The 41822-nt window shown below is 43.6% G+C and carries 19 protein-coding genes and 1 rRNA gene (1 of these 20 cut by a window edge); 2 read left to right on the top strand and 18 right to left on the bottom strand.

All coding sequences use genetic code 11. From position 1 onward, the window contains the following. The 9 genes from G400_RS0103555 to G400_RS0103515 form a co-directional block, all read right to left on the bottom strand. A 16S ribosomal RNA gene (locus G400_RS0103555) occupies positions 1-171 on the bottom strand; the annotation flags it as partial. 501 nt (positions 172-672) lie between these two features. Beyond that, complete coding sequence (gene lepB, locus G400_RS0103550) at positions 673-1275, bottom strand: signal peptidase I (RefSeq protein WP_017262583.1); 603 nt, start codon at positions 1273-1275, stop codon at positions 673-675. Positions 1276-1422: 147 nt separating this feature from the next. After that, on the bottom strand, positions 1423-2070 hold the full coding sequence (pcp, locus tag G400_RS0103545) for a pyroglutamyl-peptidase I (protein ID WP_017262582.1): 648 nt from the start codon (positions 2068-2070) through the stop codon (positions 1423-1425). Between the two features lie 167 nt (positions 2071-2237). After that, on the bottom strand, positions 2238-10085 hold the full coding sequence (locus tag G400_RS0103540; RefSeq protein WP_162129509.1) for a MucBP domain-containing protein: 7848 nt from the start codon (positions 10083-10085) through the stop codon (positions 2238-2240). 501 nt (positions 10086-10586) lie between these two features. Continuing rightward, positions 10587-11138 carry a ferritin-like domain-containing protein gene (locus G400_RS0103535; protein ID WP_017262580.1) on the bottom strand — a complete coding sequence of 184 codons (552 nt, stop codon included), beginning with the start codon at positions 11136-11138 and terminating at the stop codon, positions 10587-10589. 21 nt (positions 11139-11159) lie between these two features. Continuing rightward, positions 11160-11393: a heavy-metal-associated domain-containing protein gene (locus G400_RS0103530; protein WP_017262579.1), complete on the bottom strand. Its 234-nt coding sequence runs from the start codon at positions 11391-11393 to the stop codon at positions 11160-11162. Between the two features lie 85 nt (positions 11394-11478). Then, positions 11479-13392, bottom strand: coding sequence for a heavy metal translocating P-type ATPase (locus tag G400_RS0103525; protein ID WP_017262578.1), 1914 nt, complete (start codon positions 13390-13392; stop codon positions 11479-11481). Between the two features lie 141 nt (positions 13393-13533). Beyond that, positions 13534-17778, bottom strand: coding sequence for a lectin-like domain-containing protein (locus G400_RS16390; protein ID WP_017262577.1), 4245 nt, complete (start codon positions 17776-17778; stop codon positions 13534-13536). A gap of 479 nt (positions 17779-18257) precedes the next feature. Beyond that, entirely contained in the window at positions 18258-26318 is an 8061-nt protein-coding gene (locus tag G400_RS0103515; protein ID WP_017262576.1) for an LPXTG cell wall anchor domain-containing protein, read from the bottom strand. Positions 26319-26829: 511 nt separating this feature from the next. Here G400_RS0103515 and G400_RS0103510 point away from each other — a divergent pair. Continuing rightward, the gene (locus tag G400_RS0103510) at positions 26830-28053 is read left to right on the top strand and encodes a DUF2075 domain-containing protein (protein ID WP_026017213.1); all 1224 of its coding nucleotides are present in this window, start codon (positions 26830-26832) and stop codon (positions 28051-28053) included. Between the two features lie 229 nt (positions 28054-28282). Here the strand turns inward: G400_RS0103510 and G400_RS0103505 are convergent, their stop codons facing one another. The 8 genes from G400_RS0103505 to G400_RS0103470 all read right to left on the bottom strand — a co-directional run bounded on the left by G400_RS0103505 (position 28283) and on the right by G400_RS0103470 (position 39326). Next, on the bottom strand, positions 28283-29437 hold the full coding sequence (locus G400_RS0103505) for a GGDEF domain-containing protein (RefSeq protein ID WP_017262574.1): 1155 nt from the start codon (positions 29435-29437) through the stop codon (positions 28283-28285). A 64-nt stretch (positions 29438-29501) separates the two neighbouring features. Further along, positions 29502-30365 carry a GGDEF domain-containing protein gene (locus tag G400_RS0103500; protein ID WP_017262573.1) on the bottom strand — a complete coding sequence of 288 codons (864 nt, stop codon included), beginning with the start codon at positions 30363-30365 and terminating at the stop codon, positions 29502-29504. Then, positions 30340-32490 (bottom strand): cellulose biosynthesis cyclic di-GMP-binding regulatory protein BcsB, encoded by a 2151-nt coding sequence (locus G400_RS0103495; protein ID WP_017262572.1) that lies wholly within the window; start codon positions 32488-32490, stop codon positions 30340-30342. Before G400_RS0103495 ends, G400_RS0103500 begins: the two co-directional genes overlap by 26 nt. After that, the gene (locus G400_RS0103490; protein WP_026017212.1) at positions 32429-33682 is read right to left on the bottom strand and encodes a glycosyltransferase family 2 protein; all 1254 of its coding nucleotides are present in this window, start codon (positions 33680-33682) and stop codon (positions 32429-32431) included. Before G400_RS0103490 ends, G400_RS0103495 begins: the two co-directional genes overlap by 62 nt. 48 nt (positions 33683-33730) lie before the next feature. After that, positions 33731-35320 carry a hypothetical protein gene (locus tag G400_RS0103485; protein WP_017262570.1) on the bottom strand — a complete coding sequence of 530 codons (1590 nt, stop codon included), beginning with the start codon at positions 35318-35320 and terminating at the stop codon, positions 33731-33733. Beyond that, on the bottom strand, positions 35317-36813 hold the full coding sequence (gene wsfD / locus G400_RS0103480) for a glycan biosynthesis hexose transferase WsfD (RefSeq protein WP_017262569.1): 1497 nt from the start codon (positions 36811-36813) through the stop codon (positions 35317-35319). Before wsfD ends, G400_RS0103485 begins: the two co-directional genes overlap by 4 nt. Positions 36814-36843: 30 nt before the next feature. Next, complete coding sequence (locus tag G400_RS0103475) at positions 36844-37935, bottom strand: hypothetical protein (protein WP_017262568.1); 1092 nt, start codon at positions 37933-37935, stop codon at positions 36844-36846. After that, positions 37932-39326, bottom strand: coding sequence for an FAD-dependent oxidoreductase (locus G400_RS0103470; RefSeq protein WP_017262567.1), 1395 nt, complete (start codon positions 39324-39326; stop codon positions 37932-37934). The genes G400_RS0103475 and G400_RS0103470 overlap by 4 nt, the downstream gene beginning before the upstream one ends. An 801-nt stretch (positions 39327-40127) precedes the next feature. Here G400_RS0103470 and G400_RS0103465 point away from each other — a divergent pair. Continuing rightward, on the top strand, positions 40128-40811 hold the full coding sequence (locus tag G400_RS0103465) for an EAL domain-containing protein (RefSeq protein ID WP_017262566.1): 684 nt from the start codon (positions 40128-40130) through the stop codon (positions 40809-40811). A gap of 187 nt (positions 40812-40998) precedes the next feature. Here the strand turns inward: G400_RS0103465 and G400_RS0103460 are convergent, their stop codons facing one another. Next, a protein-coding gene (locus G400_RS0103460; RefSeq protein WP_017262565.1) for a hypothetical protein crosses the window boundary here: on the bottom strand, positions 40999-41822 show its 3' portion. 34 nt of this gene lie beyond the right edge of the window; 824 of the gene's 858 nt are visible here — the last part of the coding sequence; its start codon lies beyond the right edge, outside the window — the gene reads right to left on this strand; its stop codon occupies positions 40999-41001.

The following is a 41822-nucleotide window of genomic DNA, read 5'->3' as shown; positions in this document are numbered from 1 at the left end:
CCCCCACTTTAGGGCAGGTTACCCACGTGTTACTCACCCGTTCGCCACTCACTTCAATGTCTCGTCAATCTGGTGCAAGCACCGTCAATCAAAAACCGAAGTGCGTTCGACTTGCATGTATTAGGCACGCCGCCAGCGTTCATCCTGAGCCAGGATCAAACTCTCAAATTAATGAGTTATTTGAAATAGCTCTTGTTTTGTTGTTACTTGGTTATAAAGTGAATTGACTTCACAATTGTAATTGCTTCGAACTTTCGTTCAAAGACCCTACACATTTGATTCGTCGAAACGTTGTTCAGTTTTCAAAGATCTACATCACTGTCATGCGACAACTTAATTAGTATAACATGCTGTTTCTAATCAGTCAAGCAAGAAATTAAACATTTTTTTGAAATCCGTTTAGCAACTTGACGACCTCTCGTAGCAGCAAGTAATACTATATCAACAAGTCGAACATCGGTCAAGCGTTTTGTTCAAAAAAATCTTGCTTGAATTCAAACGGACAACTTCTCTCATTATATGTGCGATCAAGTTTCATTCAGATTAATTCAATATCCTCGACATACAGAGGCGACTAAGAGACTAAAAAAGTATTCACCATGCCAAACCGATGGTTTGGCATGGTGAATACTTTTTAAAAACTGAGGCTGTTGGGAACACTACTAAGTAAATTCACTTGTCTGCCGTCCACGTTTTGTAAGCCTGATTAATATTAAACCGTTTGCTAGCAGTACTCGTCCAAAATGGGACTTTAACCACACCAGCAACCTTTTTCTGCTGTACAAAACCCCAGTAACGACTGTCATTAGAAACAGAACGATGATCACCCAGTACAAAGTACATCCCCTTCGGAACTGTTGACGACTTTACCTGCCAATCATGTTGCTCGGCCAGCGACGACAAGGTCCAGTTGCCAGTCCCTTGGTTACGTTCGGTTGCACCAATGTAGCTCTGATTGATTTTACGATTGTTAACGTACAGAACACCATTCTTGCTTTCAACCGTGTCACCCGGCATGCCAATCACCCGTTTGACATAATCAATGTGTGAGGTGGCGTTAGGATCCTCACCCTGCGCATCAAAAATAATCACAGAGTTATGACGAATCGGAGCTCGGTTGAACATTGCCACCCGCTCACGATCCTCTAAATTAGGTTGCATCGACGGACCTGCGACATATGCGAACTGAAATAATGTCGCCTTAATAACGAACGCCACAATTACCCCAATCAACAACGCCGTAATAACACTTACAATGCTCTTTAAAGTTTTCATCAATCCTGTACCAACCGTTTGATATTTTTCGTTTAACTCTCTCTAGAAATTTATTTTAGTCCACTTGCGGCACAATACAATTCTTAATCTCAAACTTAACTGGACAGGACAATATTTTTTAATTCCTAGTCAACGTACATAAGAATTTTATGCAATCGTTCCCTCAACACTCTCAATATCTGGTTTACCATCGTAAGCAACCATTGCCTCAATTGCGGCCGTAATGCCACGCACATCATCCGCCAATGACAACGAAGGCACATTTGGACGGCTCACAACCTGCTCGGGCAAAAACGGAATGTGCATGAATCCCGCCTTCAATGCGGAAAAATGCTTGTCCCGCATGTACTGCACCTGATACATGATGTGATTACAAACGTACGTCCCTGCCGTTGTCGATACTGTACTTGGCACACCGACCTTGCGAATAGCGCGTGCCATTGCCTTAATTGGCAGCTGAGTAAAGTAAGCCGTCGCACCATCACTTTGAATCGTTCGGTTGATCGGTTGAAAACCATCATTGTCCGCAATTCGGCCATCGTCAAAATTAATGGCAACTCGCTCCGGTGTGATAGCGGCCCGACCACCAGCCTGCCCAACATTTAAAACATAATCTGGGTGTTCACGCTCGATGGCATTCAGAACAACCGTTGCACAACGATCAAACACCGTTGGAATTTCTAGCTTCACAATATCGGCGCCCGCAATTTGTGCTGGCAACTGCTTCACTGCTTCAATCGCTGGATTGATTTTATCCGTACCAAACGGATCAAATCCTGTCACTAAAATTTTCACACTGATGCATCCCCCTTCGTTTGCCATTATCTTAGTTTTTCTGACTGATGGCATTGTTATTCACCATTCTAATCATCTGCCAACGACTTTCAATAAAAAACGCTAACCTCCAATACGGAGATTAACGTCTTTCACACTCGTAAAAACTAGTTTATGTTGTTATTTTCTTACGATCGGCGATACCTACGAACACCGAGGAAAATGAATCCTGCCGCCATCATGCCTAACCCGGCAATAACCAGTGCAAACGAACTTTGCTGGCCCGTACGTGGTAAGACCTTTACCTGCGACTTGGCAGCTACGCGCGCAGAGGTATGAACCTCTGGAACCAATTGAATAACCGTCATCTTAACAGTTGTCTGCTGTGCTGAAGTCGTTCGCTCAACCAGTTGAACTGGAACCGGCGTTGTCACATGTACTGATGGTACAGTCTGTGTGTCCACGGACTGCATCGACATCGGCCCAGGTGTGGTTATCGGCGTGTAAATCACCTCTACCATGCCTGGTTGACCCGGCACCTCTGGTACAAACGTGACTTTGTAGCCAGGAATTTGAGGGACGTTTGAAATCGGCTGTCCCGGAACCCCAGGCTGTTGCGTCGGCGTCGTGCCAGGGACTGGCTTACCATCCGGCGTTTTGGACACAACCGTCACAATGAGCTCGTAATAGTAGTTCACTGCGCCATTCGTCACACCGTACATGCCGCTGGCGTTGGCAGGCGTAGTAACCAACTTATAGCCGCTAACATTGGCCGGTGTCGACTGATAATCGCTGCCAAACGGTCCAGACAGCGTGACAGAACTTGCGATTGGGGTCGTTGTCCCTTGGATATAGTAATTGACCATAACGGTTTCCGTCAGCGGCGTATAAACGACATTGACCTGTCCCGGCTTATCGGGCACGTTCGGTGTGGTTGTTCTTGTATAGCCCGGAATCGTTGGATATCCACCCGTTGGCGCGACCGGTTGTTCCGGAGTACCTGTACCTGAGGGAGCTATCACATTTGGAATTTCATTGCCGTTGCCGTCTACCGGAATAATGGTGTAATCGACAGTGTATTCATAATTAACAGTGTTACCAGCGCCTGTATAAGTACCGGCAGCGTTGGTTGGCGTGGCAACTAATGTATAACCCGGAATTTGGGCCGCATTCGTCGAGTACATCAAACCGACACCCCCGTTTGTTGTCACGGAATTGGCAATCTTGTTTGTAGTTCCAACCACATAATAGTTAGCTGTAACAGATGCATTTTGTCGGTAAACCACCGTCACAGTTTGTGTACCATCGCCAGTCAAAATGTAGCTAGTTGGTTGACTGCGCTCGATTGTATAGCCCTCAACATCTGGCTGGTCAATCGTTATTGCAGCGCCCTTTTTCTTGTCAGTTATATTGATTGCTTTTTTACCCGTCAATTCATTGCCATTCTGATCGACATACTTAACCGTTACTTTAGGCGTGATTGTCAGTGTACCATCAGTCAACTTGGCTAATGTTGTGGCATTAATCGTAAAGTTTTTGTTTGCCGCGGCTAAATCACTGATTCCCTGAGCGCTCAGTTTAATATTATGGTCACCAACTTCTTCGCTAGTGTCGTTGTCTCGTCCAAAATCGTCTTTTGTCCACTTAGGTGCCGTTAACCAGCTCGGTAGTGTCACTGGATATGGCGTGCTAGGATCATCTGCACCATAAACTTTGGTTTGTGACCCGATGCTTCCATTAATCTCGGCCTGGGCGTATTGCCACGTAATCTGGTCAGCAACCGGATCACCCGTTTCAACACCCCAGTCGTAATTAATCGCATATGACGCACTGCCATCAGCATTCGTGGTAATCTGTAACGTTTTATTATTTTGGTCCGTTGCACTCACAACTACATAGCCTGCCACTGCCTGCGATTTAGCAACAAATCGACTGTTTAACGCCTGGTCGGTTTCAGTTGGATAAACGGGTTGTGATTCCTTAGGTAAGTCCGCTGGTAATCCACTAGACTGTTGCTTTAAATCATTAACAAGCGATAATTCCAAATGAATCCCAGAAGCCAAAGGCGAGTCTCCAACAGTACCTAATGTCAATACAGCACCTTTTTGAACATTGCTCTTGGCAACCGCTGTATTTAACGTGGCCACAATATGTGCAAAGGTTCCATCGGCACTCAAACTAATGGTTACGCCGGTAATATTCTTCCAGTTATCAGTGTCAACGGATAAATTACCCTTTTCCAAATCTGATTGTGATGATTCTGAGGTTAATGTTAATGTTTGACCACTTGCTAACAATGCCAACTCTTTCACGCTCAGAACCGTACTTGGAACATCAAACGTATATGTTTTATCACTAGCATCATAACCGTCTCCGCTTTTCGCTACATTAACCGTCGCTTTTTTTGTGAAATCGGCTAGCTTAAGCGGCGCGGTTTTTGTTTTCACATACAGTGCATTATGCATTGCTGGCGTTGCGCTACCCTTAGGCGTTTGTGTGTCCGTTAACCAACCATTCATGTCGAAGCCGTCTTGATACGTATTTTGCAGGAAATCCAGATCGTCAGCCACAGTTTTTGGCTTATAGATCACAGTTAAACGCTTAGCATCTTTGTTAACTATCACTGTAGTTGTGTAACTTGTAGCTGTGTTTTCATCAGGCTGGAAACTAACTGTTTGCCAATTAAAATCTTTAGCTGCGCTGCTTAAATCAATTGTCGCCGTTATTCCGTCAGACATTGATGCACTTGGTACATCCGTCAACGATGGCGCCGTATTTGTTACATTCCACACACTGCCATAAGTCTTCGCGTAAAGATAGGTACTAGTGTTACCGCCAAACGTCAATTGTACGTCGTTAAAATTAATCGCAGTTGGATTATTCGTTGCAATACCGTTGATCAACTTGTAAGAAGCACCTTGATAGTTTGCCGTGCTAGCGGCGTTAATTGTGGCGGGAACTGTCGCATTGTACGTACTGCCTAAAGCCAATCCGTTTTGAGTCACAGCAGACTGTAACTCCTGCCCCGCCTTAACATAAGCAACATTCACACTGCCATTGCCGTTTTTAACTGTCGTGTCAGCACCACCGGCCGCTGCCTGATATGTAAGTTTCAGATCGGCCTGCATATTCATGTACAACGTCAAATTAGCTAACGGCGTTTTGTTAGTAGCATCCCCAGTATCAGGAACATATTGGCCATTACTATCAACCGTGAATGGCAACACTAACTTAATTACATTTTTGTTCGTCGCCTTATCATAGTTGGCTGTGGCCTTATCTGGATCAAACATCACGGTTACAGATCCATCAGCGTTCAGCGTAATTGACTTAACACCATTAGGTAGAACCATTCCATTCATGGTTCCTTCATAAATCTTGCCCGTAGTACCAGCAAAATGTTCAATAAACGCAGTCACAAAACCATTCGGATCATTCGACTGAGTGGCATTTACGATGTCAGCATTACTAAAGGTATATTGATGGTCGGCATTAACCTTCGTTGCATCTGATGTATCAACATTGACGGTAAGGCTGTTTTCACTCTTTGTCTGCGCACTAATGACCAGATTCAGGACATCGCCGTACTGGTCAATGAGCGCGGGAGCTGTCGCATCACGAGCATCTGACCAGTTAACGACGTACGTGCCGGCCTTTGCCATTTCGCTAATTAACGCTTTCTTATCAACGACTGTAGTCGGTACATAAGTGAGCGTCTGATTCACAGCATTATAGGTCCACCCTGCAGGCAAATTAGTAACGCCAGCCCACTCAAAAATTTCACTGCCGGTATTGCTAGTCGTTACCTTGCTTGGATCAAACGATGTTGTTGACCGAATATTGCCGTTGGCATCTTTACCAAGAAAGATTGTAACCGTTGGTCCAGCCACTGATGTATTCACCGTCATCGTTGTTTTCGTAGCGGTATTTGACACATTGGTCGCAATATATTGAATCGTCGCCGTTGAATTTTCGGCTGTTCCGTAGTCTTTAGTATTATCCGTGGATTGTGAATCAGGCACATATCCGTGGTATTTCAACCCATCAGCATTATCTGCGATTACTGTTACAGTACCATCCGTATTTTTGCGGTCATATGTACTCTTAATACCGTTGGTGCCAAACTTAGGATCCGCTACGAGTACGACCCCTGCGTGAAGCGCCTTGCCAAGAACCACGATTGTTGTTGATGAAAACGATGGTTCAACGTTTTTCCCTTCTGTTACTATCGCTTCAGCCGTGGATTGGGTGTTTGCCACGTTGAAATCATTAATCATCTTATCCTGAAGGCCGATTTCAGTAATTGTAATAGCATCATTTGCTGTACGCGTAATGACCACCTGTGAGGGCTTCTCGTTAGCCATTGCATCTTGATTCGTGATTATGACTTGGCGATCCTGCGTACCGAGCGTTCCTGATCCGTTTGTTGCAGTCACTTGACCATTAACATCATAAACGATATAGGTCAAACTGCCATCGCTGTTTATCGTTATGGCCACTTTAGAACCATCAAGATTAGTGACAGTCTTGTTAATAGGATTGTCAGTACCACTCGTATCTGCCACCGTCACGAGTTGAACAGTACTGTTATGAACAACATTGCCATCCTTATCAGTACTTTGAAAGAAACCGGCATACGTTTGGTCGTCTGTTAACTTATTATTTTTTCCGCCTACGCTGTCATTTTCAAACTTGGGGTCAGCTACTTGTTGAACCAACGTTAGTTGACTAATAAACGACTTTTTGTAGTTCCAACCGGCCTGATAGAGTGTTCCGGAATTGGTTCCGTCACTCGTAATTGCTGTACCATCGGCACTTGGTGTTAATGTTATTGTATTTAGCACATCACGGACAAACTCATAATCAACTGCCCCAGAATCGTTGATACTAACTGAAATAGTTGTTTGCTTCAAACCATCGTTTATAACATTGGCATTTAATTGAACACTGGTATAACCAACACTATCCTGGGTAGCTTTTTGCATTCCGCTATCGTTCAGAACAGTCCCTTGGTTATCATAAACGGCGACATCCAGTCCCGTCACTGCCCCTTTATCCGGACTCGTTGCATCGGCCGCTCGCTGGATAGTAGCCACCACGCTGGTGCCATCAGCATTACTATAATGAACTTGCCAAACAGTCGAACCATTGGGATTAGTTGTCATCAGCACTGGTGTCAGCACATCCGTTACGGTACTTTTATCTTCAAATTGATAGGTGTCTTTAGTTGGATTGCCTAAGGCCGGTTGGCCCGCGGTTGGTGTGACATTCAGGTTCTTTTGAGCTGCCGCATAACCCGCTTCATATGCCGGAATCGCCACCGTTTCTTCGTGAGCATAAGCGTAATCAAGGCCATTTTGGATGACTTTTTTTGCATTATTCTGATTATCACTGCTAATTTGGTCACTTTTAATCATTGTCGTGGCCGATGGTGTTAGCATTTTAACACCGCTAACAGGCGTGCCATCAGCATTTTCGGAGTAAGATTTTGTATAAGTCACATCAGCATTTAGTGTGATATCACTGTCGGTAACTGTAGCGGTTAGATCAGGATTATTCCTTTGTGCCGCTGTCAAACTTTGTGCGATTGGTTGACCATTATGAGAATCACCACTCTGTTTTACATAAGTATCAGCATCAGCAACGACCTGCGCGATAATGTTAGCAAACTTGCCAGCCTTATCAGTAAAAAAGCTCTTATAAAGTGCACTAAACACTTTGTAATAAACATACGAGTTGGCTTTGTAGTAATCATATTGAATCGCGGACAATATACCTTGGCTCATAGCGGTCGGTAAGAAAGTAGCCGCACTGTTCAATTTTGATAAATCACCCGTGTTAACAGCCAATTGAATATCCGCCAAAAAGTCCGTTTTAGCTTGGTTGGCAGCATTCCAAGCCAATTGGTACATATCGTTTTGTGCCGGGCCACTAATCCAATCCTTTGTTGCTCTCGTCTGATATTTCGAATCCACAATCGGGTTATTCGCAGGTGAAATATTATAGGTATACGTCTTCCCTGTTAATACAGAGTAAATCGCTAAATCTAGTGGTGAGACAACTTGACCCGCAACCGGTGTGGTCGGGAAAACACCGGCATCGGGAATCGGTGTGTTACCAGCGCCATTATTATTTTCATTAATAGGCTGGTTATTATAGTGCCCGCTTAGGTACGCTTTCGCCAGAATATATGCATTTACAAATAAGGCCAATTGCCCCTTCGTTTTCGTGCCCGGAATGGCTTTGTAAGCGTCTGGTGCTTCCGTTTCAATGGCCGCAGTGGCAACGGTACCGCTAACTGAATTATCCAGGGCTAACGCCTTGCCGGCTAATGCGTCAACGGTAGCCTGTTTGAACCCCTGTGCGACCACGTTTTGCCAGTCAGCGTAGTAATCCTTAAACGCTTGGGTGTAAATCTCATTTTCCAGTGATGTTACGTCGACAGCATTACTCAAGGGATTGTTACTAAGCATTGTCTCGACCGGATCGAGAAATATAGCGTCATTATTGCTGGTTTTACTAGCTGTCCATGATACCTGAGTCATCCCAGCATTCCCCATGTTAGCTGCGACCTCGTAAATCATTGAATTATCCCAGTTCATCCCCAACTTGGCATCCCCGACAAACCAGTCATAGGCAAAGTCGAACCCTAAATTGTACATATTAGCCTGATCGCCAGAAAGTTGGTTAAGATTCTTAGCGACATTCAGATCATTTTTGAGCTTTATGAACGTCTCCTTAAGGCCTTGTGGCCCAAAATAGCGACTTTGGGTTGAATTATATTCAACTTTAAGTAGCCATAAATAATAGGCTTCCGCCGTTAATTGACCCTTTAAATACGCCTTAATCGTATCGGCATAACCATTTTGCTGGTTAGCTGACGCATTGACGCCCAGTTTAACAATATCGTTGGCGCCATTAACATAGTCCGCACTTTGAGACAGTGTCGTCCAGTTAACCTTTTTCAATTCATCGGTAACCCAGGTCTCGACAACCATTTTTGCATCAGCAATCATCGCCGAAGATGCCACACCGTTAGCACTGCTTGATACGGTGGCCAGCTGCGACTCTATCGTTGAATAGCTGACATCGCCCAACCAATTCTTGATATCTACCCCGTTATTATCGGTTTCCGGCGCATAGGAAGCGGCAGTTAGCGTGGCCACGGCAGCACTTTCACCAGTTGAATAATCGTCTGTTGTGGCGTCTTGTGCCGTGATTTGAGCCGGATTGATGTGTTGAGCTTCAACATGCCGTTTCGCTGATTGAATGTCTGCACTAGATGCTCCGGCTGACAAGTCAATCTTGACCCCGTTCGAAGACGTTTCAGTCGTTTTTGTTCCAGAAACGACTTGTTTAGCACTCACTGAAACAACGGCTTGACTGTCGGCCATCTGCTGCCAAATAGCGCTAGTGGATCGCTGTCTAGACACTGATTTAACTACCTGATCGGTGGATACGTCACTGCCCGCGTCACCGCTGTTTGTCACCAAACTAGCCTTTGAATTACTGGCAGTAGACATTGTCGCTGTATTGTTAGTGACCTCGTTTCGGCTTCGGACACCGTTTTGCCCCGCAAATGATGAAACACTGCCAGCTGCTATCTTGCTTTCGGCACTAGCGGCTTGGCTAACCGCCATAGAGACACTGGATTGCCCCTTCTTTTCTAAAAGACCATCTGATCGAGCGCTCATCGTTGCGCTGGTAGATGTGGCATTTTTGCTTGTGTCGCCAACCAATGTGCCACTATCCGCATTACTAGCAGCATTTGCTGAACTTCGCGTTTGAGCAGGTTCACCCGCACTGGAAGCAGATAGTGTCGTAACACTGGCAGACGCATTGGGAAGCGCATTCGTTGCAACCCTTTGCGTTAAAATCTGTTTGCTTGTGTTATCGGCCAAGACCGTCTGGCCGGTTATAATCATTGCCGACCCAAAACCGACCGCAATGATGTTAGCGAACAACCACGCCTTACCCGCCTTGTACATTTTGTAGTGTTCTCGCTCTCGCATATGTTGGAATTTGCGTTTTAGCATAAATGCCCCCTGCAGTTTAATCTGCATTTCCTCAAGGTTTCCTTACCCAACTGAAAACTCCCGCTAAACAGCTACCTGGCGCATGGCACGTTCCGAGTCAATTTTGCGTGGCAATCTGGCCAAACCGTGGTCATCGAATTAAATTGACCTTCGTTTATTACTGGTTGAATCTGTGTTGATGGCGACTCTAAAAGGAGGAATAAAGCTAGTTTTACCGGTGTTTCAATTCAGTTACACGGTAGTTCTTCTCAAACATTAATTCAACATCCTGTTGACAATTTATTTATTAAATTATTAATATAAGGAATTTTATACAGATGCTGTTAAATCAGATTTAACAGTGTGTTCCACAATGGGATAAAAATATTTATATTCAAAAACTGAGATCCTTCTCAATAGACAAAACTTGGCGTTCTTTTGGGGTAATCAATTTTCAAAATACAAAAAAGGCGTTACAAAGTATATCAACCACTTTGTAACGTCACTTTTCAGTTATTTGCGTTAGTCCTCATCGTCATCATCTTCGTCATCTAGACCAGTTCTGGCATCATTGCCTAAATATGCCTGTAAATCAGCGATAGTCTTTCTACTTTCAAAGAGTAGCGTTGTCAAATATTGGGTTAATGCGGGCCGATCCTCTTTTTCCGAAAGCTTAATTGCCCGTGTCACAAATAAATTGTTTGTTTCAAAATCATGAACAAAGTTATTAACCAACCAAGAGGCTGTTTGATATTTATTTTGACCGGCTTCCTCCAACATCGCATATTCAGTAAACGCTGAAGTCGTGCTTGGCACAATTTCACCCTCAGCCAACAATCTTTCGCCCAGTTCATCACGTTGATTTTGAGTTGTCTTCATCAACAGATTAAATTCTGGCTTTAAGGAAAAGCGTTCAGGTCCCTTAACGTACCATTTTGCCTGTTGTAACTTGTTGGCGAGAACCACTAGGTTTGCCACAATGTGACCAGCCATTGCACCGGCCGTTGGCGTGTGATGATCAATGTCTGATTGCTTTAATTCTGCTTGATAACGATCTTCTATTGCTGTTGTCATATTCTCCACCCTCAATTTGACTTATTGTTGAGCAACTTTCACCTTTACGCCCTTAACTTCATAACCTAACTTTGTAACAACGTCGGCCAAAGCATCGGCACTCACAATCTTTTCATCGAAATTCACCTTGACCTTAGCCGCGTTGAACAACACTTTGACATCTTCAACACCTGCTTGTTTGGCCAATGCGCCTTGAATCTTCTGCATACACGATGGGCATGACAACGCGTCTAACTGCATAATTGCTTTACTCATTTGAATAACCTCCATCTTTGTTTGATTACCACCAGTCTAACCGGCTAATAATGATTAATAATTGATGCCCATCAAGTCTGCCCAACTAATTGATTGCGGCTGGCGACTTGATTAGCTTAGCTGGTTTGTTTGACGCCATTATTCGCTTTGGCGTATAGCGAATCAGACGCATTGCGTTAAGAACAACCACTAGAATACTGGCTTCATGAACAAACATGCCACTGGCCATGTAAATGTAGCCGAAAATTAGACCAATCAATAAAAATACTACTGTACCAATTGCAATGATGATATTTTCCCGAGTATTGCGAACCGTCTTTTTTGCCAATCCATACGCGTGAATTAGCTCGCCAAACGACGACTGCATCAAAACGATATCGGATGTTTCAACGGCCACATCAGTTCCACCGCCCATCGCAATGCCGATGTTGGCCGTCGCAATTGACGGACTATCGTTAATACCATCCCCGACAAACGCCACCGTATGACCATCATCTTGAAGTTGTTTAACAAACGTCACCTTTTCTTCAGGCAACAAATTTGCATGGATCTCATCCATACCAAGCTGACTGCCAACCGTTTTAGCTGTTAGTTCATTATCACCAGTGAGCATCACTAGCCGTTCAACGCCCATCGCCTTTAACTGGCGTAAATCATCTTTGACACCGTCGCGAATGACATCTGCAATGCCTATAATGGCTTGTAACGCACCATCCACGGCCACTAAAACAGTGGAACTACCCTGATGTTGAATTGCGATCAATGTTTTCTGCTGAGCATCGTTCAAAATCACGCCTTCAGCATTCATTAGCGTCTGATTGCCAACTGCAACGTCGTGATTCTCTATTTCAGCCGTCATCCCTTGACCTTTAATCGTATTAGTTGCCTGGACGACCAGACTATCACTAGCAAGTTCGTGCTCGGTTACGTAAGCCACGATTGCACGTCCCAAAGGATGATCCGATTCCCGTTCCATCGCTGCCGCATACGCCAACGCGTGGCTATCTCCGTACGTTTGAACACTGGCAACTTCAGTTTTCCCTTTCGTTAACGTGCCCGTTTTATCAAATACCAAGGTGTCAACTTTACTAAACGTATCGACCACTTCGCCACCCTTGATCAAAACGCCATTCTTAGCGCCATTACCAATACCAGCGACGTTTGAAACGGGGGCACCGATTACCAGGGCCCCTGGGCAGCCAAGAACCAGTACTGTAATCGCCAGTTTGAAGTCGCGGAAGAATATCCCCACTAGCAATGCGAGAAGCAACACGGCTGGTGTGTAATACGTGGCAAAACGGTCAATAAACTTCTCCACATGGGACTTGGTATCTTGAGCATCCTCAACTAATTCAATGATTTTGGCAAACGTAGTATCGTCGCCGACTTTGGTTGCCGTAACTTGAATAGTCCCGTTATCGACCATTGTTCCTGAGTAGACCAATTCACCCGGCCTCTTAGTGACCAATTTTGATTCACCCGTAACACTGGCCTCATTCAGATAGGCACTGCCACTGACGATTTTGCCATCCACTGGCACCTGAGCTCCCGTTTTAACCAACACGACGTCGCCTTCGTCAACAAAATCAACATCCGTTTCGTTTACACTTCCGTCAGGTTGGACAACTTGCGCAGTCGTTGGTGCCATTTCGGTGAGCGACTTGATTGACTTTCGCGTTCGCGCTAACGTCTTTTCTTCTAGGAACGTTCCGAATAAGAATAGAAAGGTCACGATTGCAGATTCATCAAATTCTCGAATAACAAACGCACCGATAACTGCGATGCTCACCAATAATTCAATACTGATTGTTTTAACTCTCAGTGCCTCCCAGGCCCTGATGATAATCGGTGTTGCCGCAATAATTGAAGCAAGAACAAACGCCGATGTGTCTAACCACGGTTGACCGGTGAAGCGACCGATGAAACCGAGAATAATTAAACCGGCTGTGACTGCCGTAATTTGATTCGTGTGATGCTGAATCCAGCGTTGAAATTTCATAATGTCTCCCCTTTTCGTTTGATGATGAATTCAGTATAGGTGGGAATACGCAATAGATAATTGACGGTCATCAAGAACGACAAAAAAAGACTAAATCCGAAATTAATCGAATTTAGCCTTTTTGGTAACTCATTTTAAAGATTAATGTTGCTTGCGACGAAGACCGAACAAGGAGAGCAAACCAGTTAATAATGCTAAACCAGTGCCCATTGCTGCTGTCGTAGCGAGTTCGCCAGTATGTGGCAACTCTGCTGCAGCAGATTGATCAGTTTCATCAGTAGTTTTCGTTGTTGGTGCAGATGCTTCTTTAGCAACAGTTGCGGGCACACTCTGTTGAGCAACTGGTGCTACAGTTTGCGCCGTTGCTGCAGAAGCCACCGTTGTCTGAGTTGCAACCGCTGTTGACGTTTGGTCAACGGTGTTAGCAACTAAATGAACTGTCTGCGGTGTGACATCGTTCAACAAAATCCAGTCACTTTGACCTGGTGCCAAATGATAGCCCGCAGGAATCATGTTGCCAATGTAAACCCAGTTGCCAGTGTAACCCTGAATCTCAGTGGTTGTGATAATTTGACCATTATCATCATCCGTCATAAGCAGTTCGATTGGGTCCCAAGGACGATCTGATGACACAGGCGTCGTTGGTTGGGCAGTAGCCGTTGGTGTCATCACTGGCTGAGTTGGCACGTTTGGCGTTACGTTTGCGACCGTTGCTGGTTGTGCAGGTTCAGTTTGAATCGTTGGTTTAGCTGGCACATCGGGGATTTGGGCCGGTGTGGTTTCCTGATCAACTGGTGTTGGTGTTTCGGCAACAGTTGCTGGCTGCTCCGGTGTCGTTACTGACGTTTTATCACCAGTAACTGGTTGTGCTGGCTTTGTATCTGGGGTTTCAGTGCCTTCACTTGGCTTACCTGGCGCTGTGACTATAGGACGATCCAAAACTGTAACATACGCCGTCGCATAAACTGGGTCACCGTATTCAAATACAACTTTCTGTTTGTCTGACTTGTAATCAGTAGAGATTCTCCCAGAGACTAGCTTTAGCTTGTCAAACGACATTTGAGTGCCCTCGGCCGTAGTACCGCCCACGAAATTATCAGATTCAGTCCATGTATCCCCAACATAAAGTGTCAAATCTCTCAAATCAATTTCAACAACATGCGTATAAGCGGTTGTTGACGCCCCATCTTTGGTAGTAATAGTAACCGGATAAATACCTGGTTTGGTGATATCTACCTTGCTGGTATCAACAGACACTGTTTCATATGCAGCATGTTTCAAAGCGACATCGTCAGTTGAGCTGGTTTTTCCTTGACTATCCGTAACGGATACAAAATTTCGTTCTCCAGTATAGTCCTTATCGTTAACCATAATATCAACGTCTTGACCAGCAACTACACTTTGACGCACATAATCAAAGGTAATGCCTTGATTTTGTGAATCATTGTATGTGCCTTCCTGCAGATTCTTGCCTTGCAAGACATATTTAACATTATCAACAGAAATCACTTTCGGTGCAGTTACTGAATAGCTACCAAGAACAGTCCCACCATCGATTTGCGTCTCAAACAAGGATTTTTTATTTTCATCTTCGAAAGTTACTTTAAGAGGTGTTGCAATTGCCTTATAGGCTACCTCGTGTGTTTGTGTTCCGCTTGCCGTATAAGCATATTCATTAGCTGAACCATTATTAATTTTGAAGAAATCAGTAGCGCTCAACGTATCATTATTGTTATTTATCAATTCTTGTTTCAACGATGGTACATTGATGGTAACATTAGACGAAATTTCCGGTCTAATGTCACTTTTAACATAAGTTGCTGTTCCTAAATCAGCTTTTGCATCAGTGATTACAGGCTTAACGTTAGTGTCTATAGTATGTGTCGAGTCAACCGTTATTGTTGTTGTCGTATTTTCGACAACGCCTGTATAATTCAAACCGATGGAAGGCGCAATTTCGTACGGTACATACTCCACGTATGTCGCGTCAGGACCTGTTTTAGTAAACGAAAGCGAAAGTGGATGTGCGTCTAATGGAACATAGCCTTTGATAAAGGGTAAAAAAACTTGCTGACCTGTTAGACCAAAATAAGTAGGCAGGTTCGTCAAAGTGCCATCGGTAACTAATGAAGTTCTTTGTGGGTCATTAACATCATATGGAATTACAGTATAAGTGACAGTGTTCGGTACATACCAAACTTTAAACGAATTGACCTGATTCTGCTGTATAGCAAAAGTAGCCGTATTTTCTTGGAGGGAATAATCAAAGGGGTCGGCATCCACATATTTACTCTTATCAGCACTTTGTAATAACGTGTAACCAGGGATTTCTGGAAGAGGCAATGTATTAATTGACCCTTTTTTCATAATTTGTTGACCAATATTCGTAGCTTTTTTCCCGTTTTCAACGCTCATTGGAATAACTTGTAAAAATGTTGTGTCAGGCACATTAGGTGCATAGACAAATATAACGTCAGGATTTAATACTTTTGCAAAGCCTGAAACATTATCCACAATTTGATCATGTGCGACAGTTTTGCCATCTGTCGCAACATCGTACGTTCTTTCAATAGTGTGATCATAGTGATAACCATCAATAGCAGGATTCGAATATGCATACTTATCACCAATTGAGTAGTGATCATTTACTGTCGGCAGCAATTCTTTCCCATTTTCGTCTTCATACTTAACGTTGATTGCTGCCTTTGAAGTATAGGAAAATCCTTCATATTTCATTCCTTGAATATTGAAATAGTTTCCAGATGATGCCGCCATGGCAAATGATAATGGCTCATAACCGCCTTTTCCATCTGGCGTCAGCCACGGTGTAACATCAATACTCCATTCCTTTAAGGGTTGATTGGTTAAATCATCCTCTGAAATACCTTGTACGCCGTATTTTACAGTCATAATGTGTTTAAAGACGTTGTTACCTTCTGCATCTAGTACGGGTTTTCCATCAGCATCGAACTGTTGCTCAGGTGTGTAATCAATTTCAACTGGAACTTCTGCTTTGTTTAGCTGTCTTGGTGTACGAACCAATAGAGCACCTGCAGACTGATCGGTTGTAGTATTTACGCCAGTCTTATGATCAACGTATTCACCACTAGCATTTACATGAGTTGTAAGTGCACCATCAATAGTAAGTCCTATACTTTTGTTTACTAAATATTCCCGATGATATTCAAACCCATCTGGGCCACCATAAGTAGCCGCGACACCAGAAGCATCAGTGTGAACAAAGGCACCGTAAGCATCACCACCAGCTATCGTCTTACCCGTACGATCACGTGTCGGATCAGGTAAAAAATCGGAATGAACGTCAGTATCGTCTCCGTTGAAATACGTGTCAACCTTAAATCCAAATGCATTAGGTAAGTCGGCAATTCCAAGTGCACCTCCTTTACCACCGACTTCATCAGTTCCACCTGGATGAAAAATGAAAGAGATACCGTCAGCATCAGTGATTTCACCAGGGTGCTTAGGATCTGGTTCTGGTGATGTCATACTCACGCCACCGATAACCTTAAACCCGGCCGCTGGATCAATTTGATTCTTTAAAGTGATGTTACCCGTTTGACTTGGACCATCAGTTAATTGAACAATTCCACCAACGTAAGTAGCATTACCATTAGTCTTAAAATACTTATCAAAATTATCTGAATGAATGTTAATAGTCTTACCGTCTGTATCGACGGAATCATCAGACTTTACATCATCCGGATTAACATCACTCGTCTGGTCACTTTGTGGGGTCGATTCCTGATTAGTGATTGGAGTGGCACTGGCAGCACTTGCGGATTCAGATTCTTCAATAAATTCAAGTGGATTTGCTCTAGCAACAATGGTTGCGTTTTCCGATGCCATTGACGTTACGGGAAGAGATGCTGATTGTGAGTTCTGACTGTCTTGTGAGGCCACTGATTTAACAGCAGCTTGACTTTGAGATTCCGTCGAAGTCTGCGAACTCTGACTTTCAGAGGAACTAACTGATTGGGTGTCAGATTTAACTTCACTAGATGAGTTACCTGAAATCTGTGATTGTTGCTCGCTGGCTGGGGCAACTGATTTTGCCGCGCCTGAGTTTGAGGCCACATCGCTTTTAGCAGAACTAGCAACACTTGTAGCTTCACTAGCTGTTGAGGCCTTTTCGCTACCAGCTGATGTTTGCGAAGCCGCAGCACTTGAGGCCTGACTGGCCGGAGCACTAGCGGGCTTTTCAATTGGGGCTTGATCTGTCGTCGTTACATCAGCAGCGTGAACAGTGGTCGTCATTGCGCCCACGCCAAAAAAGGCAAGTGCAACTGCGGCGAATACCCAATTCTTGCCATCTTTATACATCCGATAATGCAGCTTCGTTTCTGGTTGCATATGTTTATAACTCATTCGTTTAAATACCCCTCAATTTAAAACCCAGTTGTATTTTTAATCACCATTAAATCTCTTGGCGGTTGTTCAATTTGCATGGGAAAGAGGTCTGCGATGGTTGTTTGCAAACGGAGAAAGTCATGCATAATCGATTACATTTATATAATTAAATTGTGTAAGCGTTTTAGTAACTTAACCTTTTAGCAATCAAATTTATTCTGTGGGTATTTATACCATAGAAACGTTGCCTTTAAAAGGCAGACAGGTTGCGCTTTTTGCCGCTTTTGGAACAACCAATGTTTCAGTTTTCACTTTTGCACTACGGTTAAAAAGCGCTTTTATCGCGTAACAAGTGCAATCGTTTGCCTTTATTAATAATCATTTTTGTAACTATACCAATTTAGTTAAAAAATATTTAATTACCTAAAATAATTTGCACGTACAAAAAAGACGATCATGAGTTTCCTCGCAATCGTCTTTCCGCAATACCTATTCGATTAAGCTTCTTGTTTGCGCACATAGTAGGCAAATCCTGCAATAACACTGAGCAGAACTACGCCAAGCATCGCTAGTAATGAAGCTGATTTTTCACCAGTCTCTGGTAATCCAGTCACACCATGTCCTTCTTGCTTAGCAGGCTGACCCGCAGGACGACCATTGGCAACAAGTTTTTGTGATGCTACAGGAGTAACAGCGACAGCCGCATAAGAACCATTTTGTGCTGATACAATCGGCGTTTCAGGTTTAGCTGGACGCGCTGGTTGATTTGGCATCGTTGGTGTCATTGGCTTGTTTGGTACGTTTGGCATTACTGGTACGTTCGGTACAGTTGGTGTCGTAGGAACGTTTGGTACTTCAGGGGTCGTTGGTACATTTGGAATGTTTGGCTGACCCGGAGTTGTTGGTACGTTCGGAATATTCGGCACATTCGGCGTCGTTGGTGTATTCGGAATGTTTGGTACATTCGGTGTCGTCGGTGTGGTTGGAATATTCGGAATATTTGGTGTGGTTGGTGGTGTAACTGGTGGTACCTGTGTGTCTTGGAACTTAGCCGAGACAGCGACAGGTTCGTCAGTTGCATGATCCAGAACGACAACTTTCAACAACTCAGTGCTCAATTGATAACCAGTTGGGGCGACCGTTTCCTTGAAGTAGTAAGTACCAGGCTTCAAGTCAGTAACGGTTAACGTCCCGTTGGCATCCGTCGTCAAGTCTGTCTTAATAACATTCTTGTCGGCATCGAGCAGTGCAAACATTGCATTGGCCAACACGTGACCATCTTCGGCAGCGACTTTCGTCAGTTTGATACTGCCTTGGTAATCAATCTGTGAAGCAGTTACGTTACTTTGACCACCACGAGTGGTGTCTGCAATAACAAATTTCGTTTCATCAACATTGTCGTTGATCAGGTAACCATCAGGTGCGGTGATTTCCTTCAAGTAGTAAGTGCCAGGTGCTAGACCGGTGATGGTGAAGTTACCATTTGCATCAGTAGTAAGTTGGCTAACTTGCTTGCCATCCATTGTGACTTCAACAGCCTTCTTATCACTATCAAGCAATTGGTAAACAGCACCGGCAAGCTTATCACCCTTACTGTTTGTCTTGGTAAACTTCATTGAACCTTGATAGTTCGTTTGATCACCAGCAAATGTAACAACTGGAGCGTCATTCGCTGGCATTACCATGAAGTACAAACGATTACTAAAGTCACGACCATCTGGAGCAGACTTAACGTGACCATCTTTCTCAGTGACAGCTTCAGCACCATCAACTCGATAAAATTCCAAGCCATGCGGTTTTCTCAAATCAGCATTCAAACCTTTAATCAAGTTTGTTGGTTGAAGATCCGGCGTATCGTCACGAAGAATGTAACCAGGCGCATGAGCAATTTCTTTGAAATAGTAGTTACCAGGCTTCAAACCATAAATGAAGATTTGACCATTGTCGTTAGTTGTAAACTCTGTATTGCCGTCAATGGAAACGCGTTCTTGAGTACCGTCGTCATTGACATACCAGAGTTCAAACTTCGTGTTAGCTAACATTGTTCGCGTACCGACATCGTGCACGTCCGTTTGACCATATTTAGTCATCTTAACGGCACCTTGCCAGTTTGCAAAGTCCCCAGTTGCAACTGTGTCATCCTGATTACCATTTTTAATCTCAAACGCAATGGTATTTAAATTCAGGACAAAACCGGCTGGTGCTTTGAGTTCCTTGAAGAAGTAATGACCGGCACTCAAGGCATCCGTCTTAATCATTCCGTCATCACCTGATGTTAACGTTTGGAGCAAGTTGTTATGCTCATCGTAAACACCAAAAATGGCATTTCCCAATGACTTTCCATCGACAAAGTTAATCTTGTGCAATGTAGCATAACCGTGATAGTCGATTTGGCTCAGTGTCAGTGCTCTTGAGTTGTTAATCAAGCCATCATCAGTAACCGTAAAGGTCAAGGCATCAGGATTAATCAAGTAGCCATTTGGAGCTGAAACTTCGCTCAACGTGTAAACACCAGCTTTTAAACTAGTTTCTACAAAGCGGCCATTTTGATCAGTCACATACTCAGCTGATGTATCTAATGTTGTGTTCGTTAATTTATACTTTGCACCGGGAACCAAACCAGTCTTATCGCTTCCCTGCTTAACAAACGTTAATTGGTTCTTGTAGTTGGCATAGGTAACGTGAACGTCATAATTGGCATCGTCATTATTCTGAACTGTGCCAGCAATTACAATTTCATGCACGGTCCTATCCAGTGCGTAGCCCTTCAAAGCGCGGATTTCAACAATCCGGTACGTGCCACTGCTCAAGTTCTTGAATGTAACAATCCCATTTTGATCAGTCGTTGCATCAATGATTGCGCCATCATCGGCAGTTAAACGGTAAACAACTCCTGTTAATGACGTATTCGTTGCCCCATCAATTTTCGTGATCTGAATTTGGCCACGATAGTCAACTAACTGACTAATTTTTTTCACATTACCTTTGTCATCTGTATAAGTGAATTCGGTAATGTCATTGTCCTGTCCGTCAACAACAGTAAAATGCAAAATAGTGTTATTGACAATGTAACCGGCGGGAGCAGATGTTTCTTGAAGTGTATAGGCATCAACTGGCAAATTAGTAATGTTGAGTTGCCCTTTGTCATCCGTTGTCCACACATCACTTTGCGTGCCATCCTCATTAATCGTCATGCTCTTGATTGTGTTACCATGAGCGTCCTTTAAAATGAAGGTAGCGCCGACTACCTGACTACCATCGTTGCTGACCTTGGTTAAGACAATGTGTTCTTTGTAATTTTTGACATTGCCTTTAACAATGTCGCTGTGACCATCTGCTGTCTCAGAAGGCATTACTACAGAAATGACCTGCATTCCATCCGATTTAATATAACCATTTGGCGAGTCAATTTCACGAATCTTGTAGTTAATACCAGCTGCAACATTAATAAAGCGAACTAATCCAGCATCATCAGATTTTTGAGTGTCTTTAACAACATTATTAGCGCCTAGTAGTTCAAACGTAGCACCAGCAAGTGGCTTGTTTTCTGAATCAACTTTATAAAATTCAATTGATCCAAGATAATCTGTTTGAGCAACGTTCAGTGCAATTGCTTTTTCTTGCTCAAATGGAGAGGCAATCCAATTAGGATTTTTCTGATCCTTACCGTATTTATAATCTTCACTCTCGTTACCATCCGTTTCCATTGCAGAAATTATAAATGGAATTGGTGTCTCGTTAACTAAAAATCCCTTAGGTGCTGTCTGTTCAACAAACTGGTATTGTCCAGGCCTTAAACCGGCAACCAAAATTTGACCCTTAGAATCCGTGATCAAGCTACTGTAATCTCGATTTTTCTTTGTCGCAGGATCAATAGTCTCGTCAGTGTATAGTGTCCATTGATTGTTTTTCAACATTTCAAGTCGGTACTTAACACCGGCAAGTGGTTGATCACTTTTAGAATTATTGTCTTCGGTTTCACCATTTTTGGTAAGGATAACTTGTCCCAAGTGGTTCCAGACTGTCCCTGTTTGTGCAGCCGTATTTTTGTCTTCTGGCAACATTTCTACATTAATGCTGCGCATGACATGGTTCTTATTCGGGTGATTAACATCTGTGTCTTTCATCCACGAACCATCTAGGTCTGTCGGCGTAATGTAGTCAGCTGACGGGTTCATTTCCTGAAGGTAGTACGTAATAACTGTCCCATCTTCATGATAACCAGGAAGATTCTTAAAGGTAATAACACCCTTATCCTTGCTGTTACCATCAACCTCACCATCACCAGTTGTACCTGTACGAATTAGAGTATAGTTGCCGTCAGCATCTTTCTCATACAAGTTGAACCGAACATTAGGTAGTAATTTAGTTTCACCGGTGAAATTATCCGTTGTTACTTTCTTAGTGAGGCTTATGTTGTAAAAATATCCAATGAATTCTGCAGAGCTTGTTGTGATATCAAAGCTATCCTGGTCGGTTTCATCATTCTTATTCGGAACGATTTCATTACCGTTCAATGTTGCATTGTTAGTAAAGGTGGCTTTCCCGTCCACAATATTGCCACGATCAAAGTACATTTTCGTTTGATATTGAAGGACGTATGACTTGCTAATAGCATTCAAAAACGTAAGGACTAGTGTTTGTTGGCCGGTAGTCAAATCAGTTTGAATTTGATAAACATAATCGTAACCCTGTTTTCGTAAAGCATCTTTAGTAGCCTGTTGATCCTTTTCTGATAATGAAGAAAATACGTAATCAATTTGAAGGCCTTTTAACTCGGCATTCGTATCTGCAGTTAACTGAGTTTGTTTATTATTCCTTATAGAATCTGCAACATCATCTGTATAAACATTAAATGGATCTTTGCCAGAAGCTTCTGGTGTAATTTGTTTTGTCGATAACTTAACTCCATAAAGATGAACTGACTTCGGATCAATTAGTTGGTTTACAGAAGGTGAATCAGAGAATTTTGCATCGTCAACCGTTGATTGACTTCGGTTAATGTCAACGGTCCAACTGGCTCGATTCGATTTATCAGTTGGAGCCGCGCCCTTTTTACTGATATAAGATTTACCACTATAAGTATCAACACCAGCACTAACAACGATTCGCCATTTTGTTTTGTCATCCTTGACAGGGTAATTTGTTAACGCATCATTATCATAATGTCTTTGAACTTGAACACCATCGACGCTTGTTTCATATTCAATCTGAAACGCCATCTTAGTTCGGTTTTCGTGTTGTGTATCCGTAATTTGTGGTAATGGTTCTTTTTCATTACCAAATTGAATGAAGATTTCCTGCGTAGTTGTCTTCTTAACTAATGAATACTGACGATCAGGATCGTTAACGCCTTTGTCGTAATTTATATAATCAGAGTAGTCTGACTCTTGTAAATCATTGACATCAACTACAGTGCCATCACTTTTAACCAGACCTGTAATTTTAAAGTTTCCTGTCGTCGTATCGACATAACCGTTGTATACGGTAACTTTTGCGTAGCTAGGATTCGTCACACTGCCAATAAATTGACCATTCCCACCAATTGATCCTTGAGTAATCAGAATGCTACCGGAAACCAACTTTTGATTGTCGAGAATTGGATCCAATAATTCGTAATGGTTGTAGTTAGAAGTGTCGTAGTTAGAAACAATCAACCAATGAATTTTCTTAGTGATTGGATCGTACCATGCCTCTTTTTTACCCTGCATAGCTTCTTCTTTACGAGCACCATAATCTACATTGGCCGTATCGTGAACTGGATTACTGTTTGTGTCTGTCCAAGTTGCGTCCACGGTGTTTCTGAACTTCAAATCTTGATCTGGTTTTGGCGTTGTCAATTTAGTGACATCGTATGTCGTAGAATAAGTCATCGTAAATGAATGATTTGTTGTCGCATAGTCATTAATAAACTTAACAACAAATTGTGCATGACCGGCAGCATCAGTTAGCGTGGTTAACGTGTAGTCAATGTTTTCAACTAACTGCTTAGGTATTGACTTGCCATTGTTATCGAGCATCGTAGCATTATTGTCGATGATTTTTACTTTAGGCTGATTAGTTGCATTCGGTAAAATTTCTTGATTGTTTGCAGGTACAAACGGTTTGCTTAAGCCACCGTGCGCTGACGTGTCAGTTAGCGTGTAATTATTCATCACATAGCCAGACTTGTTAATATCTGTTTGCCACGCAATAACTTTAAATCCGACATCAGCTCCGGCAATCTTCTTAGTCAGATTATAACCAACCGCAGTAACTGGGTTTGGCGTCTGTGTATCATAACCATTAACTTCAGCGTGGTTAACAATTTCGATTGCGGAATTGTAACCAGTGTTGTCAGTACCGTTTGTGCTGGTTACCGGGTTGTAGTTAACGTCTTTACCGTCGATTTTCTCGCTGCCCTTATCAAACTGATCATTAGTAATTTGACCAGTAGAAACAACAGCCGTTTTTTCTGATATTTCCGTTTTGTAGTTAATGTTAACTGGTAATTTGAATCCTTCTGGAAATTCAATGGTAAAACCGTTGTTACCGTCTGGCAGGACAACTTTAGTTAACGTGTAGTCCTTACCAGCAATTAAAACATGATCCGTTTTCTGAAAAGCATTTTTGGAATCCGTTGCTTCAGGGTGGTAGGCCATTTCCGTAACGATCACAGAATCATCAACTAACGTTTGAGGTTTACCCATTTCATCTGTGTAAGTTCTCGTGTCACCTGTTAAGGTGTCTGTACCATGGTTATAACCAACTTCCCATGAGTAAATATGATGCAATTCTTCATCTTTTGTTGGTGTGCTTGGACCCGCTTTAGTTAACAGACCTTCGTAGTGTGCACTCACAGTTGTATACGCATTAATCTGCGTTGTACCTTGTTCATCTGCACCTTGGTAGACATCATTTCTTATGTTAAGATCACCAGTCTTAATTTTGCCCTTATCATCGACCGGTTCCTTGATGCTAGTAGTGTAAATTAACTTATAAGGCGAATTAATTGGATGCAAAAATTTAACATTTCCATTTGTATCAACAGTGTAATCAGTGTCTTCAAGTAGCCTGTCGCCAAGTTTGTCTTGTCCGTTTTCTTGAACGATGCTACCGTCTGTGCGTTCAGTAATGCCGAAAATCTGGACTGGTGCATTTACATTATCATAGTGAACTTGGCTATCAAATTTTTCGGTAATCGTAGCATTGGTCAGCGTTTGAATATCTCTGTTCATGTAAACACTCCATGTTACATGATCAGGATCCAAATTCTTATTAACTTGACCCGTTTTTGAAATGCTTTCAGTCGTTGTTGGGTGAACAACAATGACATCATGATCTTCTTGACCAGGCAATTTCAGCTCATTATTGTGCTGCCCAGAAGTTTTGATAACATCCTTATTAAATAAGGCATCAAATGTTACCGAACCCGAACCTGACTGAATCGGATTATCACCAGTTTGACCCGTTATGTGGGGGTTGTAAAAGACAATCGTGATTTTCCCATTGGTACCTACTGTATAAGTACCGTAAAGTGTTCCATTAAGCGTCAGTTCGCCGCTCGTATCCTCGGTCACTCGATATCCATTGGGCAACTGGTACGTAAACGTATCACCAGTGACCATATGTTTCCAGATTGCATTATCAATGGCAAATGCCATATCGCCATGAATGCGAGAATCAATTGTCACCTTATTCGGATCCAATACCGATGTGTTTTGTCCATTATCAAATGTTAAATTAAACTTTGCATGCAAGGTGGCTGCCTTGTCATCCTGTGTTGCGTTCGCGCCATCTTGACCATTTTCATCAAGGATATAAGTGCCTAAATCATGTGCGCCATTCGCGGCATTATTATTAGCATTGATAGCGTTACTGTTGGCAGTAGGATCATCTGCTGATTTATTATCACCATGATCATATTTCTCTCTTGGCTGTGTTACAGCCGTAGTAGCTGTATTGCCCTTTGAGTTAGAATCCGTTTGACCTGATGTCACATCAGATTGCGTCTTACTGGACGAGCTATTTTGTTCTCCCGTATTTCCAGGACTCACGCCACCAAATTTGGACCCAGCCGCATCAGGATTGGTGTTTGCCGACGTCGACGCTGACGTTGATGTCGCAGCCGGAGCAGTAGAACTCCCATTACTACTATCATTCCTAGGTGTCGACTGCGTTTGATCAGAATCAACGTTACTGCTTGCCATGTTAGCTGTTTTGCTGGAATCAGTGTTGCTGGCCACATTACTTGAACTACCAACACTGGAGTTAGACGCCTGCGACGGCGCACTGTTTGTCGTCGTTGATGCAGTAGAGCTTGAACTCTCACCGGGCTCGCTAGCTTTAGTTGATGAATCAACAACAGAACTTGGCTGTGCATTCTCTGAACTGCTTGTATTCTGTTTGGCGCTACTTGCATCACTAGAAGCCGCGCTCGGTTGACTCCCTGCCGTGCTACTAGTTGCTGCAACCGCCGGCGTCGTATCCGCCTCAGCACTGATTGTTTTGACGGTTGTGACACTGAAAAAGGCACTTGCAATAACTGCCCCCGCTAACGCGTATAGACGTTTCCTCAAAATAATGTTCCCCCACGAGTTATAGTTAAATCATTTAGTATGAATAAAAATACGATTAGTCAATGTTTTTACTGATTATTATTTTAATAGGTAAACTAAAAGTTACAGCGTCATTTATAACATACTTTTCAATGCTTTAAAACCGCGTCACTGTAGGGATTGACGCCCACATTTTCTTTCAATTATTAGACCGTTCCACTTTAGTAATACGTTTTACTTAAAACGTTGTTTACGAAACCCTATTCTAGTGCAATCGTTTGTCTTCACGGCTTATTGTTTTAGTCACTATACCAATTTCTGATTAAAAAAATTCAATCGCTTACATATTATTAATCTTAAACAAAATGTAATGGTTATATTTCCATATTCGTAATATTTAACTAGTTCACTACCTGTCAATTTTCGGTTTTATGAACCGGTTAACCTATTTTCGAACAGCATTTTTCCAAAATGGTGTACACTATTATTCAATGTCATCTCTTTATGACTGTTAGGAGTTAGGAGGTCGAGCATAATAGTTAAAAATTCTGCCATTCATAAGTTATCGCCCTTCAAGTCCTTATCCACTGAGCAGGGCAAACTGAAAACGAAAATCGAGGACTTTTGCAATTCGCATATTCAAGCTGAGGATAACAAACCAGCTATCTTTACAATTCATGGCGACGCCGGCACTGGGAAAAGTGTTGTTTTAAGTCAGCTATTCAATGATATTCAAACCGCTGCGCGCACAGATTCAACCAGCCCATTGTTTGATACGACGAATATTTTTCTCGTGAATCATCCAGAAATTCTCAAAGTCTATAAAGAACTAGCCGGTCAACTCCCTAACTTACGGAAAAAGGATTTCGACCGGCCGACTTCGTTTATTAACCGCTCACATAAGAACGGTCACCACAGTGATATCGTTATTATTGATGAAGCTCACTTACTGCTGTCCAAACCGGACAGATACAATAACTTTGATCAGCAAAATCAGCTACTAGAGATTATTAAATTAGCGAAGGTTATTGTCTTAGTGTTTGATACTCATCAAGTCTTAAAAACAAAAAGTTTTTGGAATGAACAACGTTTGCAACACCTGATTGCACCGTACCCACATGTTGATTATCAGCTTCACCAGCAATTCCGAATGCACGCAAATCAAGCCGTCATCGATTGGATTGATAATTTGACAGCCCGCCGACTCACACCTGTGCCAGTAAGTACTAAAGACTTCGAATTGCATATATTCGATGACGCCCAAGCGATGTACGACCGTATCAAACAGGATGATCAACGTGTTGGCCTCTCACGAATCGTCGCAACGTCTGGCTATCCTTCTAGGCTCGATGGTGGCAAACACTATGTAACAGAAGGACACTTCAAATTACCGTGGGATCAATATAATTATCAAGCCACTTCATGGGCAGAAAAACCAGAAACCATCAATGAAGTCGGTTCTATTTACACTGTCCAAGGCTTCGACCTTAACTATGTTGGTGTCATCCTCGGTCCGCCGTTTGATTACGATCCAATCACTCAACAAATGATCGTCAACACGAACCGGGTGACAGATCCCGAGGTCTTCAAACGACGTGATGATTTAACGGACCCACAGGCAATCCAGCAAATTAAAGAACAGCTGACGTTAAACGTGCTCAATGTGTTAATGAAGCGTGGTGTATACGGCCTTTATATCTACGCAAGTCAGCCTGCGCTTCGGCAACGATTGTTGGAATTAGCGTCGTCAAAATAAACTAATCAATCAAAATAGACGTTTTGCACGGCAAAAGCTTGTGCAAAACGTCTATTTTAGTTACATATTGAAAAATTAATGAGCACTTGAATCTAGTCTAGAGTGTCTGGCAACTTTGTTACAGCAATTGCATATTCCATACGTTGCTGCGCTGTCAGCCGAAGCATACCGCTAATGGCAGCCACAAGTGCACGCTACGCCTTTTAAAAAACTCCGATTCAAGACTTCTCTAATCATCTTGCAAATCTGTCGTAATCTCATTACGGCCACGGCCTTTGGACTGATACAGCATCCGATCTGCTCGATCGTAAAGATGGTCAGCTTCGTCGTCGCCATCTCTCAATTGGGCCAAACCAAACGACATCGTAAATTGAATCCGTGATCGTTGATAAATGACCGTCTTGTTCTCTGCATTAACCTGAATTTCACGGGCTAACATCTGTGCCATTTCCATCGTCATTCCAGTCAGAACCATTTCAAATTCTTCACCGCCCACGCGATAAACAGAAATGTCCTTATCATTGCCAACATATTCATGAAGCATGTTACCGACCGTTGTTAACACACGGTTTCCACCAAGATGACCGTACGTGTCATTAATTCGTTTGAATCGATCAATGTCCATCGCTATTAAAATCAAAGAATCCTGATCCTGTTTTGATGTCTTGTATGCCTTATTAAAAGTGGTTGCAAACGCAGCGTAATTGGCTAGCCCTGTCAGTTCATCGATAGTTGCTTGATGAACACGCTGCACGTAGGAACGATTATCTCGATCCAAAAAGATAATCGCGAAGTATAACACGATATCCATCACCCAAAAGATGGCAATTTGCGTGTACATATCGGATAATGTTATCCGCTGTTGGATGGGAAAGTGCATCACGTACACGAGTAACCAGAACAGTGGAACCAACACAATGCTGGTCACGACCACGGTTACCATCCGTGATGTCCATAGTCGATGCCGCGCAACACCCAGTAGCCAAATAATAACAGCGTAAAAAACTAGAAACAGTAGGGAACGTTCCATCTGAGTACCGCCGATTAGAACGATTCTGGTTAGAAACTGAAGAGCTAACACGATGTACGCTGTTTGTTGCCCAATGAAAAAGACAACGTACATCAACAACAACATCCGAATGTTAACAAACGCATAGTTGGGCCCCACATGAATCGTTGCGTATTCGAAATAGATGCCAAGCAGACCAAAGTAGATCACACTGAGTACCTTCAACCGGCCTTGCTGATAATTCAGCGAGAATTTAGGATCATGACCGGGATGAACCCAAATTCGTCGAACAAGAATTTGAAATAGGAAGATGATTCCTAATTCAAAGAACAGGCCCGTCAATAACGGATTTAAGTTCCAGTGCGTCAATGTCATCCTTAAAACTCCTTTCTGGTTGTATCAGCGCGCAGTTCCTGACGAGATTCTGCATCAACAACCATTACACGTCATACTCTGTTTCTTTAATACCAGCATTCATCATGTCATAGGGATTGTGCATCGTATTATCGTCAAACTCAGCCACCCCGATAACAAGCGACAATTCCATCATTTCTAACGCCTTGGCGCCGTTGGCAGCCTTAGTGAAGTTATCCCGAATCCGCTGAGCAGCAATACGTGCCCCGGCTGCGTCGGTAAACATCAACGTCCCCCATGTCGGCGTCACGGTGTCCAAAATGTACCCAATGTCATTATCGCGGGTTGATTGAACGATTGTATCCGACACCAGACGAATCAGTGCATCCATCTGTTCATCGCCCATCATCCGTTCCAGTTCGGAATAATAACGCACGCGGATAATGATTGTCGTCACCGGAATCTTAAAACGAGTATGCGTTTCAAGGTACACGTTAGCGTCTTCGATATAGGAAACTGTGGTCCGCAAGTTCGTCTGGGCATCAAACGCACCACGCTCAACCATATCGGTCGTCAATTGCTGATTCTTCTGTTGTAGCTGACGTTGCATCGCAGTCATCCCATAAAAGCTCAGTGATAACAGCAATGGCATGAATAGCCAAAAGACTAGCGCCAGGTTAACCGTGTGATGCTGAACCACATTGAGGTATATCATCACCAGTCCCTGAATAAACATAAACACAAGATTTAAGGTGAGGCCGGTGGTTAAGCTAAAGAAGTAGGTCGTCATCACCAGCGCAACACTGATGCCCAAATAGAGTGTATTCAGCAATAGGCTACTCGGCGTTGCACCGAAAAAGACAGCGGTAATCGCAATCAGCCCTAGGAAGGCCAACAAACAAGCATCCGCCATCAAACTAGCGTTATTTGTCTGATGATTGTTTTTCATAAGAACGGCCTCCCTTCCCAATTCGTTGACCGTTCTTGCGGAACATTAGGAACAGCGCATACGCGATGACCACAATCATCAAGAATGCCAAACCAAGGTAAATGGCTAGTGCTGAGTGTTTATGGATTGTTTGTGTAACAGTCGGTTTAGCTTCGGCATTCTTATGCTTCTTAAACCGATAGTTATAGTGATTATTGTCTCGGTCAACCAAAATAGCGTCCCCAGTGTACTGTTGAATGTTGCGTTGGAAATTAATCTGCGTTGAAGCCATTGCCACATCACGACTGTGCGCCGCAGTAACAACCAGCACACCTAACCGTTTGTTCCATGGCGACCGCAAGAGCTGGTTCGTACCAACAGTTTGACCATAAGCCGACTCAATACTGAGTTTCTCGTTCGAAAGGAAACCAGTAAACTTTTTGTTGTATTTGAAGTACAACTTGCTATTCAACGACTTAATAAACTTATTGTTTGCCGGTGTTCCAAACGCAATGACGTGGTGTTCGCGAAGAACAGACTTAGACGGTGTCTTCGTGTAAAACTGAATTGAACCAGTGTTACTTTGAGCAAAATTACCAATCAAATTAAAAATGTTCGTCATGGTAGTAAAATCACTATCGCTCAGTGTCTTTGGCCGCACGATGGCTAAATTATTGAATGACTGATTTTTAATAAACAGGCTTGGATAATTGCTAAAGAGGATATCTGTCACCGGTTTGGACTTAATGTAAGCCCGCGAGTCCGGTTCCACGAACGCCCATGGTGTCTGCGCATTATCGCTATCACTTTGATCCTTCATTTCGAGATCGAACGCTACCCGAATAACAAAGCTATTACCCAGCGACTGGCCGGTTGGCAGATTAACAGTGAGTTGATCATTATTGGCATTGGCCGCAGTCAATTTTTTACTGCCAATCGGCTTACCGTTCACATAAACAGTAGCCAGTGAGCGTGTGAAATCAAGGTTCTTTGCATACCGGAAGTGTACCCGGATCTTGCTCCCGTCCGCATTCGTCCGGTCCGTCGGCAAATTAACGAAATAAGTGCTCTCCTGATGTTTCGGACCCGTGATTTGATCGCCAGTCGACGTTAATTTACGGCTGCCTTGATACTGCAGATCCGACGTAAATGTTTGGGTAGCTGCGGAGACATTTTTAGTATCTGCGCTGGTTTCCTTCATCAACTCAGCGTTAGCAATGAACCGCGCGGCCTTCTCCAAGTCTTTGCCGGTTGCAGCGGTGACTAAAAGCACATGTTTGTTCCCGTCATAAATCGTTTTAAGCACCGCATGTTTAGCAACATCCTGACGACTCACAGCCGCCTGATATTTCTTGGGCAGATGCTGATAAGTTGCCATGACGATTTGATAGTCAGCTTTCTTAGCCTTGCTCGTATCAAACGTAGTCACGGGAATTTGGTTATTCTCGGTAGTAATTACCCGTGCATAACCGGCTAAGGCGTACATGCTAGCTGTCAACTCATCATTAGTCGCCTGCTTGGGCACTGAAATGACCGAGTTGTGGTTCACAATGGTATCCGGTCCGCTGAAATGGTCGTAGAACGATTTAATGGCCATTTCTGGATCCTTCAAGACGTAGCGGAAGTTAACGTTTGCACCGCTATATAACGTGAACCAATTAGCTGGCGTTTGCGCTACCTCCGCCTTGCTGCCGTCAGAATTCAAAATTTGGCCGCTGATCTTAATGTTGTTCGTCCCACTAAGCAAACGGGTCGGAATGTCGACACTCTTCGTTTGTAAACCAGACTTATTTTCTGGCCTGAACGAATAAAATTTAACACCATTAATCGAGACGGTGATGTCAGATGTATCGCCATTAGTTAACTGGCTAACCTGATAGTTTAAATTCAGTGTTGCCTGTTTAACGTCCCAGTAATCCATCTTGATAAAGTACGTATTGGCGGTAATTGAATTGCCGGACAACGTTGTGGTGCTGTTTTGAAACGGCTGCGTGTACGTTTGTTCATCAGCGGCCTTTGCCGGTGTTATTGCGATGACCAAACTAAACGCGAGTGCGAAGACCAGCCACAGTAATGAAAATCCTTTACTGGTACCGCTTTGTCTTGTACCATTTCGCTTGTTTATGAAAAACCTGCTCTCTAACATAACCCACCATCCCGTAAGCGGCTACTGCAAGCCACATTTGACTATATGTGATGTACATCAAGATAATTATGAGAACGTTGCTAAAGTTCATCTCGCCCTTCTCCGTTGTGATTGTAATGTACGTACTGGCAACGAAGAGGACAATTGCCAGCAACCATAACGAATTGCTGAACCCCTGTAAGTTTGAATGAACCTTGCCAGCTACCGAAAGGACAAATACGGTATCGGATAAAACTAGCGACGTCATCAGGAGAAAGTAAATGGACAAAAAGTACAATAAATCGAAACGAATTGGCCGGCCGCGTTTAGTAAATAGTAAATGCGTGTTTTTTAGGATGACGTAGATATTTCCCTTAACCCACCGCGTTCGTTGGTGGAACCAGACGGACAATGTTTGTGGTTCCTGCTCCCAGGTAACTACCTTAGGTTGAAACTTGATGTGGAAGCCCTTCATGTAAATCCGAAAACTAATTTCCGTGTCTTCGGCTAATGCTTTCACATCCCAGCCACCAACATCTTCGAGCAGTGACCGACGAATGACGTAATTTGTGCCCGGAATCGTGCATAAATGAAATAACTGTTGTCGCCCGGCCTGCGCCATCCATTGAAAGGATAGCGTCTCGATGTTAATGAAGCGTGTGAGTAACGTGGCATTACGATTGCGCGTCCGAAACTTGCCAATCACTGCACCCAACGTATCATCAGCCATTAACTCGGCAACCAGAATTCGAAGCGCACCACTTTCTGGCGTGTTATCCGCATCATAAATGGAAATGACATCGCCCTTGGCAGCGGCCAGACCAATATTCAGGGCGTTTGACTTCCCTTTACCACCATTGGTCTTGTCTGTATTGATAACGTGAACCTGGCGATGAGGGTACCGCTTTTGCAAACGACCCAGCAATTCTGCCGAATTATCATCCGAATTGTCATTAATGATGATGATTTCGTAACGATCGTGGGGATAATCGAAGTTTAATAGTGACTCAACTGTCTTCACGATAACAATACCCTCGTTGTGAGCAGGAACCATCACCGATACAAACGGCACTTTTTCCGGCAGTTCACGCGCGGGTGTTTTTACCTGGCGTAGATAATTGACATATCCTGCAATGACCAAAATGATATTTACGATTAAAATGGTCCAAATTGCCAAGATCGCAATAAAGAGAAAAATATCGAGAATGTTAATGATGGTCCCTCCTTTCAAGATGCCAAACTGACTGTGCAAAGTTTGCCGCTACTTCTTTTTAAACATGCGCCAGTACACCTGACGACCAACAATATAAAATGCGAGTAAGACGATTAGCGACACAATCATGAAGAAGAACAGGAAGACACCATCCACGCTAAAGAATGTGTTTAGCGCCCCTGTCGGCGTAACTGGTGTTGGTTTAGTCTGTTTTGGCGGATTGTACGTTGGTACCACCGTTAACCGCCCGTTTAAGTAATAATTGCCATTACGATAGTGAGCCCGCTGGTTGGCAACCGTCGTGGTGCCACTAAACTTGCCAGCGCTTGGATCCAGCCAACTAACCTTGGCAGCACTCACGCGTTTGACTAGCCCCGTCAAGTCCTTTTGGCTATCAGGCATTGTCATGGTAATTGCTGTGGGCGATGAAAATGAGAGATTTGTTTGAGCCAAATTGGTACCGTTGTGGACAGTCTCTAATGACTGCTCTTTGAGTCCATAAAATGTCCGTTTGTACACACCGGCAGTATTATCTGCATCGGCGTTTTTAGTTTCAGAAGGGTTGCCCGTTAGAATGACATTATTGCTATATGACAACGCAGCTGGCCGATAGACCAAGTCTTGATTCCAGTAATTAGGAGTGCTCATCCCAACCGGAAACACCTGCCGGGCAATAAGCCGCCGGATCTGCGTTTGCATCAACTGTGTCAGTTCCGACTGAGTACTGGCCTTGGGATAATATACAACGGGAGTTCGCAAAAAGATGACGCCGCCATGGTTTTCAACCCACTGCAGCTCACTCGTAAACCGTTTGTATGCCGGCAAATCGGTATTAACGGAAATACTGGTTGTGCTGATGGCAAACGGAATCCCGTTGTTCTCTAGATCTGTGGCTAGCTTGTGTAGTAAATCCATATTCCTAAATGGCGTCACGTCTGTAATCGTCAGCAATGGCGCATAAGTAGCCGTGTGACCAAAAAAACGGGCAATTAACCGACTGGCAACAACGAAGCTCAGGCCATTTGGTGTCAGATAAGGTAGGTACGCACTGTTTTCATTGATGACGCCGTACGGTACTTTTTGGGCATTTTGACTTTGTGGCACTAAGGTCCCGAATGTCTTCACTGTCGCTGGCGTCTGTGCCGTCACGGCCAAAGACTCACTAAAGGATAATAATTGCCGGGCCGATGACGTATGATCGCTTAACCAGTATTGCTGGTGATAGCGCGGACGAAGCGCCAAGCCAAGCGACTGCCGTTCATCCTTTGCCATTGACGGTCCAATGTGAAGCTTTAAACCCGTAAACGCCGCCCGATCATGAGCAAAGTGACTCGTTGTCAACTTGGCCTGTGACCAATTCACCATTGTAATAACAGCTTTAAAACGAAGCCGTTTGATATCACCAGTATGATATTGATCGATGCGAATCGTATGAACTTCTAGGTTCAATGATGTCAGCAATCGCTGCACTGCATCAATTTTTGCTTGATCACCCTTGGCGCGATTTTCGCTATCGTAAGCGAGTAATACACGGGGCGCATGGCTGACTTGACTGGCAGAAACTGTCACCGGTACTGACGATAGCAGTCCAAAAAATGTCAGGGTCAATAGCAGAATGGCACCAAAACGTTTCTTCATCGCTGCCCACCCCGCATTTCAAATACATGCCAGAGGCGGTGATTCAACAAGTCAGATACTAGTAATGCCAGCGACAAGTCCGTACACAACGGCACCATAAACAAGTGCTTTGCTAAGTCCGCATCGCCATCACCAATCACGGATGCAATAAAGGTCATGAAAATAATAGCCATGTTCGCAATGATGAGCGCCAGTCGAACAACCATCTCTGGATCACCATCACGAATGCCATGATAGGCGCCAAATGCATACACCCCGATGAAAGCGAAGGCAATTAGCACATAAAAAGCGAACGTTCGTGGGAAAAATGCGCCCATCATGGTGGAAAAGCCCGTAAAATAATGTGTTTGCGCATATTTTGGCTGACCGGCCGACTTGGTGTAATCACTAACTGCCTTAACCTGCGTCAACTGGCCATCCTTAGCGGCCAAATTCAGCAATGCGCCAAATTCTGACGGATGAGTCAGTTCATACTTCAAAATCCACATGAAGCTGAACTTATCCGTAAAGTGCTTTTGCATGTACTTGCCATTGACGTCAATTGGCGAATATCGATCAAAGTACGTTTGCCCTCGGGTCAACGCAAACTGACTGTCAATGCCACCCTGCATCAGTGCTTTTTCAGGATCCTTGGCCTTTAACAACACACCACGGGTCATCGATTGATATTCGTTAATATTATTAAACGTCTTTGTGATCAGTGCATAGGTTGCTACTCCAGACGCCAAAATCAGCACGGTGCCCAAAATGACGTACAACTTCTCGGCACGTTTGTGAAACACAAACAACAAACTTAGCATCGTCAACGCAAAGCCTAGTGCCAGCGGCGCATTTTGCTGTTTGTTTGTAATCAAGACCACCGTGCTGATAAAGAAGAGTAATACCATCGGCCAGCGCCGTTTGAAACGGTGACGTGCCAATAACAAAATCGAAGAAAACGAATAGAGCATGGCCACAAACATTCCTGGTTCTGCGAAGAAGGAATTAAAGTACAGTGTGTACGATGAATCGGCAAAAACAAACACGACCATTAACGCAATAATATAATTCCGCCACCGCTTCGAAGGAAATGTTAGCGCCTCGGTTAAAAGATAGATACCTCCTAGAAACAGCACGTAATAAATCAGTCCCATAAACCGAATGTCAAACACTTTGGTACTATAGACCAACATGTTTAAGCCAATCGCCGCCTTAATGAACAACGGCTGTGAAGAAAACAAAGCAGCTGACGACTCGTTAAAGTACTGCATGATGCCATATTTTTGAATCATGTATGTAAAAAAGTAATATGGTTTACCAGTTAAGCGATAGAGGCCGTTGACGTAGATGGCACGATCAAAATCGCCGTTGTTAGCGTAGCCGTTAACCGGTGGAATGAATAACAGGTACGCCACGATCAGTGCTGACAAGATCACTGCCAACGCCGCTGGTGAAACATGCGACCGAAACCACAATAGGCCTCGTGTCAGGCCATGCCGCAAATGCGCGCCCATTCAATCACCCCTTTCTCTCAAACACCGTTATTAGTGGGTGACGCCATCCATTGCCACCAATGCCATTAGGTTGTTAAACGAATATGCCGTATTGGTACTTTCATCTCCGAACCCGCCTGCTAGTGGTGATGCATCATTTTTAACCTGCATCGCCAACAATTGTTGCTGACCGGCAGCTTGAAGCGCCTTTTGACCGCTTGCGTTACCAATCATCATGACTAATGCGTAATTGGCAGCAGACTGATCAGTTGTTAACGCGTGCCCGTGCTGGTCATACTGGTTAACCAGTGATTTATGCTTTGTTTGCTGTAACAACCACCGTTCGCTGGATGGTTTCAAACGACCAATTTGAGCAACGTGCAGTAACGTCACTAAGCCTTCTGTGGTGTTAATATTACCAGTCGTATATTTTTGTGTGTGATAATTGTACCTTCGTGCGTAAAATGGCATCTTACGGCTAATAAAACCGCCTTGAACCAAACGCAACTGCTTTTGATAGGTTTTAGTGTTGCCTTCTACCTGGCGTAGCGTCAAAAAATCAAAGTATGACAGCGTACCGGTTTGGGGGCGCTTTTTAGACTGCGGATCGTAAAAGTCTGCAACATGTCCTTGTTTCAAGGCCTGTTTTTGCTGATGATGCCACAGTGACTTAATTTCACGCTGATAATGCTTCGTTCTAAAGGTTTTATCGTACTGGATCAGGGCCCCGATAATCCTCAGGTCATCAAGCGTTGCGTTCACATTTGAGCGCTTTTTTGTCCGTGGGTTATACCGATAGCTAAACTGATTGTGAGCGTAAAAGGTCGTTTTCGTTTGCTGATAAAACTTAGTAAATGCTTCCCGCTGATTCGTGAGTGCAAGATGTTGCAAATACAACCCGGCTGACTCACTCAATAGTTCATTGCCACTAGCAGTGTCGCCACCCGCATTGACTTGATCATTTACGTTTGTTTTAACACCCTGCTTGGTAACCAGCTTGGTCGTCACAAACTTGGTCAGTGCTTGATGAGCAGATTCCAGCGATTGTGCATCGGTATCCGCTTGAACGTTTAACAGTGGGCCACTAACCATCAGTAAAACAAGTAAACTAACAAGGGTTAGGTAACGTCGCCATTGAGTCATATTTCTGATGCCGCCTGATCACTGTTCTTTGGTTCTTTCCGGCCACGCTGTTGTTCCTGTGCCACTGCGATTTGAGCCACTTGATTCAAATAGTTAAATGGCTCATCATAATTGGGCTGAAATAACATGTCGACAAATGATAAATCATCAATCGTATTCTTATTCTGAATGCAAACAGACAATGTGTTCGCGGACTGAGCAACTTCATGTTCACACAACAACTGACCACCAAGAATTCGACGAGAATCCCGATCGTAAACTAACGCAATGGTCAGTTTGGCCGTTGATGGCATGTATGCAGGTCGATAATTACCTTCGTAAGTCGCCGTTGCTGCATTAATCCCCTGTTCTTGCGCGTGTGCCAGCGTGCTCCCGGTCGTTGCTAGCGTGCTTCCAAAGATTTCCATTGCCGATGTCGACTGTGTACCCATATATTTCAAGGTTGGCGTTAATAGGTTCAACCCCACTAAGGTCCCCTGGCGAACAGCCGTGGAAGCCAAAGGTGCATACAGATTTTCGTTCGTTGGATTAAAGTGCACCGCACATGCATCCCCGGCTGCAAAAATATGAGGATCAGAACTTTGCATATAGTCATTGGTCAAAATGGCACCATTCGGTAACATGTCAACCTGCCCGCTTAAAAGACCGGTATTAGGGACAAAGCCAGTGGCAACAATCGCCAAATCGGTGGGATATTGCCCACTTTTCGTCTCCACAAGAATGCCATCACCTGATGGATCAGCGCTAAATCCAGTTACGCGTTCGTGCAAATGTACATCGACTTCGTGGTCAACAAGACGTTGTGTGATATTTTCCGACAACATTTGATCAACTGAATGAACCAAAATCTGTTTATGATTCTGAAATAAGCTGACAACGTGCTCCGTGCTAGCGTAACTTTCCGCTAACTCCACGCCAACATAACCCGCACCCACGATGGTAATGTGTTTGTTTTCCGCAGCTGTTTTATAAATCTGCTTAGCTTGATCATAGTCTTTACACAACAAAACGCGGCTTGAGTCGATTCCCTTCAACGGTGGAACTACTACCGTTGACCCGGTCGTCATAACTAGTCGATCATAGTGAACTGTTTCAACATCTTTACTAATAAGATCTTCGACAACCACCGTTTGCCGTTTTGCATCAATTTTGAGTACATCGTGTTTCACGTGAACGTGGGCGCCTAATTTACGTAGCGCTTCAGGGCTTGAATAAAACATGTCTTCCAAACGTTGAACACGTCCGTCCAAATATAGTGAAATCCCGCACGACAAGAAAGAGATATTGTCATGCCGTTCATAAACCTCAACATCTAAATCCGGATTGGTCACTAGCATCTGACTAATAGCAGCGGTACCTGCGTGTGTACAACCAACAACAATAACTTTCATGAAAGTTCATCCCCAATTTTTAATTAGTAACTTATGACTCTCATAAAGAAAATTACGGTAATGCGGCTATCATAGTCGACTTACCTTAAAATTAACTTTATAAAATGTTTGGTAGCTCTTTTTTTAAGCTGCCAAAACATTGATTAGCTTGATTAAATCAACGATTCTAAACGCTTGACCACAGTTAACCAGCAACTGTACCATAGGTCAAGTAGTTCATCATAATTAACTCAAGTTTGTATTTTCATCATTAACTTGAGTTGCTAATATGTAGGTCTTACGTTTGCAATAAAGGTCGCCTTCGGTTGTCAACATGGAAACACCGGCGTGGGAGCGGTTCAAGCCTCCATAACCCAGAGTCTTTCACCTCGTCGCCAAGCCTCAAAATGCGAGTCTTCGCGACCGTCCCCGTGCTGTACATCAGGAAAACCACCTGATTACAGCACCCTTCACGCCTTAGTTTCCTTGTTGACGCCCTTCGGCTTACATCGCAAACATTTAGGCTGCCGTTAGCTAGAAACAGGTTTGTTAAAAAAGTAACAGCTTATTTCTATAATATAAATGGAGGCGACTAGAGACAGAGTTCCATGTCGACAGCACTTAATGGTGTGGGTTTGACCATTTAGTGCTGTCGGACGAGTGCTGAGACGAACTTTGGCTCAGAATCGAGGTGGAAGACTCTGGTTTTCAGGAGGCTGAGACCGGTCCTCATGGAACGGCGTCTCTGGTCGACGCAACGACAATGGTGTCACAAACAAGAACTGCAAGTTCGACCAAATAAAATACAAAGGATGGATGAGCATGTTTCGTTTCTTTATACAACCTCAATTGAATATCGCCACCAATTCAATTATTGGTTATGAAATGCTCTTAAAAGAGCACACGCCAGACGGTTGGCGTGTCCCAACATCTTTTGACAGCATTACACCACAAAACTGGACGGAATTATTTGTGGCCTCGACTAAACTCTTGTCGCTAAAGATTCATTCCGTGTCTGTCAATCTAGATCGCCGTCAGCTGATGAACGACGACATTGCCAAATCAGTTATTGATGCCCAGGAACGTATGCGGCCAATGCGGGTCGTCGTTGAACTGACTGAACGGGTTGGTAAGGTGCCTTTCACAAACGCCGAGTTAATTCCCCAAATTCAGCAATTTACCAATCGTGGCATGGATTTTAGCCTAGATGACGTTGACAGTGGCGACAATCACTACAACAATATTAAAGACCTCCTGCCTTATGCCGATGAAATTAAGTTTGCTCTGCAAAACTTTAAGCAAGGACTAATGTCGCCCAATATTCGGCAGGAATTAGACACTTGGCTTGGCATTACCCATCAGTATAATCAACGTCTAGTATTGGAAGGCATTGAGGATGAAGTTGGCGACGACATTGCCAACGAAATGGGCATTAACATTCGCCAAGGTTATTATTACGGCAAACCACATTTATTAGCTTTAGGTCAGGATAAATCATTCGCCTAGTTTTGTTAATGGGGCAATCAATTCCGCTGGTCTAACAATACACAACGCACCTATGTGTATTACTTTAAAAAATAAAACGTTATTTTACAAAAATTTAGGCCGATAGCGGTCTAATTCGCATGAATATTTCAAAAAATCGCCTTCCCTAAAATTTTAAGGAAGGCGATTTTTTGAAACCGTAATATCATTACTTTACGACAAAAATGTAAATGTCAGCGGGTGACAGTCCAATCGTGAACTTAACACCCTTAGAATAGATTGGATCAATGGAACTGGAACCACTCTTAACGCTCTTTGTTTCCTTACCGAATTGTTTCATTACACTCTTAGAATCCGCACCAACACCGTTTGTTAAAAGTGCAAAACTCGTACCAAACTGCTTTTGGGTAGCCTTTTGCTTAAACGCCTTGGTCGGTACGATCATCGTTGCGCCGAGAACTTGACCGTTCTGAACGTTCATTCGAATGCGGTAGTCTTTGGTCGAGACAACGTCACTAACGCCATTTGCAGGTGTTTTAACGGGTAACAATTGTCCTTTAGCCTGCTGTTTGGCCGTGGTCATCGCGGCTTGAACATCCTTTTGCAAGGCACCAACTTGAGCAGCAGCCTCTGGGGTTGGTTGTTTCTTCAAACTTGCGGCAGCCTTTTGTAGTGCCATTGCTTTGCCCTGATCAGCTTTGCTTAATTTAGAACCCGTTAGTGCCTGATTGAACGATTTCTGCAAGGCTTGGTAATCAGTCAATGACTTCGCGGCTGAGACATGGATCGTTTTGTGCGAACCATTAGCGGTCAACTTAACGGACTGGCGTTTGGTCGTTGTGGGTACCTGAATAACAAACGTCCCATTACGCACAGTTAATGACTCTTTTGTGTGACCGTCGACTTGATAGGTCACCTTATTAGCATTGGTGTGTCCTTTCACCGCGGCAACCATGCCATCCTGATGATAAGTTTCATGCGTGGTTGTCAGTGATGCGCGCCCACAACCAGCCAAGGTGAGGACGGAAGCTG

The organism is Furfurilactobacillus rossiae DSM 15814, from assembly GCF_000428925.1.
GTDB lineage: Bacteria > Bacillota > Bacilli > Lactobacillales > Lactobacillaceae > Furfurilactobacillus > Furfurilactobacillus rossiae.
The sequence above is the reverse complement of the archived record's forward strand: the minus strand, read 5'-3'. Positions and strand labels throughout refer to the sequence as shown.

Excerpts from the sequence above, each read along its gene's own strand:
- G400_RS0103475 (WP_017262568.1), bottom strand. The coding sequence starts at position 37,935 with ATGACTCAATGGCGACGTTACCTAACCCTTGTTAGTTTACTTGTTTTA.
- G400_RS0103540 (WP_162129509.1), bottom strand. The coding sequence starts at position 10,085 with ATGCTAAAACGCAAATTCCAACATATGCGAGAGCGAGAACACTACAAA.
- wsfD (WP_017262569.1), bottom strand. The coding sequence starts at position 36,813 with ATGGGCGCGCATTTGCGGCATGGCCTGACACGAGGCCTATTGTGGTTT.
- G400_RS0103465 (WP_017262566.1), top strand. The coding sequence starts at position 40,128 with ATGTTTCGTTTCTTTATACAACCTCAATTGAATATCGCCACCAATTCA.
- G400_RS0103525 (WP_017262578.1), bottom strand. The coding sequence starts at position 13,392 with ATGAAATTTCAACGCTGGATTCAGCATCACACGAATCAAATTACGGCA.
- G400_RS0103535 (WP_017262580.1), bottom strand. The coding sequence starts at position 11,138 with ATGACAACAGCAATAGAAGATCGTTATCAAGCAGAATTAAAGCAATCA.
- G400_RS0103505 (WP_017262574.1), bottom strand. The coding sequence starts at position 29,437 with ATGACATTGACGCACTGGAACTTAAATCCGTTATTGACGGGCCTGTTC.
- G400_RS0103485 (WP_017262570.1), bottom strand. The coding sequence starts at position 35,320 with ATGAAGAAACGTTTTGGTGCCATTCTGCTATTGACCCTGACATTTTTT.
- G400_RS0103530 (WP_017262579.1), bottom strand. The coding sequence starts at position 11,393 with ATGAGTAAAGCAATTATGCAGTTAGACGCGTTGTCATGCCCATCGTGT.
- G400_RS0103470 (WP_017262567.1), bottom strand. The coding sequence starts at position 39,326 with ATGAAAGTTATTGTTGTTGGTTGTACACACGCAGGTACCGCTGCTATT.
- lepB (WP_017262583.1), bottom strand. The coding sequence starts at position 1,275 with ATGAAAACTTTAAAGAGCATTGTAAGTGTTATTACGGCGTTGTTGATT.
- G400_RS0103495 (WP_017262572.1), bottom strand. The coding sequence starts at position 32,490 with ATGTTAGAGAGCAGGTTTTTCATAAACAAGCGAAATGGTACAAGACAA.
- G400_RS16390 (WP_017262577.1), bottom strand. The coding sequence starts at position 17,778 with ATGAGTTATAAACATATGCAACCAGAAACGAAGCTGCATTATCGGATG.
- G400_RS0103500 (WP_017262573.1), bottom strand. The coding sequence starts at position 30,365 with ATGAAAAACAATCATCAGACAAATAACGCTAGTTTGATGGCGGATGCT.